Below are 56,048 nucleotides of genomic sequence, written 5' to 3'. Positions count from 1 at the left end.
TAGACGATGGCTTGATCGGCTCAAATGGCCCCGACGTCGAGGCCTGCCGCGACGAGCATCCCTAGTTCACGGCATTCCTCGACGAAGTCCTCGCGCCATTCGCCCCGGCAGATGAGCGGCTCGCGAACCGCGCGCCAGCGCAGGCCGGTCACGATCGTCTCGACGCCGCGCCGCGTTCCTGTTCCGTCGTGTCCGGCGCGAATGTAGAGCGCGTAAGGCAGGCCCTGCGTGCGCTCCAACAAGGGGTAATAGCAACGATCAAAGAAGTCCTTGAGCGCCCCGCTCATGTAGCCGAGATTTTCGGTGGTTCCGAGAATGACCGCCTGAGCGGCGAGAACATGCTCGGGCGTCGCCGCGAAAGGGCTGAGCGTCTCGACCTCGACGCCCTCGATCTCGGGCGCCCGCGCGCCGGCGGCGACCGCGTCCCGCAGCCGCTCGGTATTGCGCGACGGCGCATGCGCGACGATGAGCAGGCGCTTGGGCAATGAGCGCGGCTACCAGGGATGAAATTCTGGCACGTAAATAATTTTCATGAAGATCGCCAGGCCGATGACCGCGAACACAGCCAACAGCGCGCTGTATCCGATCACCGAATAGACCGAGACGTTGTAGACCGAATCCAAAAATCGCAGCGCGAACGCTCTCAGCGCGCCGTCTGTTTCCGTTACCTGTTTCGCCATAATCTCCCCTCCTCCTGGAGGCGGTCAAAACTCATTTCCTGAAAATCAATATAGAGCCCAGAACGTCGCCGTCAGGCCCTACTCGCTGGACGCGATTAGACAATCGCCTTTGTGGCTGGCGCTCCAAGCGCGTTTGCGCTTTTCCGCCAACTCGACGACCTGGGCTTTTTGCGCATCTGCCATCGATATCCAGCCGGCGATCTCGGCGCGCGTGCGGCCGCAGCCGACGCACACGCCGTCGCCATTGAGTTCGCAGATCTTTATGCACGGACTGTCGACCATTGGCTCCACTTTTGACTGCGCTTCGCCCGGATTGCGGCGGATGCGTCCCGCCGCGCTATAGGACGCAGCGCCGCTCGGGTCAAAACGCCCATGGATAACGCCCATGGATTTCGCGACAATCTTTTTATCCTGGTCCAAATCGATTAGATGCGGGCCATGACGACGAGAACGAAGATCTTCATCGACGGCGACGCCGGCACCACCGGGCTCGAAATCCGCGACCGGCTCGCCGGACGCAAGGACATTTCGCTCGTCTCGCTCCCGCCCGAGACGCGCAAGGACGCCGCCGCGAAACGCGACATTCTCGCTTCCGTCGACATCGCGGTTTTGTGTCTGCCCGACGACGCGGCCAGGGAAACCGTCGCGCTCTGCGACGCGCTCGGCGATGAGAGCCCGCGCCTGCTCGACGCCTCCACCGCCCATCGCGTGGCGGAGGGTTGGGTCTACGGCTTCGCCGAGCTTTGCAAAGGACAGGCGGCGGCGATCGCCCGCGCGCGCCGCGTGGCCAATGTCGGCTGCTATGCCACGGGCGCGATCGCGCTCATTCGCCCGCTCGTCGACGCCGGGCTTATCCGGTCGGACCAGCCGCTGACGATCAACGCGATCTCGGGCTATTCGGGCGGCGGACGGCAGATGATCGAAGCCTATGAGCGCGGCGAAGCGCCGGCCTTCGAGCTCTACGCGCTCGGGCTCGAGCACAAACATGTGCCGGAAATCATGGCCTATTCGCAGCTTTCCGAGCGGCCGCTTTTCGTGCCCTCGGTCGGCAATTTCAGGCAAGGCATGCTGGTCTCGATACCGCTCGCGCTCGACGCCTTGCCCGGCAAGCCCAAAGCCGAGGATTTCGAAGCCGCCTATGCGGGTCACTACGCGGAGGCGAAACATGTCCGGCTGGCGGCCGCGCCGACAAGCGGCAAGCTCGACCCGCTGGCGCTGAATGGCGCCGACGACATGGAGGTTTTTGTCATCGGCAATGAGGCGCGCCGCCACGCGCTTCTCATCGCCCGGCTCGATAATCTCGGCAAGGGCGCGGCTGGCGCGGCGGTGCAAAATCTCGACCTGATGATGGGAAAGACCGCCGTCGTCTCAGCCTAGACCGGCGGCGACCTCGGGCGCTCGCCTATTCGGCATAGGCGGTGGCGCCGCCCGGCAGTTTTGCAGCGACGTCCTCATAGCGGCTGGTGCGCTTGTCCATCATCGTCTCGAAGGCCTCGTGCACCTCCTGGACAGAGCGAACTTTGAGCCGGCGGCCTTGCTGCTCATAGAAGATCGGCCTGTTGGCGCGCGCCGGCCTCGGCAGTAGCGACGCCGCCGACGTGTGCGGCGCCTCGTCCATGGTCCGCATGAAGCGCTCGGCGTCGTCCGGACCCAGGAAGTGGATGAGGTAGGTTTCGCCGCGGGTCAGAGGACGGCCGATCTTCTCGGCGATCCTGGTGCTGTCCTTCTTAAGCATTTCGGCGGCGAGAACCGCGGAAAGATAGGGATCGTTGCGCAAGCCCAGGATTTGCGCCCGCTTCTGTCCGCTGACGCGCGCCGAATCGTCGCTGGCGATCACCGCCGCCGTCTCGCCGTGCCCATGGCGCCAACCGAAGGTTTTCATCGCCTTAAGCCAGGTCTTCTCGACGAATTGGAAGAGTCCGCTGGCGGAAGACGTCCGCGCCTTCGCGGTGGAGGAGAAATTCGACTCCTTGTCGGCGATGGCCATGAGCAGCGCCGGGTCCATTTCGGTCGTCTGCGCCGCCTTGACGACGCGCTCGACAATCGACTGCTGCACCTTGACGGACCCGAACCGCATCACGCCAGGCGTATCGAAGGCGTCGTCACTTCCCAGCCGATGCGACCAGGTGAGCGCCGCCTGCTCCAAAGAGAAATCCGAGTCGAGCGCCGTATCGTCATCGGCGGATTGCGTCAGCGTCGCCAGCGTCGTCAGCGGAGATGCGGCGACGCGGGCGCGTGCAGCGCGCGCGGTCCGCTCCGGACGACGAGTCTCGTCGCGCTCGGCGGTCATCGCCAGGACGGCCAGCACCGAAAGCAGGGTCGCGACGCAAAGCGCGCGCAACAAAGGAGAGCAGGATTGATCAAGTAGCAAGCCCGGGAGGGTCGCCTGGGGCGACGCCTTGGACTGCCGGCCTGAGCGAGGCGACGCGGCCTTCTCGTCCTTAGAAGGCGGCGGGGCGTTCGTCACCGTGACGGTCATGCTTCGCGGTTTCTCCACAATTACGCAAAGTTTGCGTAAACAGAAGGTTACCTGCGATGCGGGGCGAAAGATCGGCGGCCGAGGCCATGCTCGCGCCATATTTAAGGTCGCGCCACGAGCGCGCTGCAGCTGAAAAGCTTGTTAGTACAGGGCGTTACGCAGACAGGCTCTTCGCTGTCGCCACAATGACGCCACTAGCCGAGACGCGAACACGCGGCGTCCGCGTCTCGAAACGAGGCGAGTGTCCCTAAAAGAGATTCGACACTTTGGAGAGCATGCCCTGGAGCAGATGATACTCGGGGCCGGCGCTGGGCGTCGTGCGGGTGATGAAGTCGATCGGCTTTCCGTCTTCCATGCCGTAATCCGCCACACGCTGAACCTTCTTCGACTTGTCGAAGTAAACCGCGTAGACGCGCTGATCGGTAATATTCTGAGGCATGAAGGCGAACTGACGCTCGATACGCTGACTGACGTAATACCAAGCGTCGCCGCCGACAGTCGACGTCGTCGAGGGGGTGCCAAGGACCGTCATCACCTGCTGCGCCGCCATGCCAGGCTTGATTTGCCCGGTGCTACGCGAATCGAGGATGGCGCCGCGGTTGACGACGCCCTCATACCCGAGACAACCTGCAAGCGAAACCGCGAGGCCGGCCACAGCCGCCAAACGAGAAAAGACGCGCAAAGCTTGCGCCATGAATATCTCCGAAATCTCCCGCCGCAGCGCGCCTGCGCCCGGTCGATCGTCCTTCGCCAAATCCGTAATCTTCGAACGCAGCGAAAGCAAGACGGCTGTTCTCGGGCTGCGCCGCGCTGGCGTCCGTGCGCCAACGCACATATTTGATTATTGAACGCGCGCGACCTGGAGACGACGCCATGAACAACACTTTCGACTCGCATCCACCGCTTTCGCGCCGTCTCGCTGTCTCTGAAGTGCCGCCCGAAGGTCTCGACGTCGACATCCGGGCGACGCCGGCCGAATGCGCCGCACTGGCGCAGCACAATGCGCTGCCCGCTGTCCATTCGCTCCAAGCAGAACTGCGCGCGCGGCAACGGCGCGGCGATGGATTGGAGATCGAAGGCGAGCTTCGCGCCAGGCTTCGGCAAACCTGCGTCACGACGCTCGAGGAGTTCGACTCGGAGCTTGTCGAACCCATTCAAATGCGCTTTGCGCCGCCACCGGACGAGGCGCCGCGCAGCCGAAGACGACACGAAGAGTCGACTGAAATCACGTTGGATGAGGATCCGCCTGACCCATTGATCGGCGGCGTCGTCGATCTCGGCGCCGTCGTTTCCGAGTTCTTCACGCTGGCGCTTGATCCCTATCCGCGCAAACCGGGGGCGAATTTCGTCGAACCGCAACCTGGGGACGGAACGCAAGTAGTCTCGCCTTTCGCCGCCCTGGGACGGCTCAAACCGCGCCGCGAGGCTTGAGGCGAGACAGAATAGGCACTTGCGCCTATGGCCAGCAAATGGCAAGTCGCCCGCAAGGGCGGGAGCGCGAACGCGCTTCTCGGACGCGTCACAAAGGCCGGCCAAGATTTAAGGCGGCGAATCCAGGCGCGCAGTCGGGAGAAACGGGTTAAATGCCGCAAACTATTCGGATCGCGCTCGACGCGATGGGCGGCGATTTTGGTCCGAAGGTGACCATCGCGGGTGCCGCCAACGCGCTCGAACGGCGTCCCGAGAGCCGCTTTCTGTTGATCGGCGACGAGCCGGCGATTCGCGCGCAGCTTCAGCGTCATCCGCGCCTCGCCGAATGCGCCGACGTGCGCCACTCTTCGGTGTCGATCCGCATGGACGACAAACCGAGTCAGGCGCTGCGCTACGGGCGGCGGGTCTCGTCGATGTGGCTCGCGATCGAAGCGGTCAAGAAAGGCGACGCCGACGTCGCCGTCTCCGCCGGCAACACCGGCGCGCTCATGGCCATGGCGAAAATTTGCCTACATACGATGGCGCGCGTCGATCGTCCCGCGCTCGCCTGCCTTTGGCCGACGCTAAGGGGACAGTCCGTCGTGCTCGACGTCGGCGCCTCGATGGGCGCCAACGCCAGCCACCTCGTCGATCTTGCGATCATGGGCGCGGCGATGGCGCGAGTCATCCTGGGACTTGAGCGGCCGACCGTCGGCCTGCTCAACGTCGGCACCGAAGAAATCAAAGGCATAGAGGAAGTTAAGGCCGCATCGACCCTGCTGCGCGACCTCAACCTGCCGGGCTTCGATTACCTGGGCTTCATGGAGGGCGACGGCATCGGCAAAGGCGTCGTCGATGTTGTGGTCACCGAAGGCTTTACCGGCAACATCGCCCTTAAGACCGCCGAGGGAACCGCTGCGCAGGTCGGCGTCTATCTCAAACAGGCGATGAGCGGCTCTTTGCTCGCCAAGCTCGGCTATGTTCTGGCGCGCGGCGCCTTCCGCGATCTCCGGGCGAAGGTGGACACGCGGGCGACAAATGGCGGGGTGTTCCTCGGGCTCGAAGGAATCGTCATCAAGAGCCACGGCAGCGCCGATTCGATCGGCTTCGCGCGGGCGGTCGAGATCGGCCACGAGATGGCCGGCAGCGATCTTCTCAATCGTATCCGCGACACTGTCGCGCTGGCGCACCGCCTCGAGGGGCAGGACGGCGCCGATTCGACCAGTCCTCCCCGGGAAGCCGCTCAGTGACCACAAGCATGCCTCCATTACGTTCCGTCGTTCTTGGCGTGGGCGCTTATTTGCCGGCGAAGACGCTGAGCAACGCCGAACTGTCCAAGCTCGTCGACACGAGCGACGAGTGGATTGTGCAGCGAACGGGAATCAAGGAGCGCCACATCGCCGCGGAAGGCGAGACGACGTCGATGCTCGGAGAAATGGCCGCGCGCGACGCGCTCGCCAACGCTGGAATTACGGCCGACGACATCGACCTGATCGTCGTGGCGACATCGACCCCCGACTGGACCTTCCCGTCAACAGCGACGCAGATTCAAGCGGCCCTCGGCATTACGCATGGCGTGGCGTTTGATCTGCAGGCCGTCTGCTCGGGATTCGTTTTCGCCGTCGCCACGGCGGAGAAATTTTTGCGCTCGGGCTCGCACAAGCGCGCGCTTGTCATCGGCGCCGAGACATTCTCTCGGATCATCGATTGGACCGACCGAACGACCTGCGTGCTGTTCGGCGACGGCGCCGGCGCAATGGTGCTCGAGGCGCGACCCTCGCAGGGCGGGTCAGAGGAGCGCGGCGTGCTGACGACACACCTGCGCTCCGACGGACGCCATCGCGCGAAACTCCATGTCGACGGCGGCCCTTCCGCGACTCAAACCGTCGGTCATCTGCGTATGGAGGGGAAAGAGGTGTTCCGCTTCGCGGTTGGCCAAGTCACCGACGTCGTCAAGGACGCTTTCGCCGCGACGGGACTGACCCCCGAGGATCTCGACTGGTTCGTGCCGCATCAGGCGAATCGCCGAATCATCGACATGTCGGCGCAAAAGCTTGGAATTGCGCCGGAAAAGATCATCGCTACCGTGCATTTGCACGGCAACACCTCCGCCGCGTCGGTGCCTCTGGCTTTGGCCGTCGCCGCGGCGGACGGACGAATCAAACAGGGCGATCTCGTCATGCTTGAAGCTGTCGGGGGCGGCTTTACCTGGGGATCCGCGCTGATACGCTGGTAAGCTGGCGTAATACAACAACTATTCCAATGTAAACAACTATTGTTAAGAATATTGCACACGCGGATACAAGCTGCGCTTGATTTCCGCATTCAATTCTGAAAAATTCCGACAATAGCCGGTGGCGAATACCCGCTGTGGGCGGGTTTCGGAGCGCTAACGCGCCGCCCCTGATCGCGCCCCGTCGTCCCTCCCGGCGCGCTCCGGACAGCCCACGAAAGTCGTTTTTGATGAATTGTAGGGCAGAAGATGGCCAAGGGGGACGCGACCGCTAAGCCAATCGGCGAAGCGATAGAAGAGCGCATGGCGAGCGGGAACACCGTGACCCGTTCGGACCTTGCAGACGCAATCCATCGGAAAGTCGGAGTGCCGCGGGCGGAGTCCGCGAAATACGTCGAAATGGTGCTGGAAGAGATCTTCGAGCGGATCGTCGCGCGCGAAGACGTCAAGCTCTCGTCCTTTGGCGCCTTTGTTGTGCGCTCGAAGAAGGAGCGGCTGGGACGCAATCCGAAGACTGGCGCAGGCGCCAAGATTTCGGCGCGGCTGGTCGTCTCCTTCAAGCCGTCCAACATCATGCGCGCAAGAATCAACGGCGACGAGTGACGCTTGCGCCGGCGGGCGCGCTTACCCGCTTGACAAGCGTCGGCGCGTCATGCGCCAAGCATGCATGGCCAAAAGCCGTGCGGTCTACGTCTGTCAGAACTGCGGCGCCGTCGCGTCGCGGTGGCAAGGCCGCTGCGACTCCTGCGGCGAGTGGAACAGCCTCGTTGAAGAGTCGGAGGCTGGCGCGCCGGCCGTGTCCCGCCGCGCCGCGCGCGGCCGCGTCATCGAACTCGAGGGGCTGGCTGGCGAAGGCCGGGCGGCGCCAAGAATTGCGACAGGAATCGACGAATTCGACCGCGTCACCGGCGGCGGCTTCGTGCCGGGCTCGGTGCTGCTGCTCGGCGGCGAGCCGGGCATCGGCAAATCCACTCTGCTCATCCAGGCCTGCGCGACTCTGGCGCGCCGAGGCGCGCGCGTCGTCTATATTTCGGGCGAGGAAGCCGTCGCCCAGGTGCGCCTGCGCGCGACCAGGCTCAATCTCGCCGATGCGCCGGTGGAGCTCGCCGCCGCGACTCAGGTCGAGGACATTCTCGCCACCTGCGCGACAGGCGCCCGCCCGGCGTTGATCGTCATCGATTCGATACAGACGATGCACACCAACATGGCGGAGTCGGCGCCTGGAACGGTGACGCAGGTGCGCGCGAGCGCCCAGGCGCTCCTGCGCCACGCCAAAACGACGGGTTCGACGATCGTTCTCGTCGGCCATGTCACCAAGGACGGGCAGGTCGCAGGTCCGCGCGTCGTCGAACACATGGTCGACGCGGTCCTGTCCTTCGAGGGCGACGGCGCGCATCATTTCCGCATGCTGCGCGCCTCCAAGAATCGCTTTGGCGCGACAGGCGAAATCGGCGTCTTCGAGATGACCAGCCTCGGACTCGCCGAAGTCGCCAATCCGTCGGCGCTTTTTCTCGCCGGCCGCGATTCTGGCGCGCCGGGCGCGGCGGTCGTCGCCGGCATGGAGGGGCAGCGTCCGCTGCTGATCGAAATCCAGGCGCTCGTCGCGCCGACCTCGCTGGGCACGCCGCGACGCGCCGTGGTTGGTTTCGACCAAAATCGGCTGTCCATGATCCTGGCCGTGCTCGAAGCGCATGGCGGGCTGAAACTTGGCATGCACGACGTCTATCTCAACGTCGCGGGTGGATTTCGAGCCCATGAGCCGGCCGCCGACCTCGCCGCGGCCGCCGCGCTCGTCTCGTCGCTTACCGGCGCCGTCCTGCCGCCCGACATGTGCTTTTTTGGCGAAATCGGGCTCTCCGGCGCCGTGCGGCCCGTCATTCACGCCGGCATGCGACTGCGCGAGTCGGGCAAACTCGGTTTCCATCACGCCGTCGTCCCGCAATCCCAACAGATTTCGGATGACGGGCGCGGCTCCGGCGTCACCATCCGTCCCTGCGCGGACGTCGGCGGCCTTGTCGCCGCCATCGCCCGCATATCGACGCGCGAAAGAACGATCGCGCGCGGCTAGCTAGGTCGCGCATTAGTGTTTCCGGCTGGCCTCAAGATGCGTTAGAAGGCTGCCAGTGCGAAAGCGAGACGCCTGCCGGACCGACGCTTGCCTACCCGCGGCGGCGCAAAGTTGACACAGGTTCTGGAGAGGGTCGTGCGGATGCCGCCCGGAAGGCGGCCAACAGCCCATTCAGAAGCGTTCAGAGCTCGGGGCGAACAAGCAAGGGGCTAGCGATGCCATCATATCTTGATTTGGCTGTGATTACCGTCGTTCTGATTTCGGGGATGCTCGCTCTTTTGCGCGGCTTCACCCGTGAAGTCCTTGCAATCCTGTCCTGGGTTGCGGCCGCGGCTGCGGCGTATTTCTTCTATCCGGTCGCCCTGCCCTACATCAAACCATACGTCAGCAAGGACGAGATCGCTCTGGCGGCTTCCGTGGCATCCGTGTTTTTCGTCTCTTTGATCGCCGTTTCTCTTGTCACGGTGAAGCTCTCGGACGTCATCCTCGATTCGAAGGTCGGCGCGCTCGATCGCACGCTCGGCTTTCTGTTCGGCGCGGTTCGCGGCGCCCTGCTCGCCGTGGTCGCCTTCGTCTTTTACAGCTGGCTCGTGCCCGAAACGAATCAGCCGGAATGGATCAAGGACGCGCGCGCCAAGCCCTTCCTGACGGCTGGCGGCGAGAAGCTGCGCGAAATGCTGCCCGACGACATCGACAGCCTCGTCGCCAAGATCAAGGCGAAGAAGGGCGCTCCGACGAATGAGGAGCCGCCGGCCGACGTCGAGCCGGACAAGATTCAGCCCGCGCCGTCCGACGCCAGCTCCGAGGCGCCGGCTGAGGCGGCGCCAGCATCGGGCGACAAGCCTGAATGATGGTCTTGCGGATGGGCCCCGCCGCTGGCACATATGACGGGAATACGACGCCCGGTCGTTTGGGAATGCTGAGCGGCGGCGCGTCACGGGGGACGAAGCATGACCGAGGCCGCCGAGGATCTTCAGCGATCCTCATCGCGCGAGATTAACGCGACAGACGATCTCGACGGCGACAGGCTTCGCGAATATTGCGGCGTTTTCGGCGTCTTCGATCTGCCGGACGCCGCGGCGATCGCCGCTTTGGGCTTGCACGCCCTGCAGCATCGCGGCCAAGAGGCGGCCGGCATCGTCAGCTTTGACGGCGGCCGCTTTCATGGCGAGCGCCGACTGGGCCTGGTCGGCGATCACTTTTCTCAAGAAAACACGATCAAGCGCCTGCCCGGCGCCGCCGCGATCGGGCATGTGCGCTACGCCACCACCGGCGAAACCATGCTGCGCAACGTGCAGCCGCTGTTCGCGGAGTTGAACACGGGCGGCTTCGCGGTCGCCCACAACGGCAACCTCACCAATGCCCAGACGCTGCGCCGCGAACTGATCCGCGAAGGCGCGATTTTCCAGTCGACTTCGGACACCGAGGTCATCCTTCATCTCGTGGCGCGCAGCCGCAGGCCGCAGCTCATCGACCGTTTCATCGAAGCGCTTCGCTCGATCGAAGGCGCCTATTCGCTTGTCGCGCTCACCAACAAGAAGCTGATCGGCGCGCGCGATCCGCTCGGCATCCGGCCGCTCGTCATCGGGGAATTCAACGGAAAATATATTCTCGCGTCGGAGACTTGCGCGCTCGACATCATCGGCGCGCGCTTCGTGCGCGACGTGATGAATGGCGAGATCGTCATTATCTCCGAGGACGGAATTCAGAGCTTGCGGCCGTTTCCGCCGCAGCCGATGCGCCCCTGCATCTTCGAATATATCTATTTCGCCCGGCCCGATTCCATCGTCCATGGCCGTCCGGTCTATGAGGTGCGCAAGGCGATGGGCGCCGAGCTCGCGCGCGAGCGCATGATCGAAGCGGACGTCGTCGTGCCCGTGCCGGACTCCGGGGTGCCGGCCGCGCTCGGCTATTCGCAGCAGTCGGGCGTGCCGTTCGAACTCGGCATCATCCGCAATCACTATGTCGGGCGCACCTTCATCGAGCCCACGCAGATCGCCCGCGATTTTGGCGTGCGCATGAAACACAGCGCCAATCGCTGCGTCGTCGCTGGGAAGCGCGTGATCCTCATCGACGATTCCGTGGTGCGCGGCACGACGTCGGTGAAAATCGTGCAGATGATGCGCGACGCCGGCGCGACGGAAGTGCATTTCCTGATTTCATCGCCGCCGATCACCAATCCGGACTACTACGGCATCGATACGCCGCAGAAGGAGAATCTGCTCGCCGCGACGCATACGCTCGAGGAAATGCGCGAATATATCGGCTGCGACTCGCTGGGCTTCCTGTCCGTCGACGGCATCTATCGCGCCATGGGCTACGAGCGCCGCGATCCCATCCGGCCGCAGTTCACCGACCACTGCTTCACCGGGGATTATCCCACCTCGCTGACCGACCTTGTCGGCGAGAACCGCGCGCAACTGTCGCTGTTGGCGGAGGCGAGCTGATAGGCGCCGACGCGAGATCCGCGTGCTATGAGAGGCCATGAGCGCAACGGCCCAGAGACGCATCAACGCAACGGAATTTCTCGCCTGGGCGCAATCTCAGGAGAATGGCCGCTATGAGCTGTTTCGCGGCGAAACCTTCGCTATGGCGCCGGAACGCGCGGAGCATGTCGCGGCTAAGGCCCGCATTTGGCGCGCGCTGGCCGATGCAATCGCGCGCGTCGGGGCGCCGTGCGAAGCATTTGTCGACGGGCTCGGCGTAAAGATCGACGACCACACCGTTTACGAACCCGACGCATTGGTCAATTGCGGCGATCCTGTGCCCGCGGATTCGCTCCTGGCGCCTACGCCCATCGTCATCGTCGAAGTCATCTCGCCCTCTTCTCGGAGCTTCGATAAAAACTCAAAGCTCAGCGATTATTTTCGGCTCGCCAGCGTCATGCATTATCTCGTCGTAGATCTTAGCCGACGGCTGATCTTGCACTATCGCCGGCAAGCCGATCAGATCGTCGTCGCCATCGTCAAGGAAGGTCGCGTGACGCTCGATCCTCCAGGCCTGGATGTCGCTGTTGACGAGATGATTCCCGAGATCTCTGCGTGAAGCCCATGCGCATCGCACTTGTCACCGGCGCCTCGCGCGGCATTGGACGCGCGCTCGCCCTGGAACTCGCGCGCGACGGCGCGCATGTCGTGGCCCTGGCGCGCACGCAGGGCGCGTTGGAAGAACTCGACGATGAAATCCGCGCGCAGGGCGGGCAAGCGACGCTCGTTCCCTGCGATCTGGCCGACTTCGACGCGCTTGACCGTCTCGGCGCCGCGTTGTTCGAACGCTGGGGCAGGCTCGACGCCTTCGTTGGCAACGCGGGGATTCTGGGACCTCTATCGCCGCTCGCGCACGTCGACCCGAAGGACTGGAACCGCGTCATGGCGGTCAACGTCACCGCGAACTGGCGGCTCATCCGTTCCATCGATCCGCTCTTACGCGCGTCAGGCGCCGGACGCGTCCTCTTCATCACTTCAGGGGCGGCGCATCGCGAGACGATGAAGCCATTCTGGGGCCCTTATGCGGTCTCGAAGGCGGCGCTCGAAGCGATGGCCCGCACCTATGCGTCTGAGAGCGCCGGCGATGGCGTGACCGTCATGCTCGCCAACCCGGGTCCCCTGCGCACGCGCATGCGCGCTCAGGCGATGCCGGGCGAAGATCCGAGGACGCTCAAGACGCCTGAAGATTTCGCACAAAAAAGCCTCGCGCTGCTGGCGCTGGAATGGCGCGAGAGCGCGAGGCTTTACGATTTCCCCACCGACCGGCTGCTGAGTTTCTCCGCGCCTGCCTAATGGGGAGGTTTACGCGAAGACTTAGCCGTGATGGTGGTGATAATGGTGATGATGGTGGAAGTGATGGCGGCGCGGCATGGGCGGGGGCGGCGGCGGGACATAAGCGAGGGTCAAGCGCTGGACGCCCGCTGTCCATCCCACGCCGGAGCCGGCTTCAACGCTAAATGGCTGCAGCGAGAACGTGTTGTTGGATCCGCCGACGAGCGCCGCGCCGCCGCCGCCCACCAGAACTTTGGCTGAGAAGCCCGGGCCATAATAGGCGCCTGCGAGGGCGCCCGGTCCGATATGGCTGGTGGCGGAGACGACGCCCCAGGCAAGCTCGCCAGCACCGTTGATGGTCACATTGGCGCCGACCTTGGTGAGCGCGCCGACGTAATGAGCAGGAACAGCGCCTTCAGCGTCGTCGCGATACATGCAGTCGATCTGCTGATTTTCGACCAAGACGCTGATGCCGTTGCCAAGCAGCCGGCACTGCAAGGAGCCGATGCGGTCGCCCGCGAAAGCGCTCGCCGGCGCCAGCAGGGCCAGAGCGAAAACGCCGCTCAGCGCGCGACCCAATCCAAACTTCCGCATTTAGTTCTCCTCTACCTGATCTGCGCCCCGTCTGACGCGGAGCCGCAAACGCACGTCTTGCAGTACAGTACGATCGGGGAAATGCAACAGCGCCGCTCCAGCCACGCAGATATAGCGTCTGGAGGGCGGATCATGTGCGCGGACGCATGAGCGTGCGCGCCTGCTGCTTCGCCACACCTTGCCGCGCTTGCAAAGGACGTGGAAGAGTCCGATTTCTAAAGGTGATCTAAAGAACCGAGGATTCCGTGGCGAACTCCTATCCGCTTCCCGTTCTCGTGGACCAGGGCCTGTCCCAGTCCGACGTCGAAGCCCTCCGCGCCGCCGTGGTGGCGCTGGAACGACAGAGTTTTGCATCGCGGCTTACCGGATTGGCGAGCCGGCAGCTGAGTTTTGGCTCGATGACGCTGCCGCCGCGACTGCAGGCGGCGGTCGCGGTCGCGACCCAAAAGGCGCTCGCCGCGGCGATGAAGATGGCCTTGGCGAGCCTCGACGCGCAGCCGGCGAAGGATTCCATACGCATTCACCGTCGTCTCGCGGCCCTCTCGGGAGGCGTCGGTGGCGCCGTGGGCCTTGCGAGCCTGCCGATCGAATTGCCGGTGTCGACGACGATCATCCTGCGCTCGATCGCGGAAATCGCGCAGGCGGAGGGAGAGGACCTGCGCCACCCGGGCGCCGCGCTCGCCTGTCTCGAAGTTTTTGCGCTGGGCGGCCCTTCCGCCGAAGGCGCTGTTCTAGAGGGCGGCTATCTCGCGCTCCGCGCGCTTCTCGCGAAATCCGTGTCCGACGCTGCACGATTTATGACTGTCCATCAGATCTCCAGCGAAGCGGCGCCCGCCCTGGCGCGTCTGATCGGCGCGATCGGGGCGCGCTTCGGCATGGTCGTGTCGCAAAAAACCGCCGCCCAGGCCATCCCGGTGATCGGCGCGATCAGCGGCGCGGCGATCAACGTGGCCTTCACCGAGCACTTCCAAAGCCTCGCGCGCGGCCATTTCGTCGTGCGCCGACTGGAGCGGCTTTACAGCCCGGCCCTGGTGCATGCCGAATACGCCAAAATCGCCCGCTCAGAGGGCTATTGGGATGATCCGTCGCAGGCGGCGTGAGCAGCGAGCGTCTTGATCACGCTGAGTTTGGGGAATGTCTCAGTTTGAATTTCGCTTTTGGGTGAACCCCGGAAACATTTGGCTGGCAGGCGGGCTGTTCGCTTCGCGCCATAAAAGGCAACGTTCCATAATGGCGCGTTATGCGAATGCTATGCAAGATCGCCGCTATCGTTAAGCCGTGGCCTCAACGTGGTTTTTGAAGTTGTTCAAAATTGTTTGCCACCCATCGCGCTGCTGTTCGATCGAGTGTTCGGTTTCTGCATCGAAGGTGCTGCGCACTGTTACGCCATTCGCACTTTCCAAAAATTCCACGGCGCCGCTACGGTCTCCGAAGGAATATTCGATCAGCTCGTGCCGAACGATCTTGGTGTAAGTTCCGGCAAAGTCGAAACCAAAGCTGCCGTCTTTGGCCTCCATGCGGGAGGAGAAGGCGCCGCCCTCGCGCAGATCGACTGTGGCGCGCGGGCAATGCCAAGTGTCGATCGCGAAGTTCCACTTCGTGATGTCGGCCGGTGTGGTGTAGGCAGACCAGACTCGGGCGATCGGCGCATGGACAAGCGTTTCGACAGTAAGTTTCATTGATTGTGATCCTGCGGCATAGTTTTCTCGAATTAGCGATTTCCCTGGGTGAACTTTCCCTCTCCCCGTGAACGGGGAGAGGGGGCTCGCCTAATCGATTCACTTAATTCCGCATCTTCACTAAGGCAAACGGCGCAGCGCCTCGGCGAGGTGGCCGACCTGCTTCGTCGTGGCGATGCTCGATTCATTTTCTTCGAGCAGGATGAAATCAGCGCCCGCGAGGTTCTCGTCGAGCTCCTCTGTCGTGGCCGACAGCCGTTCGCCGTTCGAGGCGTCCCCTGGCGCGCGCCGGTAATGACCGAGTTCGACGCTGTTGTCCTCGGTCCGCATGTAGAACCAATAATCGATCTGAGGCGGACAGGGCGCGAGGGTCGCCGCCGCCAGAACTTCATGCAGGAAGCTCCCGCCCAGCGCCAGCAGACGCGGCGGGCGCATGCAATCGCCCTTCTCCCCTGCCCGGCCGATCGCCGCCGTGGGGTAATGCGCGTCCGGCGATAGGAGATTGAGGAGATCCAGCAGGTCGCGGTCGGTGCCGAGGGCTTCCGGCGCCGGCGCAGACGCAAAGGCCAGCACGCCGACAGGAGAAGCGGGAAGCGCGCGTGTCGCTTCACGCATGGCGAGCGCGCCGCCGACGCTGTTCCAATGCGTGCCGCCGCGCGGAAAGATCGGTATTGGCTGCTTGGATTTTTCCGCCGCAATGAGCGCCGCGCCGTCCACATAGCGCACATGCGATTCGTCGAGCGCCCCGCGGTAAGGCGCAAGCTTTTCGGGCATCGCCGTCGCGCGCTGGGCGCAAGCCGCGGACTTTGGCAGATCTTCCGGGTAGCGCGCCGCCTTTGACGGCGAAATGAGATAGACGAAGCTCTTGCCGCGCACCTGCGCCCTCTCCTCGATTTCGCGCAGCGTCGAAGACCACGCACTAAGTCGCGCGGAATCGAAGGCGCCGTCGCGGGCGCAAAATTCATCGATGTAGAACTGCTCATAGAGTTGGCCATTGCGGCCGATCACGACTCCGGGCGCCGCCGAGCCGCCAAAAAGCGAAAAGACGAGCTGATTTTTCGCGCGCACCGAGATCGGAAACACCGGCGACATTCGGCCGAGATTGATGGAGACCGCCTTCTGCGTTTCTCCTGAAAGAAAGGCCTCGAGAGTCCAGGACGCGGGCTTTGGCTTCGCGACGCCGTAAAGCGGCCAGGCGCTGCGGATGCGCAGCTTCGGCCAATCGCCTTCAACGGCGAAATTCCACAAATTGGCGAGAAAAAGGAAGGCGATGAAGCCGGCGCAACCGAAAATCGGCAGGCGCGCGAGCGTCAGCGACTTCAAAAAGGCGATGACGCCCTCGGCCCGAACGCGCGACTGCAACGCCGCTCCAAATTCCGCCGCATGTTTCTCGATGCGCTTATCCATTTCGACTAAATTCGCTCATCCAATTCAAAACCGGAAGTAGATGAACGGCTTGAAGGGATCAGCAAGTCCCTTCGCCAAAGCCGCAAGGAAAAGCATGGAAAGCGCGCTGTTCGACGCCAGGGCGAAGCGCTGCGCCGCGACGCCCCAATCGAAGTCCTTGACATAAAGCGACAGGCGCTGCGCGACGCAGATTCCAGCGGCGATCAGCGCGACGACAATATATTCGGGCGGAATGGCGACAGGCGCGCTGGCGTGCGCCCATGGAGTCGCCATCAACGCGAGCAGCGCGCCGGCTTGCGACAGAGAGGTTGCGCGAAAGAATGTCCAGCCGACGATCACGATGATCATCGCAATGATGTTGGCGAGCCAGTCCGGCAACCGCTGCAGCCGATTGACCAGAAAGAGCCGGTCGAGCACGAGGAACACGCCGTTATAGGCGCCCCAGGCGATATAGGTCCAAGCCGCGCCGTGCCAGATTCCCGAAGCGAAGAAGCAGATCCACAGATTGAGATAGGTGCGCGCGTCGCCGCGCCGATTGCCGCCGAGCGGGAAATATAAATATTCGCGAATCCAGCTCGTCAGAGAGATGTGCCAACGCCGCCAGAAATCGGTGATGCTCGTCGCGACATAGGGCATGTTGAAATTTTCAAGCAGCCGAAAGCCGAACATGCGCGCCAGCCCAATCGCCATGTCGGAATAGCCGGAAAAATCGAAATAGATCTGGAAGGTGAAGAACAGCACGCCCGCCCAGGCCTCCGCGAAGCCAAGGGAGCTGACGTCATGCGCGAAGATCAGATCCGCGCCGCTCGCCAATGTGTCGGCGAAAAGCAGCTTCTTCACGACGCCGAGCATGAAGCGGGAAAAGCCCACGATAAAGTCGTCGACGTCGGCGTGCGGCATCGCCTCGAATTGGCGCGCGATGTCGTGATATTTGATGATCGGGCCGGCGAGGAGCTTGGGAAAGAAAAAGACGTAAAGCCCGTAGAGCAGCGAACTACGCGCTGGCGCCGTGACGCCGCGATAGACGTCGACGAGATAAGTGATCTTTTCAAAGACGATGAAGCTGACGCCGATCGGCAACGCGATTTGCGGGATGTTGATTCCCGGCAGCGTCAACGCCTTCAGCAGCGCGTCGAGATTGAGCGCGAGGAAGCCCGTATATTTGTAATAGACGAGGATCGCGAGATTGGCGACGACGCCGAGCGCCAGCCAGCGTTTGGATGTGTCGCTCGCGGCCGATGTCGCAATCTTCTGCCCCACGTAAAGGTCGAGCCCGACCGACGCGAAGACAAGGAGGATGAAGACCGGCTCGCTCCAAGCGTAAAAGACGACGCTTGCCGCAAAGAGGATGACGGCCCGCCGCGCGCGGACTTCTCCAAAGAAGAGATACAGGAGGTAAACCGCCGGGCCGAAAAGGAACAGGAACAGCGGCTCGTAGAAAAGCATGATTGTCCTGCGTTCGTCGGCGCGCTGGCGCGAGCGCGAAGGCCTGCGGTTTTTACCAAAAGCCCGGCAGTGGGGCAAGAAAGCGGCCTCGGAGGTTCTAACGTGCTATCGCGAGGCGTGACGACGGCCCGCTCTCTTTCCCGCGGCGCGAAGCGCCGGATGGAAGAACTCGCCGACAAGCAAGAAACACCGACCCCTCCCAACCCTCCCCCGCTTCGCGGGAGAGGGGACGGATCGCGCCCATCATTAGGGCCGCGGACCGCTCACCGGCCGAGCAACTCGACGCCGGCGAGTCGGGCGAATTTGCGGTCGAACGTCACCGTCATTTGACACTGTCGTGACCTGCCCACCTCGTGAATGATCGCGTCGACAAGATCGACGCTGGAATGATTCAGCGCCGCACGCACGGCGTTTGCCTCGCCGATGACAATCTGCCGCGTATCGAGAAGCGCTTTGATGATCGAAACAACGTCCGTCCTTTTCAGATCATAGCGGCTTTCGAGCACCCAAATGATCTCGCAAAGAACGATCGCCGAAATGAACCCTGGATCGCCGGCCGTCAGCGCCTCTTCGATAAATCGCGTCGCGGCTTTGGCTTGCTCGCGGTCGTCCTGGGCGAGGTAGCGCACGAGCACGTTTGTATCGAGTGCTATCACTTTTCGCCGGCCCGGCTTCGGATCGCCGCTTCCATTGCCTCGAGCGTGACTGGCGTCGCGGGCGCCGGAACAACGCCTTTAAGGCGTCGTATGTCTCCAGAGGCGGCGCGAACGAGAAAGGCGTCGCCGCTTGTCTGTTCGAAAACCAGACTGTCGCCAGTATCTACCCGCAAGGCTCGGCGTACTTCGGCGGGCAGAGTGATTTGACCCTTGCTGGTTAGGGTCGCCTTCGACACGGCCAAGCTCCTTCTCGTTAGAACTCCTTACATATCGTAAGGGGCCATTAATTTCAACCAGAACTCTCAAGCCAGGGTCGCTTGCGCGGGCGCCGCGTTGCGCCTATCACCCCGCCATGACCGTTGATTTTACGCCCACGTCCGATTTCCTGCGCGCGCTGATCGAGCGCGGCTTCGTGCATCAATGCTCGGATTTCGAGGGGCTGGACGAAAAGGCGCGCTCCGGCACGCTCTCCGCCTATATCGGCTTCGACTGCACGGCGCCCTCGCTCCATGTCGGGTCGCTCCTGCCGATCATGATGCTCGCCTGGCTGCAGCGCACCGGCGGCAAGCCATTGCCGCTGATGGGCGGCGGCACGACGCGGGTCGGCGATCCCTCCGGCAAGGACGAGAGCCGCAAGCTTTTGACCGTCGAACAGATCGACGCCAACAAGGCGTCGATCCGGACCGTCTTCGAACGCTTTCTCACCTTTGGTGACGGCGCGAGTGACGCGCTGATGCTCGACAACGCCGATTGGCTGGCGGGCTTAAACTACATCGACTTCCTGCGCGACGTCGGCCGCCACTTCTCCGTCAACCGCATGCTCACCATGGATTCGGTGAAGCTGCGGCTCGAACGCGAGCATGAACTCTCCTTCATCGAGTTCAACTACATGTGCTTGCAGGCGTATGACTTCGTCGAGATCAACAAGCGCTACGGCGCGCTGCTGCAGATGGGCGGCTCGGACCAGTGGGGCAATATCGTCACCGGTCTCGATCTCGGCCGCCGCATGGGCTGCCCGCAACTCTATGCGCTCACCTCGCCGCTGCTGACGACGGCGTCAGGTGCCAAGATGGGCAAGACCGCCGCCGGCGCCATCTGGCTCAACGCCGACATGCTTTCGCCCTATGACTACTGGCAGTATTGGCGCAATACGGAAGACGCCGACGTCGCCCGCTTCCTAAAACTCTTCACCTTCCTGCCGATGGAAGAGATCGCGCGCCTCGCCGCGCTGCAAGGCGCCGAAATCAACGAAGCCAAGAAGACTCTGGCGACGGAGGCGACGGCGCTCATTCACGGCCGCGCGGCGGCGGATGCGGCGGCGGATACGGCGCGCACGACATTTGAAGAGGGCGCGCTCGCTTTGTCGCTCCCCAAGGTCGCCGTTTCGGCTGAGGAAGTCGCCGCCGGCCTCGGCGTGCTGACCGCCTTCGTCAAAGCCGGTCTCGTCGCGTCGACCGGCGAAGCGCGACGCCAGATCAAGGGCGGCGGGCTGCGCGTCAATGATGCGCCGGTGACGGACGAACGCAGCGTCATCGGCGAAGCGGAGTTCGCAAGCGACGGCGTCGTCAAACTCTCGCTCGGCAAGAAGAAGCACGTATTGCTCGAACGCGCGTAAGCTCGAAGACTACCGCTGCTGCGGCATGCGCGTCGTGCCGTCGATGACGCCCATGATCTTGCGCATCAACCCGGGCGCGATCGCCGAGAGCGGATTGACGCTGATCGAGGGCGATGGGAGCGCGCCATAGAGGCGATAGCTCAGCGCAAATACGCCTTCATGCTGTCCGCCGGCGAGCACGACGCCGACCACCGGAATATTCGACAACAGATTGTTCAACGCATAGGCGGGCACATATGAGCCCACAAGGTCCAGCCGCTCGCGCGGGAAGTCGATGTAGCCGTCGAAAGTGAGGCCGATCTCGGGACCCGACAGCACGCCCTCGCGCACGGTAAGCTGTCCGCCCGACCAGCTGAAGTCGCTCTCCAATCTGCCGACGCGAACGAGGTCGGGGTCGAAGCGGTAATTGCCGCGATCGTCCGGGCGCGCCGTTCCGCTTTGCGCCATCAGCTGGCGCACGGTCGGTTCGCCGCGCACGAAGAAGTCGCGAATGCGCAACGCGCCATCGGCGCGGTTTTGACTAAGCTGCACGGTCGCGGTCAGCGCGCCGCTGTCCATCTTCCGATAGATGTCAAAGAAGGAGAGCAGAGAGCCGCCGTCGTTTGTCGCAATTTCGAGTTGCGACTGGTTATCCTGACCGCGCCCCATGCCGACCGTGAGCTGCTCGCGGCCAAAAAAGCCTTTAAGCGCCACTGCGCGGGGCTTGCCGCCGCGACGCTCCAATTTCAGTTCGACGTTTGCGAGAATTTGCTTGCCGTAGCCGGTGACGATCGGCGACTTGAAGTCGAGATCGAGGTCATCAACGCTCCCCTTTCCTCGGTCCGCGCGCAGCAATCCCTGCATGATCGGACGCGCGTCGAAATTCGCGCCGCGCGCGACGATCTTCACGAGCTCGCCGCTGCGCTGCACGTCGACGCGCATGTCGTCTCCGGGCGAGAGCCGCGCCTGCGAGAGACGGGCGGCGCGGAACGCGCCTTCGCGTCCGAACTCGATGACGCCCTGCGCCTGCGTCGGTCCCGCGTCGAAAATGAATTGTTCGAGCGACATCGCTTCGCCGTGCCGCGTCAGCGTGAACGAAGACTTTGCCGGCTTTCCCGCCGGCTTGACGAGGCCCGGGAGCGGATTGTCGAAATTCGTCCGGGTGAGATCGAGATCAATCTGCGTATCGACGTTCTCTACCGGGAGGGGCGTGCGTATCGTCGCCAGAATCGGGCCGCTGACGCCGGCGAGGGCGTAGCCAGCGCGCTGGCGCGCCGCATCGTCAAAAGTGAATGCGACCTGCGCCTGTGCGGGCCCCTTGTCGCCAAAGCCGCGGCGCACGTCGAGGGTGGCCGGCGCGCCAAAGAGTCGGCCGGTTCCGTTCACGCGCAGTCCGGCTGGATCAGCGACGATATGCAGCGCGCCGCTCTCGAGCTTCTCCCTGCCGATCAGCTTCTCGATCACAAGGTTCGACGTCGTCGCGTCGATGGCGAACGTCGTGGCCGCATCGCGCGCGGTCGCCCCTGTCTCGAAATCGACGCGCAGCCGACCTTCGAGGGTGCCTTTCAGCGCGCCTGCTTCGACGGGGATAGACGCGTGGTCGGCGATCGCCGGCAACGAAAGCAGGTCAGAGACGGCTTCAACGTCGCCGCCCACAGCGACCTCGACCATCGCGGGCGTCGGCCGCAGCGCGCTGTCGGCGACCAGGAAGCGGCCGGACGACAGTGCGAGGCGTCGACCGGGCCCGGTCTCCATGGCGCCTGAGGTCGCGTCGAAAGACGCCGTCTGTCCGGTGATCCGCAGTCGCCCGTTAATGCCGGTGAGCGGCGCCATGCCCGGCAAGATGTCGGACACTGTCGCATCGACGATGTCGCCCTCGGCGAACAGCGAGCGATCCGGCGGCGCCTGCTCGTAGCGCATCGCGTTCAGCGCCGCGCCGTCGAAGTCGGCGGCATATTGGGCGCGCTTTAAGACGCCGACCGGCACATGATCGACGAACCAGGTGCGCACGGACGGCGCGACATGGGTCGGCCATAGACGCGCGAGCGCGCGTATCTGCGTGTCCTCGATTCCCATCTTGAGTATGACGCGGATGTCGTCGCGCCAACTCAATGCGCCGTTGAGGTCGACGCGCGCATCGGGACCGGCAAAGGCGAATTTGTCGAAGACCATCTGACGTTCGTCGCGAAACAGGCGCGCGTTGAGCAGCCCGTTGTCAATGCGGACATTTTTCTCTCCCGCGCGCTCAGGCGCGACCACGGTTGGGGCTTTGAGCCGCAACGCGATCGTCCATGGCCCATCCAGGCTCGCCGCATCGGCGATGGTCTTTGCCCCGTCAGGTGGGCGCGCCTCGCCGACGATGGTCATGTCGAAACCGCCGGCCTTGAACACGAGCGGCGCGATTGCGACCTTGCGCGCGGCCCTGTCCCAAACCGCGACGCCGGCGATCTTCTCGATCATCACCGGCTCATGATCCGGCTCATCGAAGCGGAAATAGCCCCGGCCGATTTCCATTTGGCCCGACGCTTCCAGAACCTCGTCGCCCGGGCCGAGCGCGAATCTCAGGTCGAAGGAGAGCGGCGCGTCGGTGTCGAAGCGGGTTGTGCGGAAACCGCCGGCAAGCGAAATCTCATCGATCGAAAAATTGCGAAACTGCGCGTGGAAGTCGCGCCGTCCTCCCGGCGCGCCCTTTGCGACGGCGACCGCCGTCCAGCGCCCCGAGGGACCATTGGCCGCCGCGGAGAAGCGCATGCCGTTGCCGCCCTTGTCGAGGCTGAGCGTCACGTCTTCATAGCGGATGGCGCGATCGATCGTGCGGTCGTCGATAGTGAGCCGGCCGTGCGCCACGCCGAGGCGATCAAGCGCGGCGATTGGACTGTTCGGGCTCGTAGCGAAGTCCATGAGCCCGCGCAGGGCCCCCGCCGCGTCGCGCAGCAAAGTCACGCGCTCCGACCCGGCGCCGTTCGCAGCTGACGCGGCCCCGTCGGGCGCGGGCGCAGGCGCCTTGGCCGGAACCGGATGCGCGCCCGCGGAAATGGCCACCGATCCATCCGGATCGACGGACAGGCGCAAATCCAGATCGAGAACCTCGAGGCGGCGCAGCTTTATGCGGCCGATCAACAGGGAGCGAAGGTCGAGCGACAGTTCCGCGCGCGGCGCCGCCACGATGGGACGACCGTCTTTCTTGACGATGAAATTGTCGACGGACAGCGTCGGACCATGATCGCCGTTGCCGATCGCGGCGGCGCCCAGCGAAAATTCGTAGCGGCCGCCCGCGAGTTCGTCGAGTGACTCGACGATGCGCGGCGCGAGCCAAGCAAAGGTGATGGAGCCCTGCGAAAGCAGCAGGAAGAAGCCGCCGAACGTCAGCGCGCACAGCAGCACAGCGGCAAGCCCGCTGAGCATGATCAGGCGGGGAAGTCCGCGGGGCGGCGCCCAAAAAACTGGCGATCGCCACGCCGCGCGACAGGCCCGCTGAATCGCGCGCCGCGCCCTATCGACGACGATATCGCCGCCGCTAGGCTTGCGCCCCGTCCTGTCGGTCAATTGGCCTCGCTCTCGGCTCGATCGCAGCGCGGACGCGGGCGGTTACGCCGGTCTTGCCGGCTGGCGCGCAGTCTGCATTCTACGCACCGATTTTAGCTGCAGATGCGACGAAAGGAAGGCGCCATGAGCACGACCGTCGGCAAGGCCGAAACTACACTTAAGGAGGGGGCTAAGAAGGGAGGCTTGAAGGAGGGAGATTTGGCGCCGGCCTTCGATCTCCCCGGGGCTGGCGGCGACAAGATCTCCCTCGCCGCGCTGAAGGGCAAAAAAGTCGTGCTCTATTTTTACCCCAAGGACGACACGTCGGGCTGCACGAAGGAAGCAATCGATTTCAATGGCTTACGCGATGATTTCGCGAAGGCGAAGGCCGTAGTTGTCGGCATGTCGCCGGACCCGATCAAGAACCACGACAAATTCCGCGCGAAATATGAATTGTCGCTGCCCCTCGCGTCAGATGAGGAAAAGGACACGCTTGGCGCCTATGGCGTCTGGGTCGAGAAAAGCATGTATGGCCGCAAATATATGGGCGTCGAGCGCACGACGGTGCTCATCGGTCCGGACGGGCGCGTCGCCAAGATTTGGCGCAAGGTGAAGGTTCCGGGCCACGCCGAGGAGGTTCTGGCGGCGGCCAAGGCGCTCTAACGCGCCTTTTCGCCGCCAGGGCTTCAGTTGTGGTCGTGTTCGGCTTCGGCAGGCGCGGAGTCGGCCGGAGTCGCCGCGCCCGAACTCTTCTTGGCGATGAGCCTGGCCATGTCCTCCGATCCCTTCTTCGCCGCGGCGAGGTCAGGCTTGGCCGCCAGCGCCGCGTCGTAATCGGCCTTGGCGCGCGCGAAGTCCTTCTTGGCCCGCCAGGCGTTGGCGCGGTTGACAAGCGCGCCGACGTAGCTGGCGTCGATTTTCAGCGCCGCGTCGAAGTCGGCGATCGCCTTATCGAATTCGCCCTTGGCGTAGTGGCAGGCGCCGCGTCCATTGCGCGCCGCGGCGAGTTTTGGATCGCGCTTCGCCGCCTCGGAAAATGCGGCGATGGCCCGGTCATGATCGCCTTTCCCGTGATAGAGAGCGCCTGCGGCGACGTCCGCCGCCGTTGATTTTGGGTCGGCTTTCGCGGCGTCCCCGAGATCGGCGAGAGCCTTCTCGACATCTCCTTTCGCGCGCCAAACATAGGCGCGCGCCAAAAGCGCGGCGGCGTTCTTTTTGTCGGCGGCGATCGCCCGATCATAGTCCGCGAGCGCGCTGTCGAGGTCGCCCTTGGCATGATGCGCGGCGCCGCGCGCGGCCAGAATCACCGATGATTTGGGTTCAAACTCCAGCGCCTTGCCGAAATCCTCAAGCGCGTGCGCGTAGTCGCCTTTCGCCTGGTAAGCGCCGGCGCGGTTGACATAGACGGCCACCTTGTTGTGCGGGGTCTCCTTGTCGATCTCCTGAATGACGAGCGTGCAGCCTGCGATGCGCGCGTCGGGGTCAGGCGCGCGGCACTGACCCCACGCGGGGCTGACGCCGCCCTTATGCGCAGCCATGGCGGGCGCGCTGACGACGAGAAGTGAAGCGGCGATGACAGCCGCCGGACACCGCGCCCGCGCGGCCGCGCGCGCTGCGAGAGTGAGACGCTCATGCATGAATTGGGTGGCTCCCCGGATAGAGTGGCGCGGCATGCTACCCCATCAGGCATCGGCCGCAACTTGGAAATCTTGGAATTCCAGAGGCCGGGGCTGTCTTTTGCGACAGTTGAGCGGTCTATGCGCCCCCGCTGCTGGACCGCATCGGCGCCACGTTGCAGCTTTTCGCGCTGTCCAGTGCGGACGTGGCGTCCGATGGTCTGCGAATTTTCGGCAAAACCGTGTATTTTGGTCGGGCCGAAGCCGTCCGAGCGCCGCTGAGACGTCCTAAGTCGCTCCTTGGGACTTCAGACCGAGACCAAAAACGTTTAGAACCAAGTCAAATGAGTCTTCTTACCACCAATCCCGAACTGACGGCGGTCTGCGACCGTTTCGCTCAGCATCCCTTCGTCACGGTCGACACCGAGTTTTTACGCGAAACCACGTTCTGGCCGCAGGTCTGCGTGATCCAGCTGGCGTCGCCGGAAGAGGCTGTGGCGATCGACGCCCTTGCCGAGGACCTTGATCTTTCGCCGTTTTTTGGCCTCATGGCCAATCCCGACGTCGTCAAGGTGTTCCACGCGGCGCGCCAGGATCTCGAGATCATCTGGCGCCTCGCCCGACTCATCCCCGCGCCGATCTTTGATACGCAGGTCGCGGCCATGGTCTGCGGATTCGGCGAACAAGCGTCCTATCTCGAGCTGGTGAAGGCGATCACGCGCGCCAGTCTCGACAAATCGTCGCGATTCACCGACTGGTCGCGCCGACCGCTGTCAAACGCCCAGATCGAATACGCCATCGCCGACGTCACCCATCTTCGCGACATATACACCGCCTTGCGGGCGCGGCTCGAACGTTCCAATCGCCTCGACTGGCTCGTGGACGAGATGCAGACGCTCACCTCGCCCGCGACCTATGAGCAGCATCCCGAAAACGCCTGGGAACGGCTGCGCCATCGTGCCCGCAAGCCGCGCGATCTCGCCGTTCTGATGGAGCTGGCCGCCTGGCGCGAGTTCGAAGCGCAAACGCGCGACGTGCCGCGTTCGCGCGTCCTGAAGGATGACGTGCTCCTCGAGATTGCTCAAGCCGCGCCGCGCTCTGTCGAAGCGCTCGGCAATTTGCGATCGTTTCCAAAGGGCATGGAGCGCTCCCGCGCGGGAACCGACATCATCGCCGCTGTGGAGCGCGGCCTTGCGCGCGATCCCGCCACAGTGCCGCGCATCGAACGCGACCGACGCAATTCAAACGGCGCGACGGTCGAGTTGCTCAAGGTCTTGCTGCGTCAGGTGTCGGAGGAGACGGGCGTCGCCGCCAAGATGATCGCGACGGTCGAAGACCTCGAAGCCGTCGCGCATGACGATCACGCCGACGTTCAGGCGCTGAAGGGCTGGCGCCGCGCGATCTTCGGCGAAAAGGCGTTGGAGTTGAAGCGGGGCCGCCTCGCGCTCTCGGTGGAAAACGGCCGGGTCGTCACCTTTGACTGGCAGGCCGCGGACGAACCCGCGAACGCCGAATAAGCCTTACGCTTGCGCCGCAGCGTAGCAATGCTGCTGAGCAATTTTGCTTCAAGCAAGCGGCTGACCAATATTTGTGCTCCATAAAATACCGTTGAATATCATATAGATAATCAGACATTACGATAAGTTATTGCACTGCGATATTGTCGTGCTGCAATGCAGTAACTACCTTCCGGTCCGAGTGGGGCGCAGTTCGCTGCGACGGTTTCGCGTTAAGCCGGCCCTGCTTCGAAACGGAAGGATAAGATATGACTACAGGAAATCGAATTGTCGCGGCGGCGTTCGGCGGAGCGCTGTGCCTTGCAGCAAGCTCGGGCCTGTCCGCAGCTGATGCTTCCTTGACGATGAAGCCGCTTATGGCGGCGAGCTTTGACGCCGGCCCGAAACATGTCGTGAGCTATTTCGTGGGCGGCGAGAACGGCTGCCGTCTGACCATGATGGTCATCGATTCCGCGTTGGAGGAGGATCCGACGCCCGTGACCCCGGCGACGCGTCTCGTCGTCACCGTCGCGGACGGAAAAGCGGCGTTTTTCGACTCTGCCGTCGGCACGTCGTTGCGCTTCAATTGCGCCAATGGCGCAGAGACCATGCGCGTCGACAAGATCAATCGCGTCGCGCGCGCTCCGGGTGAATAGTGCCCGGGTGAATAGTGTCAGAGAGCGGCGCGTCCTATGACGCGCCGCCAAATCCCAAAAAATGCCCTGCGCGTCAGTGCGACAGGAATTTGAACGGTTCAGCGGGAACGAATTTGTCCGAGACTTCGCCCGCAAGAATTGGACTGCCCGTAAGGTCGAGCTTCGCGGGCTTGGCGCCCGGTTCGAGCTTCAGTTTCGTCAGCTCGACCCAGAAAATCGAAGGGTTCAGCGTCGGCTCGAAATAATAGAGCCGATCCTTGATGTCAGTGACCGAACGCCATCGCGTCGAGGCGATGTTCGGCTCTAAGGGATCGGTGATGCCGAGCGGCACCGAGACGTTCCGAATGATGGAAAAGACGGTGGCGATCGCCACGCGCTTGTCGTCGACTTTCGGCGTCGCGTCTAAATTCCAACTGGCGCGGGCGAAGCGATCGGACGCGCGATGCGTGCCGGGAAGGAATTTCGCTCCCCCGATCTCGACCCAGTAGGTGTTGAGCGCAAGCTGCTGATCGAAGGGCGGCGAATTGGTCATCACCGTGTATTTTGGGTTGTGATGAATGACGAGCTTGCCGCCAAGATATTCGAGTATCGCGCTGTCGCCTGATTGATCGGCCAGCGCCATGTGGCTCGCCGCTTTGACGCCGCCGGGAAGATCAGGCGCGACGATCGCGAAGGGCTCCTTTTGCAGCGCCTTCACTGCATCAGCGACGTTCGCGTAGTTGTCGAGAACATATTGCGCCCAGCCGCCGACGGACAGCAGCGGCTTCTTGGAGGCCTTAGGGTCTCCGTAATCCGCCTCCGCGAGATAGAGAAGATTAACCGCGAGCCCTGCGTCATTCATGCCTTCAGCCGTGGCCGCGTTGTAAAAGTCGGCGATGAGCGACCCATGTTTCGAGGTCCATTTGATCGACCCCGGACCAACGCCGCCGTCGCGCGCCATGCCGCGCGGGAACGACCACAAACTTGTTCGCGGATCGACGTCCCAATCCATCGTCCGGCCCACAAGATAGTCCTTGTCGGCGGTCCCATAGAGCACGCGCGTGCAAGCCTCGGCGCTCACGCTCATTGATGCGATCGCGACGGCGACCGCCAGAAGCCCTTTGGCGAATTGCTTGTCCATATCGAATTCCTTTCAAATAAGTTCGTTTGGAGAGTGAGCCGCTTTTGGTTCAGGGCGCGACCTCGATCTGCGCGTCGGCGCCCATGAGCTTGCCGAGCGCCTTCAGACGATTGAGCACGCGCTCGCTCGCAAGATCGGCGTAAGCGGCAGGCAAAGTGAGCGTCGCCGCGCGATCGCAGACCCGCAAGCGCGTGCGCGGCAACACGCCGGGCATCGACGCTGACAATAAATAGGCGACCCGCATGAGCGCTCCCAGAATGCGCGCGCGCGCGAAAAGACGGGTCGTCAACAGGGTGCGCAGATCCGCAAGGCCTTCCGCCCCGTCGAGTCCTTCGTGACGGAAGACGATAGCAAGCGACAGGAAGGCGCGGCCCGGATGATCAATGGCGACGAAGGGCCCCTGCGTCACGATGTTCATGGCGCGCTGCGCGCGATATTCGGGATGAGCGCGCCACGCGATGTCGGAGAGCAGGCAGGCGGCGTGGCGCAGCCGGCGCTCCTCGTCGGTTTCGTCTATGCCGCTCTTTTCCATATAGGCGTCCGTCCAATCGATGAGATCGTCGCCATAGCCCGGCGCGCGGGCGAATGTCGCTTCCAATTCGCGCGTCGCGGCGAGCAAGGGGTCGACGCGCCGCTCGGCCGGCGACAGGCGCTCATACAACAAGCCTTCACGCACGCCTGCGGCTGAAATGACGATTTCGCGAGGCTTGGCGCGGCGGATGATCTCGTCAAGCACGATTGCGCCATAGGCAAGCAGAGGCCGGCGCGCCGCCGAAACGAAGTCGATGTCCTCAAGCGCCTCACTGTCGATATGTTCGACAAGTTCAGCGAAGTCGGCGGCTTCGCTCGTCTGGATGCGGTAATGATGCATGACGCCGAGCGCATAGTTGCGCTGACGCATGTGGAGTTTGGCGAGCGATCGCCAGGTGCCGCCGACCGCGTAAAAGGTGCGGCCCTTGAGATGATCGAGCGGCTTCGCGTCGGCGATCGCCTTGCGGGCGATGCGCGTCGCCTCGCGCATGGAGCGCCGCGAGGCGTCCATCAGCGCGAGTCCGCCGAGCGGCAGGGTGATCCCCTTGCCGAGCGCTTCCTTGTGGACGTCGATCAGTTCGAGCGACCCGCCGCCGAGATCGCCCACGACGCCGTCCGGCTCATGGATCGCCGAAATGACGCCTAGCGCGGAAAGCTCCGCTTCGCGACGGCCGGAAAGCAGCGAAATGTCGCGCTGAATGGCGTCGCGCGCCGCGTCCAGAAAAACGTCGCCGTTCTTGGCGCCGCGCACCGCCGCGGTGGCGATCACCTCGATGTCGTCGACGCCCATCGTCTCGCAAAGCGTCCGATAGCGGCGCAGCGCCTTCATCGCCTTGTCGACGCCCTCGTCGGGCAGTCGACCTGTCGTGACGACGCCCTTGCCGAGACCGCACATCGCTTTTTCGTTGAAGATCGGGGTCAGCGCGCGCGCGAGCGCCTGATAGGCGACGAGACGCACCGAATTCGAGCCGATGTCAACGATCGCGACGGGTTTTGGCGCGGAGTCGGAGCGCTGCGTCGCGCCACGCGCCGCAGCCTCAAGCATTTTGGCCGCGCTTTAAGAGCGAGCGCGGCCGCCAATCCTTGAGCGACTTGCCGCGTCCCGAAAGCGAGGGATTGGTCATGAAATATTTGTGCGCGTTGAATCGCTCCTCGCCCTCGGGCGGAACGATGCGCAGCGACGAGCCGTCCGGCAGGACGCGATAGCTCTGCTCATTGTCGATCAGATTGGCGAGCATGATCTGATCGAGCACCTGCTGATGCACCGTCGGATTGACGATCGGCATCATCACCTCAACCCGGCGATCGAGATTGCGCTGCATCAGGTCGGCGGAAGAGATGTAGACGTGCGCACGTGGATGCGGCAGCACATGGCCGCCGCCGAAGGCGTAGACACGCGCGTGTTCCAGAAAGCGGCCGACGATCGACTTCACGCGTATGTTGTCGGAAAGTCCGGGGACGCCGGGGCGCAGACAGCAGATGCCGCGCACGATGAGTTCGACCGAGACCCCCGCCTGCGACGCCGCATAAAGGGCGTCGATGATTTCGGGATCGACAAGCGCGTTGCATTTGGCCCAGATGACGCCGGGCTTGCCGGCTTTCACAAAGGCGATTTCCTGTTCGATATGTTCGAGAAGCTTCTTCTTGAGCGAAATCGGCGACACCGACATGCGCTCGAGCCCGGCGGGCTCCGCATAGCCGGTGATGTAATTGAAGATACGCGAGATGTCCCGTCCGATCACCGGATCGGCGGTGAAAACCGAAATGTCCGTGTAGATGCGCGCCGTCACCGGATGATAATTGCCCGTGCCTACATGGCAGTAGGTGACGAGGCCGCTGCCTTCCCGGCGCACGACGAGCGACAATTTGGCGTGCGTCTTGAGCTCGATGAAGCCGAAGACGACTTGCGCGCCGGCGCGTTCGAGATCGCGCGCCCAGCGAATATTCGCTTCCTCGTCAAAGCGCGCCTTCAATTCGACGAGCGCGGTGACGGATTTGCCAGCCTCGGCCGCCTCTACAAGCGCGCGCACGATTGGGCTATTGTTGGAGGTGCGATAAAGCGTCTGCTTGATGGCGATGACATTGGGATCGCGCGCCGCCTGTTGCAGGAACTGCACGACGACGTCGAAAGATTCGTAAGGGTGATGGACCGCGAGATCCTTCTGCTTGATCGCGAGGAAACAGTCGCCGCCATTGTCGCGCACCCGTTCCGGAAAGCGCGGGTTATAGGGCTTGAATTTCAGTTCCGGCCGGTCGAGCGCGACGAGTTCGGAAAGATCGTTGAGCGCCAACATGCCGTCGATCTCGAAGGTCTCCGGCTCGTTGACGTCGAGCTCCTCGGCGACGAGCGCGCGCAAGGTCGCGGGCATATCCGCCGCCACTTCGAGCCGGATCACCGAACCGCGCCGGCGCCGCTTCAACGCAGTCTCAAAAAGCAGCACGAGATCTTCGGCTTCTTCCTCAACTTCGAGATCGCTGTCGCGGATGACCCGGAACAGCCCCTGCGCCCGCAGCAAATAGCCAGGAAACAGCCGCTGCGCGTTCATCGCGATCAGCGTTTCGAGCAGCATGAAGCGCTCGCGGCCGGCGACTCCCGCCGTTGCCGGCAAACGCACGAAGCGATCGATCTTCGGCGGCAGGCGGACCAGCGCCTGCAGCGTCTTGCGATCGCCGGGGCGCACGAGTTCGAGCGCCAATGTGAAGCCGAGATTGGGGATGAAAGGAAACGGATGCGCCGGATCGACCGCGAGCGGCGTCAGCACCGGAAACACGCGGCTGAGGAAATATTCCTCAAGCCACTCGCGGTCGGCCTTGGACACGTCCGCGGGTTCGACGATAATAATGCCGACGTCTTCAATCTCGGCGCGAAGCTCGCGCCAGCGCCGCAATTGCTCACTGGTCAAGAGCGTGACGCGTTCGGTGATCTTCGTCAGCTGCTCGGCGGGCGTCAGGCCGTCCTCGGAGCGCGCCGTCACGCCGGAGCGCACCTGCCCGCGAAGGCCGGCGACGCGCACCATGAAGAATTCGTCGAGATTATTGGCCGAGATCGACAGGAAACGCAGTTGCTCAAGCAACGGGTGACTGCGGTTGGAGGCCTCCTCCAGCACCCGCCGATTGAATTCCAGCCAGGACAGCTCCCGGTTGATGAAACGCTGTGGAGAGACCGCAAGCTTGGCGGGATCCTCCACGAGAATCCCGTCGGCGCAATCCATGACGGCAATATCGGCGCCCGTGCGCTGGGCTGCGAGTTTATCCTGAATATGCGGCTTCATTTCCACTTCCCGGTCCCATCCATCATGCCACAGGCCTGTGCGGCGGCGAAACCGTTTGGCCAACCATCAAGTAAACTTCTCAATAACCTTGGCCGCGAGCGCCCGTGTGACAGGCCGCCCCTGCGCCAACGCCTCGCGGTCGAGAGCGGCGACAAAGGCGCGTGCGGCGGCAAGAGAGCGCTCCAGCCTCAGCGCGGCGAAAGCCAGCGCCGGCGGTTCCACGAGGAGCTGTCGATCCGCGAAGAGCTTCACCAGAACCGCGCGCATCAACGCCTCGTCCGGCGCGCCGATTTCGACGATCGGGGCGCGGCGGAGCCGCGACAGCAGGTCGGGAAGCCGCGTGTCTTCCGCCCGCGGCGAGCGGGCCGCGCTCATCAGCAGGAAGGCGCCGCTTTCGTTCACGAAATTCAGGAGGTGGAACAGCGTGGTTTCGTCAGCCGCCCGGTCGACATCGTCGATGACGATGGCGCGCGGCGCCTGCGCAACCAGAACTTCCAGGGTCGGCAGGGCGTCGGGCGCAACGACAAGCGCGCCCGCGCGCGCCGCCCAAATGGCGCAGAGGTGGGATTTGCCCGCGCCGGCGGGCCCGATCAGCGCGAGAATGCGATCCGGCCAATCCGGCCAGCGTTCGATCATTTCGAGCGCCGCGAGGTTCGACTCGGCGGGCAGAAATTCTTCGCGTCCGAAGCGCGGCGTCGTCGGCAGGTCGAGCGGCAACTGACGTCCCGGCTCGCATGTCTCCGGCGCGCCGGCCTTGCTCATGCGCGGTCGGGGATCGGGTGCTGATAGAGCGCGCTCCCGCGGTAGCGTTTAGCAAGGAAGCGCATGAAGGCGCCGAGCGCCGCCGCGACAGGCACAGCGACGATGAGGCCTGTAAAGCCGAACAGCGCGCCGAAGGCCAGCAAGGCGAACATGAGCCAGACCGGATGCAGCCCGACGGAAGCGCCGACGAGCCGCGGCGACAGCACATAGCCGTCCATGATCAGGCCGGTCGTCACGATCGCCACCGCCTCGATCGGCAGATTGATATGCGGCCAGCCCTGAACGATCGCGACGATGATCGATAAAACGAAGGCGGTGACGGAGCCGACGTAGGGGATGAAGCTCAGAAAACCCGCGAGAACCCCGATAAGGAAGCCGAAATTCAGCCCAATAGCCGAAAGCCCTCCCGCATACCAGACGCCAAGAAACAGGCAGACAAGCGACTGCCCGCGCACGAAGCCGGCAAGCGCGCGATCGATGTCGCGGGCGAGCGAGCGCACGTCCTCGCGATGGCGCGGCGGGATCAGATCGTCGATGATGGCGACCATGTGATCCCAATCGACCAGCATGTAGAAGGCGACGACCGGCGTGATCACAATGAGCGAGATCACATTGATGAGGGCATAGCCCCGCCACAACAGCGATTTCACGAAATCGCCGAGCAACGTCGCTCCCTGGCTGGTGAGATCGTTTATGTATTTTTGCGCATCGAAGGAGGCGGCGGCGCCGCCCAGCCCGAATTCCTGCAACCAGCCATTGATGGAATCGCTGGTGAAGCGCTCGCTCCATTGCGTCAGGAGCCCATGCAGCGTCTGCAAATAGCCCGGCAGCGAGGTGATGAAGCCCGCAAGCTGATGCGAAAGAATCGGCACCAGAATAACGGCCGCGGTCCCGACGACCAGAAGAAAGACGACGAGCAGGAGACCGGCAGCGCCCAATCGCGACAGGCCCAGCCGCTGCAGCCGGTCAGCCACGGGATCGAGCAGATAGCCGAGCGCGGTTCCGGCGACAAAGGGCGCAAGCACCGGGCTCAGGAAATAGAGCGAGAGTCCTAGCGCCAGAAGCGTCAAGCCCCAGAGCGCAAGCTGCCTTTCGAGGCTCAGCCCCGCCCATTGCAGCTGCCGCATCTCGGCGCCGTCGTCCGCGTCGAGCGGCGGCGGAATGACCGCCGGCTGCGCAGTATCCGAGCTGAGCGACGGTTTTCTCTGTGACATGTCACAGCCTCATATGCTGGACCCAAAGCCACAGATAGACGCAGGCGGAAGCAACGGTCAATCCGGCGACGAGGGCGATGAGCGTTACGTTTAACAGCGGAATATGAAGTCCGTATGCCTGAACGGCCAAAACGACGCCGGCGAAAAGCAGTTGCGCGGCGGTGGTCGCCTTGGAAGAAAAGTGGGGATGCACCTTCATCGGCCGGCCCATGAGCCAGGACAGCGACACCGCGCCAGTGATCATGACATCGCGAAAGACCACCATGATCGTGAGCCACGCCGGCAGCGCGTCGACAATGGCGAGCGTGACGTACATTGAAACGATCAGCGCCTTGTCTGCGATGGGATCGAGAATCGCGCCGAGTTCAGATTGGAGGTGGTACGTCCGGGCCAGCCAACCGTCGAGGGCGTCGGACAGGCCGGCGACGGCGAAGAGCAGGAAGGCGGCGGTCCATTGCCGCTCGACGATCAAGATGATCGCCGCCGGCGTCAGCACGAGACGGCCGATGGTGATGAAATTCGGAAGAGAAGCGAACCAATTTTTTGTCATGATGCATTATCTGGCGCGCGCGCCAAGCTTGTCATCACTTGGCCATCGCGCCGCGCGCGCCTGGAAGAAACAAGCGCCGCGAGTCCGAGCGCTACGGCGACGATCGCCAGCAGCAGCGTCGAAATGGCGTTGATCTGCGGCGAAACGCCGAGACGCACCTGTGAGTAGATGCGCATCGGCAGCGTCGTCGCGCCAGGGCCCGTCGCAAAACTGGCGATGACAAGATCGTCGAGAGAAAGCGTGAACGCCAGGAGATAAGCCGTGACGATCGCCGGCGCGATCTGCGGCAACGCCACGCGGACGAAGGCCCCGAAAGGCGTCGCTCCCAGATCCATCGCCGCTTCTTCGAGCGCCGGATCGCCATCGCGCAACGCCGCGAGAATCGCGACCGTCGTGAAACACATTGTCAGCGTCACATGACCGATGACCAGCGTGATGAAGCCTCGTCCGACCCCGAACGCGACGAAACACGTGAGCAGCGCGAGGCCGAGCACGACCTCCGGCAGAACGAGCGGCGCGTGCACGGCGCCAAAAAACAGGAAACGCGTGCGAAAGCGCCCGAAACGCGTGAGCGATATGGCCGCCAGAAGGCCCAGCAGAGTCGAGAGCGTGGCCGAGGTCAGCGCGGCGGCGAAGCTGATCTTCGCCGAATGTAGAAGCTGCTCATTCTCCAAGAGCGCCGCATACCATTTCGTTGAAAATCCGCCCCACACCGAAACGAGACGCGACGCGTTGAAGCTCATGACCGCGAGAATGACGATCGGCGCGTAAAGGAAGACGAAGCCGACAAAGAGAGTCGCGCGCTGCGCCCAGGAAACGACCGCGCTCATCGGGCGTCGTCCTCATCGGCAAGCCGCGCCCGCTCCCACAGCAGCAGCGGAATCATCAACACAGCGACGAGCACGATCGCCGCGGCCGAAGCCGCCGGCCAGTCGTGATTGGAGAAGAAGTCGTTCCACAAGGTTCGCCCGATCATCAGCGTCTCGGAGCCGCCGAGGAGATCCGGAATGACGAATTCGCCGACCGCGGGAATGAAGACGAGAAGCGCGCCGGCAACGACGCCTTCACGCGAAAGCGGCAGCGTCACGCGCAAGAACACTTGCGCCGGGGACGCCCCGAGATCCGCCGCCGCTTCGCGAAGGCTGGGATCCTGGCGCTCCAGCGCCGCATAAAGCGGCAGCAACATGAAGGGCAGATAGGAGTAGACGATGCCGACGACGACAGCGCCGGGCGTCGCGAACATCTGCAGCGGCGCGGTAATGAGCCCCAGCGCCATCAACGCATTGTTGATCAGCCCCTCATCCTTCAACAGCGCGATCCAGGCATAGACGCGGATGAGAAAGCTCGTCCAAAATGGGGCGGCGGCAAGGCCGATGAGGAGTGGACGCAGCCGCTCGGGCGCGCGCGCCATGGCGAGCGCGAAAGGATAGGCGATGATCAGCGTGATCAGCGTCGAGACCGCGGCGATGGTGAGCGAGGACAGATAGGATTCGAGATAAAGCGTGTCGCTGACGAGGGCGCGATAGGCGTCAAACGTAAAGCTCTGCGCCTTGGCCCAGATGTCGGCGAGACTGTCGGAAAATTCGAAAATCGGCCGATAGGGCGGACGCGCCAGCACCGACTGTGAAACGGAAATCTTGGCGATGAGCAACATCGGCGCAAGAAAAAAGGCGCCGATCCACAGATAGGGCGCCGCGATCACGAGCCGCTCGCCCAGCGAGAGTCTGCGGCGCGCGCTCATCCCACAGGCCCGGTGAAAGCGCCCTCATCCTGAGGAGCGCCTGAAAGGCGCGTCTCGAAGGACGAGGGCGCGGCTTCTCGCGCAACTGGATTTCCTCGTCCTTCGAGACGGCCTCTCCGAGGCCTCCTCAGGATGAGGAAATCCGCGTTGCGCCGCGCATTCATTGTTAACCTCACCCTATTTCCCCTCCGCGAGAAGCGCGCCCGCGCCAGGCGGGAAGCTGAGCCTCACCGAGTCGCCGATCGCGTGGCGCTCGCCATGGCTTGCCGTCGCCCGCAGAACGATGTTGCTGGCGACGCGCACCCGTAGCAGCGTCGTTTCGCCGCGAAACACGAAATCTTCGACCACGCCTGCGATCCCCTCGCCGTCGCGCGCAACGCCGATCCGCTCGGGGCGCACGCTGAGCGTCGCCTGCGCGCCGTCCGGAAGATTTCCGGGCTCGCAGGGGATTCGTCCATACTCGGTGATCAGCGCCGCAGCGCCATTGCGATCCAGGCGTCCCTCGATGAAATTCGTTTCGCCGACGAAGCCGGCGACGAAACGCGTCGCGGGCCGGTCGTAAATTTCCATCGGTCCGGCGATTTGCTCCACCCTGCCCGCCCGCATCACTGCGATGCGATCGGCGAGCGCCAGCGCTTCGTCCTGATCATGCGTGACGATCAGAAAGCTCGTCTGCGTCCGCCGTTGGATTTCCTTGAGCTGAAACTGCGTCTCTTCACGCAGCTTGCGATCGAGCGCGCCGAGCGGCTCGTCGAGCAGCAGCATTTTCGGACGCGGCGCCAGCGCCCGCGCCAGCGCGACGCGCTGTTTCTGTCCGCCTGACAGCTCGGCGATTCTCCGATGGCCAAAAGCCGAAAGCTGCGTCATCGCGAGCAATTCGTTGACGCGCGCGTCGATGGCGTCTCTGGTCTCGCCCTGCCGGCGCAGTCCGAAGGCGATGTTCTCAAAGACATTGAGATGCGGAAACAGCGCATAGGATTGAAACATCATATTCACGGGTCGCCGATAGGGCGGCACGCCAGAAAGATCGACGCCGCTCAGCGCGATCGTTCCGGCGTCCGGCGACTCGAAACCCGCAATGCAACGCATCAGCGTGGTTTTGCCGCAGCCCGACGGGCCGAGCAGCGCGAAGAATTCGCCGGCCCCCACGTCGAGCGACACGTCCTCGAGCGCAACGACCGCGCCGAATTTTTTGCTGACGCTTTTAATCGACAGCAGCGGCACGCTCACCCGCCAGCCTCGTCGCGACGAAACTCCGCGCGCCAATGGCGAGCGAGATGACCGCTCGGTGGAATATCTTCCAGCGAAACAAGCCGCAGGCCGTCGACAGCGAACGCCTCGATGTCCTGCCTCGCGAGCGGCCAGGGCGGCCCGCCAATCTCCTCATTGTCATCGCGCGCCCGCGAGATGACGAGCAGCGTTCCGCCCGGCGCGACAAAGGCGGCGAGCGCCCGCGCGGCGTCAGGCAGAAGCGTCTCGGGAAGCGCCTGCAACGTATAGAGTTCGTGCACGAGATCGAAGGCGCCGCGCCATTCCGATGGCGCATCGAAGAGATCGGCGACGTGATAGTCGACGCTGCTCTGAGGAAACCGCTCTTGCGCCCATTGCACGGCGCGCTCCACGAGATCGAAGGCGACGACATGCGCGCCGGCGCGCGCCAGCGCTTCGGCGTTGTCGCCCAATCCGCAGCCGACGTCGAGCGCGCGAAGGCCGACGATCGAGCCCGCGGCCAGCCAGTCTTCTAACAGCGGGCGCGGCTCAAGATGCGCCCAAGGCACGCCCGCTGGATCGTCCTCGGCGAGAGCGTAGACCGCCTCGAACCATTCCCGGCGCTTGGGATCGGCCTCGATCCCGCCGGGACGCTTATGCGGATCAACGGCGTCGAGCTTTTCGCGCGCCCGAGCGCGGCGCTCGGCGAAATCTTCGCTAAGAGCGCGCTGCGAAAAAGTGGAATCCGGTTTTTCGCCAGGAGCGCGCTCTAAGCCTCTGGAATCGATCACGTCATCCGCATCTTGGCGATCTCGCCCAGATGCGGCGTGATCTATGCTTTCGGTTCGCGCGCCTTCTCTTCCCATCCGCCGCTCTCGCTCTGCTGGTGATAGACGAGGCTATAGCCCAGATCGCGCAGTTCTTTCCATTGCGCGCGCGCGTCGGCAAGTTCGGCGTCGTCGCGTCCGTCAAAGACCAGCGCGGCGCGTTCGCGCGGCGCGCCAGAGCCGGCGAGCGCTGGAACGATGCGCGCGCCCTCCACGAAGAATCGCACATCGGCGTCGTTGGGATTATCGTTCTCGCAGGTGAGATAGATCGGCTGCGCCTCCGGCGCGCCATCCGCTTTCGTCCCATGCGGGAGAAAGCTTTCCGGACGGTACGACCAGAGATCGGCATCGAGCCGCTGGAGGCGCGTTTCGCTCATCGCCTGCACGATGGCGCGCCAGCCGCGCGCCCGTGAACGCTCTAGGAGCGTCGGCAGCGTTTGCTCCACCGTGGCGCGGGTGAGATGATAGAAGGCGATCTCGGGCATGGCGGGGCGCCTTTCGACCCCGCTATGTCGGAACTCTCCGCCTCACGCAAGTTTTAAGGCGGCCGCCCTTCCTACAGGCGCCCTCAGCCCGGCGTCCAGGAGGGCGGATCGCTTGCGGGGAAGGATTCCACCCCGGCCTGGTAGACGTCGTCTTTCGGCGCCTCCCAAACCCCGCTGATGGTCAGGGCGTTTTTGACTTTGAGGGGGGAAGCGGCCGTTGAAGCGGCGTATTCCGCCTCCATCCATTCAGCCGATGAGGCGACGGACCCCTTCAACACGATTTCTTCGTCGACGATCTCGACCGAGATCGACTTGGCGTCCGCCAGCGGGCTTTTATCGAGGGCTTCGCGGATGGCGTCGCGAAGCTCCATTGTGTCCATACCGGTCATCGCAGCCTCGGCGTAAAGCGCCGCAGCCCGAAGGCTGCGGCGCGGCGCTTTGCAGCCTACATATGGGCCGTGGTGACCGAATGTTCCATGGGCTTCGTAAAGCCGATGGCGAGCAGGACGACAGCGAGAACCGCATGCAGCCAGTGATCGGCGTGGTTCATTGCGATCAATCCGCCGAGTTCAGCGACGTTCGGCGCAATGAAGCCCAGGATGGCGATCGCCGTATAGACGATGGCCACTGTGCGAATCATGAGGACCGGGACGCCGAAATAGGGGCTGAGCAGCAAGAGCGCTCCGGTGATGAGGTGCACGAAGTTGTGGGCTGTATTCACGTGGAAGTAGCCGCCGTCCGAGACGATCGGATTGGGGACGAACCCCAGCAGGCCGACCGCGACAAATACGACGCCGAGAATGGTCGCGATGAAGTCCGCGTTCCATCGAGATTCGATCATGATGCGTTCCTTTCAGTCCAGGACAAACTGAACTGACCATCAGATTGGGCGCCGCAAAATCATTTCCATTAAATTTGCGCAATATACTAAGCTGCAAAGCTATAGTGAGAGCGCAAAGCTATAGCGATCTGGAAATAATCCCCTCGTTTCTTGCACTTCGGCTTGACGACGCAAGCGAAGCGGTTAAGCATCGAGTTTGATTGCTATTGTGGGATGCGGAGAGACCGGACGTCGTGTTGGCGGACCAGATGCGACCGAGCGAGCGGGACGACGACATCGCCGACATCGAACCGCTTTGGGCGGTTCGCGCGAACGCAAGGCTCTATGCCTTTCGATGGCCTAATATCGTGCTGCTCACAATGATTGTACCGTGGTTATTTCTGGCGGCTTCTGGGGGAGCCGTGACAGATCTAGCAGTTACAGCAGCGATTGTAGCCGTGTCGTACCCTATCTTGTTGCTGCTACACTACTATATGGTGGGCAAACGCCTCATCTACGTTGGAAGTCGTCGTGGCATATCATCGTGTTATTGCGTTCAGGAAAATGCTAATGTTTTTTTTGTTAAATATTCTTTGGAGAGCTATGACTATGACATTGCTACGTCTGTTAAACTATTTGAATTCAATAGTGGTTTCGCGATATCGCTTGGGCGGTCTTTCGCTGCATCATCTTCCGGAGGTGGGGCGAGTTTTTTTAAGCCTGTTCCGGCCGGTCCTCTCGCAATCGACAAGAATCCATATTACAGTTTTGTCTTTGAGCTCGATAAAACGGGTGTATGGATAAATAAGGCCCGTTCGGCGATTCAAGACATAAGCATCGACAAGAACATTGTTAGCAGTTTTATTTCGATGAAAGTGAAGAGCGCACCCAATGTGCCTATACTATTTATGCTCGACACGATTTTTTGTGACAAAGAACATGCGGAGATGATCGCTGGAAGCATTTTGAGTTCCGACCGATTCGTTGAACTGCAAAAAGGCCGGAACAGCGCTATAAATAATAATTTGGAGCGGGGCGCCTGAGGCGGCGACATCGCCGTCTCTAGACGCGTTCGCAGGCCCCGAGCCGCTACCCCTCATAATAATCCCGCACCAGCCGGTCGAGCAGCCGCACGCCCCAGCCGGCGCCCCAGCTCTGGTTGGTGTCGCTCATCGGCGAGCCCATGCCGGTCCCCGCGATGTCGAGATGCGCCCAGGGCGTCTTGCCGACGAAACGCTGTATGAAATGCGCGGCGGTGATCGAGCCGGCATGCCGCCCGCCGGTGTTCTTCATATCGGCGAACTTCGAGTCGATCAGCTTGTCGTAGGCGGGCCCCATCGGCATGCGCCACAGCTTCTCGCCGATATGGTTCCCTGACTTGGTCAGGCGTTCGGCGAGTTCGTCGCTATTGGTGAAAAGTCCGCAATATTCCTGGCCCAGGGCGACGAGAATGGCGCCGGTGAGCGTCGCCAGATCGATGACGGCGGCGGGCTGATGCTTCTCTATAACGTATGTCAGCGCATCGGCGAGGACGAGCCGACCTTCGGCGTCGGTGTTCACGATCTCGATCGTCTGCCCCGACATGGATTTGACGATGTCGCCCGGCCGCTGCGCCTTGCCGTCCGGCATGTTCTCGACGAGGCCGAGCACGCCGACGACATTGGCCTTCGCCTTGCGGGCGGCGATCGCGTACATGGCCCCGGTCACGGCGGCGGCGCCGGCCATGTCGCCCTTCATGTCCTCCATCGAGGCGGCGGGCTTGATCGAAATGCCGCCAGAGTCGAAAACAACGCCCTTCCCGACGAAGGCGATAGGCGCCGCGCCCTCGGCCCCGCCGCTCCAGCGCAGCACGACAAGACGGCTGCCCGCCTCCGACCCCTGCCCGACGCCGAGCAGCGCCCGCATCCCGAGTTCGGACATCGCCTTCTCGTCGAGGACTTCGACCTCGACGCCAAGCTTCATCAGCTCCGACGCGCGGCGGGCGAATTCCGGCGGAGTCAGGACGTTCGCCGGCTCATTGACGAGCGTCCTTGCGAGCATGACGGCTTCCGCCAAATGGCCGCCATCCGACATCGCGGCGCTATGGCCGTCCGGATCGGCCAGGGCGACGACGACCTCCATCGGCCCGTCGCGATCCGCCTCGTCCTTCTTCTTTGTCTTGTAATGGTCGAACTTATAGGCGCGCAGCCAGCCGCCGAGCGCGAATTGGCCGACCGAGTCGTGAGCGGCGGAAATCCCTTCCGGCAGGTCGAACAGCACGACCGCCCGCGCCCCGGCGCCCATTTTCGCCGCGGCTTGTCCGCCAAGCGCCACGAAGTCCTCGAAGGGCTTGGCGGCTTCGCCGCCCTCGGTCTCCTCCGCGGCGCCGAGGCCGATCAGAATCACTCGGCTCGCCGGCGCGCCGGGCGCCGCCAGAACCTCAAGCGACGTTCCCGATTTGCCCTTGAATTTCGCCGCCGCGGCGGCGCGCGAAAGATGTGCGGCCGCATCCTTGAGCACGCTGGCGGCGCGCTCGCCCATGGCGAGATCACGGCCCACGAATACGACGAGGGTGCGCGGATGCGCGGCGTCCTCGGGCTGGCGCAGCAGCGCTTCAGCGGCGTCGAAGGGCTGGAGTTCATATTTGGCGTTGACGAGCATCAGGGCCTCTTGCCTCCTCCGCCGAAGCGGAAGTCGTTCCGGCGCGAAAGCGTCGGTTTTTGAGAAAGTTAGCGCCGGCGGCGCGCCAGGCGCGCAATTTAACGGGAGCGGCCCGCAATATCTTCCCGCGGGCGACCGCGGTCAATCGCGGCTCTGGTCATTTTTTGAACTATTCCAGATTCGCATCCCGCCGCGGAATCGCCGCGATCTTTACGCAGAAATCCGGCGTGGCGCAAAAGCAACGCTCGCGAATTGAATATGTCGGGGCGGCTCACAGGAGCCGCGCAACGCTTGCGCGCAAAGATGCGAGCGTCTAGCGATCGTTAACAGGGCTTTAACTGCTCCCGCCTGGGGCGGCGCGCCAGAACACTAAGGAGGACAGCCGCAGCCATGATCGGGGCGACGATCACGCGCTATTTTGCGCTGCGGTTTATGCGTACGATTCTGGCGATCTTTTTTACGATTTTCTGCCTGATGTTCGTCGTGGTGTTCGTCGAGATGCTGCGGCGCGCCAGCGACAATCCGCAGGCCGGCGCGGCGACCGTCGCGCTGATGACGGCGATGCGGGTGCCGGCGGCCGCCGAGATGATCCTGCCTTTCGCCGTTCTCTTCGGATCGATGGCGACCTTCGTCGACCTCACCAGGAAGCTTGAATTGATCGTCGCTCGCGCCGCCGGCATGTCGGTTTGGCAGTTCATTGCGCCGCCGGCGCTCACCGCCCTGCTCATCGGGGTTGTGTCTGTGGCGATTTACAACCCGCTCTCGGCGTCGATGAAACAGCGCTCCGAGCAAATGGAGTGGGATCTTTTCGGCGTGCCCGGCAGTTTGCGCATCGACCACGGCGTCTGGCTGCGCCAGCACGGCGTCGACGGCCTCGCGATCATGCACGCCATGAACTCCTCGAATGGCGGCTCGGAGCTCGCGGAGGTCAGCGTCAACATTTATGCGGCGCGCGGCGGCTTCCTCGAGCGGGTCGAAGCGCGTCACGCGCGACTCGAGCCCGGGGTCTGGGTGCTCGAAAACGCGCAGGTCAGCCTGCCCGGAGAGCCGGCGCGCAGCGTCGGTTCTTACATGCTCGCCACCGACCTGACGCCCGAGCAGGTTGCGGCGGCGACGACGCCGCCGCAAGGCACGCCGTTCTGGTCGCTGCCGGAAATGACGGCGCGCACCGCCGAAGCGGGTCTCGACGCGACCGGCTATCGGCTGCAGTTTCAGACGCTTCTTGCGCGACCGCTGCTGCTCGTCGCCATGGTTCTCGTCGCCGCTTCCTTTTCATTAAGATTCTTTCGATTTGGCGGGGTCGCAAAAACCCTTTCGGGTGGCGTGGCCGCGGGCTTCGTGCTTTACATCGTTACTAAAGTCCTCTCGGATCTCGGCGGCGCAGGCATGGTCAGCCCTGTAGTGGCCGCATGGTCGCCTGCGCTTGTCGGGAGCATGTTGGGCACGGTCATTTTGCTCTATTCGGAGGACGGCTGATGGCGCTCACCAGCTCCTCCCGGCGCCTATCCATTCTTGCGGGCGCGCTCGCTCTCGTCGAGGCGGCCTTCGCCACGCACTCCGCCGCTGCCGCGCCGCCGGCCGCGGGCGCCGAGGCGCGCATGGTCGTCGAGGCCAAGGAGCTCGTCTATGACGAGAAAAAGAACACCGTCACGGCGCGCGGGGCCGTTCAGATCTATTACAAGGGCCGGCTGCTCGAAGCCGACCGCGTCACCTATGACCGCAACACGTCGCGCGTCTTCGCCGAGGGCCACGCCACGCTGACCGAGACCGACGGCTCCATCGCCAGGGCCGAGCGTTTCGACTTCACGGACGATTTCAAGAACGGGTTCATCGAGAGCCTGCAGGTCGACACCGTCAACAACACGCATTTCACCTCGCCGCGCGCCGAGCGGACCGGCGAGACGACGACCTTCGAAATGGGCACCTACACCGCCTGCGAGGCCTGTCGAAACGATCCCGCAAAGCCGCGCACGTGGTCGGTTCGCGCCAAACGGATCATTCACGACAACGTCGAGAAGATGGTCTATTACGAGGATGCGTCTTTCGAACTTCTTGGCGTGCCCGTCGCCTATGTGCCGTTCTGGTCGTCGCCGGACCCGTCGGTGAAGCGCAAGTCCGGTTTTCTGTCGCCGGTTTTCATCTATCGCCAGCAGCTCGGCGCCGGCGTCGGCGTGCCTTACTTCTGGGCGATTGCGCCGGATTACGACCTCACCGTAACGCCGATTTATTTTTCCCGGCAGGGCCCGTTCGTCACGGCCGAATTCCGTCAGCGCTTTGATAATGGCGGCTACACGATCCGCGGTCAGGGCACGCATGTGGGAGACACAGGCGCCTTCGCGCAAGCCCCGCTCGGCGCTGGCAACAAGCAGTGGCGCGGCGCCCTCCAGTCTTTCGGCGAATTCTGGCTCAACGACCGTTGGCGCGCTGGCTGGGACATCACGGCGCTGTCCGATCGCTACTTCCTGCAGGACTATCAGCAGTACAACTATCTCCTGCAGAACTATTTCTTCCGCGAAGCGTCATCGACGATCTATCTGACCGGCCAAGGACCGCGCAGCTATTTCGACATGCGCGGCTATTATTTCCAGCTGCTGTCGCCCAATGACGTGCAGGCGCAGCAGCCCGTCGTCCATCCGGTGATCGACTATAACCGCGTCTTCGACATCGATCCTGCGGCGACGGTAGGGGTCGGCGGACAGGTTGAACTCGACGCCAATGTGACGAGCACTTCCGCCAACGTCGCGAACTTCGAGTCCATTCAGCCGCGAACGCTCGACCGCATCTATAGCCTGTACAATGTTTGCCAGATTTACGGGCGGGCGCCCGACCCGGCGCAGAGCGGCTGTCTGTTGCGCGGCGTCGGCGGCGATTACCAGCACGCGACGATCAGCGGCGCCTGGAAGCGTAAAATCATCGATCCGGTCGGCGGCGTGTGGACCCCGTTCGCGTTCGCGCGTTTCGTCGGAAGTTATCTCGATTACGACCGGCAAGGCTTGTTCCCGATCTATAACCAAAGTCTGTCGGCGATCCCCAATGCCGCGCAGGGCCAGTTCTTCAACGGCGCCGACAACCGCTTCCGCGGCCAGGCGCTCCCGGGCTTCGGCGCCGAATGGCGCTACCCGATCCTCGCCAGAAGCTTTATCGGCGACATCGTCTTCGAACCGATCGCGCAGGTTATCGCCCGTCCCAACGAGACTTCAATTCCATCGCTGGTGAACATCGACGCGCAAAGCCTCGTTTTCGACGATTCAACGCTGTTCGAGTGGAGCAAGTTCTCTGGCTACGACCGGTTCGAGACAGGCACGCGCCTCAACTATGGCGGCCAGGCCACCCTGTCGTTGTCCAATGGCGGCTTCATCAACGCGATGATCGGCCAGTCGCGGCAGATCGCTGGCGCCAACTCCTATGCGCAGGCTGACGCGGCGAATGTCGGCCTCGATTCCGGCCTCGACTCGCGCGCGTCGGACATCGTCGGGCGGTTCGCCTTTGCGCCTTCATCCGTTATCAGCCTCGTCGCCAAGGGCCGCTTCGATAAGGGCAGCTTGCGCGCGCGCCGGCTCGACGTGTTCGCGACAATGAATCTGGATCCGATCTCGCTCCAGCTCCAATACGCGAATTACGCGTCACAGCCGGCGATTGGCTTTGACGTGCGTCGTCAGGGACTTTCCGCGACCGGAAAATACGACATCACCAAAAACTATTTCCTGATGGGCACCGTCACCTTCGATATGAGCCGCTACCTCTATAACTCGCTCACCAATCCAACGACCACCTACTACGGAACGACGCTTACGGGCTCAAATCTCACCGGCACGGCGCCCCTATTCTCGGTCGCAACGCTCGGCGGCGGCATCGGTTATCAAGACGAATGCACGACGCTGTCGATCAATTATTCGCAGATCTATCAGCCGCAGTCCTACACGGGCCTGCCGGCGCGCAACCAGACCGTGATGGTCACGCTCCAGCTACGCACCCTGGGCGAAGCGAAGTTCAACTATGGCGTCGGTTCGATGCTGGTGAACGATGGCGTGGGGACCGCCGCCGCCCTGCCCCGCTGAGCTGTTCTAGATAATTGTTCTATCCTCGGTCGGGAGGACGCCCGCCGCCCCCTGTGCTAAAAGCGCGGCGACGAAGGGACCCGACACGAATGCGCTGTCGCGCAAAGGAGAATGCAATGAGCTTTTTTATCTCGCTCGCCGCCGGCGCATGTCTCGCTCTAGGTGCGGCGACGCCGCTCTTCGCCGAGGAGCTTTCAGGCAAGCAGAAGGTTGAGATCGAGAAGGTCGTGCACGACTATCTCATTGCGAACCCGGAAGTGGTCCGGGAAGCAATTGACGAACTTGGAAAGCGCGAGAAAGTCGCCGAGGCCGCCACGCGCGAAAAGGCCGTCGGCCAGCACGGTGATAAAATCGTCAACTCGCCCAACCAGGCCGTCGTGGGCAATCCGAGCGGCGACGTCACGCTCGTCGAGTTCTTCGACTACAACTGCGGCTACTGCAAGCAGTCGATGGCTTCGGTCGCCAAGTTGATCGAGGCGGACCCCAAGTTGCGGGTGGTGCTCAAAGACTTCCCGATTCTCGGCCCCGATTCCGTCGAGGCGGCGCAGGTCGCGACCGCTGCGCGCATGCAGCTCGACAGCCAGAAGTTCTGGGAGTTCCATCGCAAGCTGCTCTCGACTCGCGGCCACATCGGCAAGCAGCAGGCGCTGACGGCGGCGAAGGACGTCGGCGCCGACATGCCCCGTCTCGAGAAGGACATGTCGAGCGCGGAGACAAAGGCCGCACTGAAGGAAGTCGCGACGCTGGCCGATGAGCTGCGGTTCGATGGAACGCCCGCCTGGGTGATCGGCAAAGAGGCGATCGTCGGCGGCGTGCCCTACGCGCAACTGAAAGCCAAGATCGAAAACATGCGCAAATGCGGCAAGTCCGTCTGCTAGCGCGGCGACGGGCTTTCTTTGCGGCGACAACGAGGCTAAGACAGGCGGCCTGCCGCCTTTGAGGTTTTTCGGGGAACGTTTTCGGAAGCGCTATGTCAGCCGTCCATGTGCTTAACGGTCCCAATCTCAATCTTCTCGGCAGGCGTGAGCCCGCGATCTACGGCACGGCGTCGCTCGACGATATCCGCGCGACGCTGGAGAAGCGTTGCGCCGAGCGCGGCGTGTCGCTGGTTTTCCGGCAATCCAACCACGAAGGCGATCTCGTCGACTGGATCCATGAAGCCGGCAGCGCGGGGGCGCCTGTCATTTTGAACGCTGGCGCGCTGACGCACACATCGATCGCGCTCTATGATGCGATCAAGGGCGCGGAAGCCGTGGTCATCGAAGTGCATCTATCCAATGTGCACGCGCGCGAAAGCTTTCGGAGCCATTCCTACATATCGCCCGCGGCGCGCGGCGTGATCTCGGGCTTCGGCCCGCTCTCATATATTCTTGCCCTCGACGCTGTGTTTGAAAACGAACTGAGAAAGAGCTGAGACACTAATGGCGCGCAAAGCTCAACCGCCTCACACCGCTTCCTCCCGCAAACCGGCGTCGGCCTCCGCGCCAGCGCCCGTCATCGACGCGGATCTGCTGCGCACGATTGCGGAGCTCGTCGCAAACTGCAATTTGACCGAATTTGAGGTTGAGAAGGGCGATTTGCGTATCCGCGCGGCGCGCACGCCTGCCGCAGCGATCGCGAGCGTCGTCGCGCCGTCGGTCCAGCCCCTGCCGCCGCCAACGGCAAAGCCGGTCACATCCCCGGCTCCCGTCGCGGAGCCCCCCGAATACCTGGATGCGGTGAAGTCGCCCATGGTCGGCACCGCCTATCTTCGGCCGAACCCCGACGCAAAGCCCTTCGTCGAGATCGGCGCGCGCGTTTCGCTCGGCGACAAGCTCTTGCTGATCGAAGCGATGAAGACCTTCAACGACATCGTCGCCACCAAATCCGGCATTGTGACGGCCATTCTGGTCGAGGACGGCCAGCCAGTGGAATACGGCGAACCTCTCCTCGTGATCGAGTAGGCGGCGGTAAGAGATGTTCGACAAGATCCTTATCGCCAACCGCGGCGAAATCGCGCTGCGCATCCTGCGCGCAGCCAAGGAATTAGGCGTCGCAACGGTCGCTGTGCATTCGACCGCCGACGCCGACGCCATGCATGTCAAGCTCGCCGACGAGTCCGTCTGCATAGGGCCTGCCCCCGCCCGCGACTCCTATCTCAATATTCCCGCCCTGCTCTCCGCCTGCGAAATCACCGGCGCGGACGCCGTGCATCCGGGATACGGCTTCCTTTCGGAGAACGCGCGCTTCGCCGAGATCCTCGAAGAGCACAACATCACCTTCATCGGCCCGAAATCCGAGCACATCCGCCTGATGGGCGACAAGATCGAAGCCAAGGCGACCGCAAGGAAGCTTGGCATTCCTTGCGTGCCAGGGTCCGACGGGCCGATCCTGAGCGAAAAAGAAGGGCTGAAGATCGCGGAAAGGATCGGCTTTCCCGTTCTGGTGAAGGCGGCGTCCGGCGGCGGCGGCCGCGGCATGAAGGTCGCGCGCGACGCACATGACCTTCCCATCGCGATCGCCACCGCGCGCACCGAAGCAAAGGCCGCGTTCGGCGACGATACGGTCTACATCGAGAAATTTCTCGAAAAGCCGCGTCATATCGAGTTTCAGATTTTCGGCGACGGCAAGGGCCAGGCGGTTCACCTCGGCGAGCGCGATTGTTCGCTCCAGCGCCGACACCAGAAGATCTGGGAAGAGAGCCCCTCGCCCGCGCTCAACGACGCCCAGCGTTCGGAGATCGGCGAGATCTGCTCGCGCGCCATGCGAGACATGCAATACGCCGGCGCCGGCACAATCGAGTTTCTCTACGAAAACGGCGAATTCTATTTTATCGAGATGAATACGCGCATTCAGGTCGAGCATCCGGTGACGGAGGCGATCACCGGCGTGGATCTCGTCTGCGAACAGATCCGGGTCGCGGCAGGCTCCCCGCTCTCCCTGCGACAGCAAGACATGTGGTTCTACGGCCACGCCATCGAATGCCGCGTAAACGCCGAGCACCCCGCGAGCTTCAGGCCCTCGCCGGGGCGCATCGCTTATTACCATCCGCCCGGCGGCGTCGGCGTGCGCGTCGATTCAGCGGTCTATCAGGGCTATACGATCCCCTCCAACTACGACTCGCTCATCGGAAAACTGATCGTTCACGGGCGCAACCGAACGGAAGCGCTGATGCGACTGCGTCGCGCGCTCGACGAATTTATCGTCGACGGCATCGATACGACGCTCCCGCTGTTCCGCACGCTCGTGCGCAACGCCGACGTTCAAAACGGCATTTACGACATTCATTGGTTGGAGCATTTTCTGGCGACGGGCGGCATCGAGCCCGGTTTTTAGAGCGAAGGGTGGAAGAAGATGAACCGATCCTTGGTCATCGTCGCAGCGGTTCTGGCGGCAGCTGCGCCGCTCTCATCCGCCCACGCGAAAACCACCATGCGCGGTCCCTTCGTCTTCACTTGTTCGGGCGATCCCAACGCCGCTCTGAGCGTCACTTTCCTTGGCGCGAACGCCAATCGGGCCAAACTTGTCTTTAAAGGCGAGACTGTGATGGCCAAACAGGCCATGGCCGCGAGCGGCGCGCGCTACGTCGCAAAGAATATCGAGTTCTGGAACAAGGGCGACGACGCGATGGTCGAGTGGCGGGGCGAGAAGCTCAACTGCACGACGCATAATTAATTCGATTTCTTTAAAGAAACTCGCCGCCGAGGGTGGCGCGGCGTCCTCGCGCCGCTATCCTTGAGTATATGTCCCGCCTCAACGCCCCCTATGCGATCACCCCGCATCTTCTGCTCCGCGCCTATTCCATCGGGCTTTTCCCGATGGCTGAGAGCGCTGACGACGATCAGCTTTACTGGGTCGATCCGGAGCGGCGCGCGATCTTTCCGCTCGATGACTTCATCGTGTCGCGCTCCCTGGCCAAGACCGTAAGGTCCGATCGCTTCGAGGTCGTCGTCGATCGCGATTTCGACGCGGTGATCGAAGCTTGCGCCGCTCCGGCGTTTCGACGTGAGCGGACCTGGATCAACGCCGAAATTCACAGGCTTTATCGCGAGCTGTTCGATATCGGCTTCGCACATACGGTCGAATGCCGCCTCGATGGGCGTCTCGTCGGAGGGCTCTACGGCGTCGCTCTCGGGAGCGCGTTTTTCGGGGAGAGCATGTTCCATCTGGCGCGCGACGCCTCAAAGGTCGCGCTTGTCCACCTGATGGGGCGATTACGGGCGGGCGGCTTCCAGCTGCTCGACACGCAATTCATTACGCCGCATCTCGCCTCGCTCGGCGCGATCGAGGTTTCGCGCGAGGAATATCATCGCGCGCTTGAACAGGCGCTCCCAGAGAAGGCCAACTTCAATGTCTGGCCGAAGAACGCGCCCGTGAGCGGCGCTCAGGCGCTGGCCGCGCTCGCGGATTAGAAGGGAAACAGCGGGCTGCTGGCTGGAGGCGGCGCCGCTGCGGGGCTGGGCTGTTCGGCGCGCCGCTTCTTCTTCTTGCGTCCGCCCGGCGAGGCGGCTGGATCTTCCGCTGGCGCAGGAGCCGCCTCAGGCTCGACGGGCGCCGGAGCGGCTTGATCTACGGGCCCGATCGGCTGATTTTCCATTGGCGGCGGCGCCGTCGGCTCGACTCTGCGCGAGCGGCGCTTCTTGCCGCTGGCGCCTTCGGGAGCCGCGGTCGCCTCGGCCTCGGCAGGCGGCGCCGCCGGCGCGGCCGCCTCAGCGGGCGGCGCGACCGTCTCCTTGCCGCCTTTGCAGTCGACCAGCCAGACGTCATAAACCGGATGTTCGACCCCGTGGAGACCGGGACTTGCGGCGAACATCCATCCCGAGAAGACGCGCTTCGCTTCTTGTTTAGCGTCGGTCTTGACCGATTCGGGCTTGGGGTCGCCCCGGCGTTCCGGCTTGAGGATGAGTTCGTCCACCTCGACGAAGCTCGTCGTCTGCGGCGTTTCGGTCTGCGGTCGCGTGTTGCACACGCGCGGCGTCACCTGAAGGGCGCCGAACTGCACGGTTTCGTCGATCGCGACGTCAAAATTGATGATGCGGCCAGTGGTTTTGTCGAGGCCGGCGAAGATCGCGGTCGGATGCCGGATCGGCTCGGCTGACGCGGCGACCGCAAACAAAGCCCACGCGCCGACAGCCGCTGGCGTCAGGGATAAGGGCAACTTCATCCGATCACCGCGTGATTCTCCGCCCGCCTCAAAAACAAGCCGGGGACGAAAGCAGGCAAGAAAGGCCTTTCCAAGGAGAGCGCCGCTCAGCCTTCGGGCCGCCAGGGGGCGTAGTCGCCGCCGGCGGGTGGCCGCTCGCCCAGCGCAAGCTGAGAGCCCGGCGGCCGATAGGCCTGCGGCGTACCGGTCAAATTGGCCTGATGCGGAAGCTCCCAGCCGCGCGGCCGATAGGTCTCGTCGGTCGGCGGCGTATCCACCGTGTGGTGCAGCCAGCCATACCATCCGGGCGGCGTGGCCGAACCCTCGCAATAGCCGTTATAGATCACCCAGCGCCGTTCAAACCCCAGCGCCGGATCGATCTTGCCGCCGCGCCGACGGTAATAAACATTACCGAATTCATCTTCGCCGACGCGCTCGCCGTACAGCAGCGTCCACAGGCCGGTGCTGAGCGTGGCGCGGTTCCACCAGGTGAAGAAGCGAACGATATAGGACATGTATTTGGCGTCCTCGATTTTGTGGCCCCTTATTGCGTCTGATGGCGCCAATGTCCAGCCTTGCCGCAACCCCGCAATCGAAGCCGCTCGCGCTTCCGCTTGCGACGCCCCCAGCCGGAGGACTGCATGTCCGCGACCCTTTCGACCCAATGCTGCGTCGTCGGCGGCGGCCCTGCCGGGCTCATGGCCGGATTTCTGCTCGCGCGCGCCGGCGTCGACGTCATCGTCCTCGAAAAACATGCCGATTTTCTGCGCGATTTTCGCGGCGACACGATTCACCCATCGACGCTGCGCATCATGGACGAACTCGGCCTGCTCGATGAATTCCTGCGGCTTCCGCACCACAAGACCTATGAGCTTTCGGCCTGGATCGGCGAGCGTCAATACAAGGTCGCCGACTTTTCGAGCCTCCCCGGCGCGTGCAATTTCATCGCCTTCATGCCGCAATGGGATTTTCTCGATTTCATTGCTGAGCATGCGCGCGCGCTGCCGAATTTCCGCCTTCTCATGCAGACCGCTGGCGACGACCTCCTGTTCGACGGCGATCGCGTCTGCGGCGTTTGCGCGAATGGGCCAGAAGGAGAATTGAAGATCGAGGCCAAGCTCGTCATCGCCGCCGATGGGCGCAGCTCGCGGATGCGAGCGGACGCGAAGCTCCCCGTCGAAGACTTTGGCGCGCCGATGGACGTGCTCTGGTTCAAGCTGCCGCGCAAGGAGAGCGATCCCGACGAAAGCTTCGGCCGCGTCGCACCGGGGCGCATGCTGGCGATGATCGATCGCGGCTCCTACTGGCAGTGCGGCTGCGTCATCCCCAAGGGCGACGCCGAAAATTTGCGCGAGAAAGGCATCGAGGGGTTTCGCGACTCAATCGCCGGCTTAACGCCGTTCCTTGCCAATCGCGTCGATACGCTCAAGGATTGGACCGACGTGAGCCTGCTGACCGTTCAGGTCAACCGCCTCAAGATGTGGAGCCGCTCCGGATTGCTGTGCATCGGCGACGCCGCGCACGCCATGTCTCCGGTTGGCGGCGTCGGCGTGAATCTCGCGATCCAGGACGCCGTCGCGACCGCCAATCTCCTTGGCGCAAAGCTGCGCGACAACGCGCTGAGCGATGAGGACGTGCGCGCCGTGCAGCGCCGGCGGGAGTTTCCAACCCGCGTGACGCAAGCCCTTCAGCTCGCCATCCAAAATCGCGTGGTGCGCAGCGTGCTCTCTGCGCAAAAACCCTTGGACGCGCCGCTGGCGCTGCGACTCCTTAACGCCATACCTTTGCTGCGCCGGCTGCCGGCGCGTCTCATCGGACTTGGCGTGCGGCCCGAGCATATCGAACGCCGTGATGAATTCCCTCTTGTCATTCCCGGCAGGCCGAAGGCCTGACCGGGAATCCAGTGCCGATCCAAGAACGCTGGCTTTACTCTGGATTCCCGATCACGCTTCGCGCGTCGGGAATGACATCCTAACCGTTCAAACGAATGCTGTATGGCTGCGATCACTCGGCGTCGCGAATAAAGGCGCCGAAAGCGCGCGGGCCGTCGCCGGTCTCGGCTTTCCCGAGAACTTTCAGCGTCTGCGCGTCGAGCGCCCAGAGTTCGTTCGAGAACCAATTGGCGACATAGACGCGCGCGCCGTCGCCGCTGACCGCAAGCCCTTCCGGATATTCGCCGACCTTCAGAGTTTGAAGCGGCGCCAGGGTCTCGGCGTCGAAGACGCTGACGCTGTCGGCATGCTGATTGGCGACGAAGATTCGGCCCTTGGCGAGCGCCACCGTGTAAGGCCGACTGCCGCATTTGAGCGTCGCGACGACTTTGCGAGAAGCGAGGTCGACGACGCTGAGGTCATCCGACTCCACGTTCGCCGAATAGGCGCGCGCGCCCGCGGCGTCGATCGTCACGCCAAAGGGATGCTTGCCGACAGATATAATCGCGACGCGTGAAAACGTCGCCGCGTCGATCATGGAAAGCGCATTGTCGTCGCGGTCGGCGACGATGATCGTCTTGCCGTCCGGCGTGATGGCGACTCCCGACGCCATTGCGCCGACGCCGACGCTGCGCTGCGCGCCATTCGCCAGATCAATCTCGACGAGGCGCCGGCCATAGAGATCGGCGACATAGACGCGTTTGCCGTCCGGACCGGCGGCGACGCCGAGCGGCCCGCCTTCGACCGGAATGCGCTTTTCGATGGTGCGGGTCGCCGCGTCGATGACGGTGAGAAACTTGCCTTCGGGGCTGGTGATGAAGGCGCGCGCGCCGTCGCGCGACACCGCGACTCCCGCCGGCTTGCCGCCGATGGGCAGAGTCGCGACGGTCTGCATTTTGACGAGATCGACGATCGAGAGGGCGTCGGCGCCTTGCGCGGTGACGAAGGCCTCGTCGGCCATAGCGGGTGAAGACAGGAGAGCAAAGAGACCGGCGAGTAAGGCGCGCGCCCATCCCCTCTCCCCGTTTACGGGGAGAGGGTTAGGGTGAGGGGCCGGGGCATTTGTCCTATACATCCGTCATGCGCCATAGGTTCGGAAAATCACCAAGCCCCTCACCCTAGCCCTCTCCCCGCTATTGGCGGGGAGAGGGAACGCTCGCTTCCACCTTCGCCTTCAACGCCGCAAGATAGGCGCGCTGCATCGTCCTCACCGCGGCGATGGCGACGTCGTCGTTCAATTCCGGCGGCGGGTCGTTGTTGGGATAGCCGCGGTAGAAGCGCGCCTTCCATTCGAGTTGCGTCTTGCCGTCTTCGGCCGGCCGCAGCGTAATCAGCGCGGTGTAATTCGTCGCCGGCAAGCGCTTCACATCATCGCCTTCGCGATGCACGCCAAGCAGCATCCGTTCGGCGTCGCGCTTCGTCAGCAATTCCTCGATGACGCCGCCGTCGGCCATGATCAGCCTGCGCCGCGCCTGATCAGGAACATCGTCGCCCGACGCTTCGACGCGGACGACGCCCGGCAGCCAGTCGGCGTGAGCAAAATCGCTCACGACCGCCCAGACTTTGTCCGGCGGCGCATCCACGATCGTCGTCTCGACGACTTTCAGCGGCGATGCGCCATGCGCCGCGAATGCGATGACCGGGGAAAAGACGGAAAGCGCCGCCACCGCGCCGAGCAGTTGGCGGCGCGTGACGGCGATCGTGACCAACGCTTGGCGCATGGCGCGGCGCTTACTTGCTCTCCGCCTTGGCCTTCAATGCGGCGAGGCCGGATTTGTATATGTCGCTCACCGCCTTCAGCCCCGCCTCGTCGGAAAGTTCCGGCGGCGGATCATTGTTCATGAAGCCGCGATAGAACGCGCCCTTCCATTCGACGACGCTCTTGCCGCCGTCTTCCTTCACGCTGATCGTCGCAGCGTAGTTATTGACCGGCAGGACTTTCACGTCGACGGCGTCGATCTTGTAGCTCAACGACTTGCCGTCGGCGTCATATTTGGTCAGCGTCTCGTCGATTGTGCCGCCGTTCTTAAGGGTCAGCTTGCGCTTGGCGTCGACGGCGTTGCCGCCGGTCCCTTCCGTCTTCGCAATGGCGGGATGCCAGTTCCAATCCTGGAAATTGCCGACGATCTCCCAGACCTTCGCGGCCGGGGCGTCGATTTCGATCTTTTCGACGACCTTCTGGCGCGACGGGCCGTGCGCGAAGGCGGGACCGGCGAGCAGCCCGGCGGAAAACAGCGACAGGGCCGCAACGACACATGCGCGGCGCGCAAGCACAAACGTCATTAGGATCTCCCAGAAAGCCTGATCTTGGCCGCCAGTGTGAGCGGGCAGGCGCACATAAGGGCGCCTGAAGCGGCGGCGTCAAGAGTAGCGAAGAACTCGACCGGGCGGTCGCAGTCGTCAGGTCGACGATGGCGTAAACGTCGTGTGCGCCACTTGCGCCCCAACCTGCGACCATCCATATACCAT

General features: G+C 63.3%; 57 protein-coding genes. 25 read left to right on the top strand and 32 right to left on the bottom strand.

Annotation, left to right across the window (positions count from 1 at the left end; translation table 11 throughout):
• Positions 1–20: 20 nt before the first annotated feature.
• The 3 genes from EHO51_RS04510 to EHO51_RS04500 all read right to left on the bottom strand — a co-directional run bounded on the left by EHO51_RS04510 (position 21) and on the right by EHO51_RS04500 (position 1,067).
• On the bottom strand, positions 21–485 hold the full coding sequence (locus EHO51_RS04510; RefSeq protein ID WP_124737892.1) for a flavodoxin family protein: 465 nt from the start codon (positions 483–485) through the stop codon (positions 21–23).
• 9 nt (positions 486–494) lie between these two features.
• On the bottom strand, positions 495–680 hold the full coding sequence (locus EHO51_RS04505; protein WP_124737891.1) for a hypothetical protein: 186 nt from the start codon (positions 678–680) through the stop codon (positions 495–497).
• Positions 681–758: 78 nt separating this feature from the next.
• Positions 759–1,067, bottom strand: a complete 309-nt coding sequence (locus EHO51_RS04500) for a DUF1289 domain-containing protein (protein ID WP_245434740.1) — start codon at positions 1,065–1,067, stop codon at positions 759–761.
• 51 nt (positions 1,068–1,118) lie between these two features.
• Here EHO51_RS04500 and argC point away from each other — a divergent pair, with 51 nt between their 5' ends.
• Positions 1,119–2,057 (top strand): N-acetyl-gamma-glutamyl-phosphate reductase, encoded by a 939-nt coding sequence (gene argC, locus EHO51_RS04495; protein WP_164479343.1) that lies wholly within the window; start codon positions 1,119–1,121, stop codon positions 2,055–2,057.
• Between the two features lie 25 nt (positions 2,058–2,082).
• On the opposite strand, the gene EHO51_RS04490 is transcribed toward argC, so the two are convergent.
• Complete coding sequence (locus EHO51_RS04490) at positions 2,083–3,159, bottom strand: transglycosylase SLT domain-containing protein (RefSeq protein WP_124737889.1); 1,077 nt, start codon at positions 3,157–3,159, stop codon at positions 2,083–2,085.
• 247 nt (positions 3,160–3,406) lie between these two features.
• Positions 3,407–3,853, bottom strand: coding sequence for an outer membrane protein assembly factor BamE (locus EHO51_RS04485; protein ID WP_245434739.1), 447 nt, complete (start codon positions 3,851–3,853; stop codon positions 3,407–3,409).
• A 179-nt stretch (positions 3,854–4,032) separates the two neighbouring features.
• Here EHO51_RS04485 and EHO51_RS04480 point away from each other — a divergent pair, with 179 nt between their 5' ends.
• The 9 genes from EHO51_RS04480 to EHO51_RS04440 all read left to right on the top strand — a co-directional run bounded on the left by EHO51_RS04480 (position 4,033) and on the right by EHO51_RS04440 (position 12,649).
• Positions 4,033–4,590, top strand: coding sequence for a YceD family protein (locus tag EHO51_RS04480; protein ID WP_124737887.1), 558 nt, complete (start codon positions 4,033–4,035; stop codon positions 4,588–4,590).
• A 152-nt stretch (positions 4,591–4,742) separates the two neighbouring features.
• Positions 4,743–5,819, top strand: coding sequence for a phosphate acyltransferase PlsX (plsX, locus tag EHO51_RS04475; protein WP_124737886.1), 1,077 nt, complete (start codon positions 4,743–4,745; stop codon positions 5,817–5,819).
• Between the two features lie 8 nt (positions 5,820–5,827).
• Entirely contained in the window at positions 5,828–6,805 is a 978-nt protein-coding gene (locus EHO51_RS04470) for a beta-ketoacyl-ACP synthase III (RefSeq protein ID WP_124740041.1), read from the top strand.
• 246 nt (positions 6,806–7,051) lie between these two features.
• On the top strand, positions 7,052–7,405 hold the full coding sequence (locus EHO51_RS04465; protein WP_124737885.1) for an integration host factor subunit alpha: 354 nt from the start codon (positions 7,052–7,054) through the stop codon (positions 7,403–7,405).
• A 64-nt stretch (positions 7,406–7,469) separates the two neighbouring features.
• Entirely contained in the window at positions 7,470–8,870 is a 1,401-nt protein-coding gene (gene radA / locus EHO51_RS04460) for a DNA repair protein RadA (RefSeq protein WP_124737884.1), read from the top strand.
• A gap of 215 nt (positions 8,871–9,085) precedes the next feature.
• A complete protein-coding gene (locus EHO51_RS04455) occupies positions 9,086–9,721 on the top strand; it encodes a CvpA family protein (protein ID WP_124737883.1) in 636 nt (211 codons plus the stop codon).
• A 99-nt stretch (positions 9,722–9,820) separates the two neighbouring features.
• Positions 9,821–11,317, top strand: coding sequence for an amidophosphoribosyltransferase (purF, locus tag EHO51_RS04450; RefSeq protein WP_124737882.1), 1,497 nt, complete (start codon positions 9,821–9,823; stop codon positions 11,315–11,317).
• A 37-nt stretch (positions 11,318–11,354) separates the two neighbouring features.
• Complete coding sequence (locus EHO51_RS04445) at positions 11,355–11,915, top strand: Uma2 family endonuclease (RefSeq protein ID WP_124737881.1); 561 nt, start codon at positions 11,355–11,357, stop codon at positions 11,913–11,915.
• Between the two features lie 5 nt (positions 11,916–11,920).
• Entirely contained in the window at positions 11,921–12,649 is a 729-nt protein-coding gene (locus EHO51_RS04440) for an SDR family NAD(P)-dependent oxidoreductase (RefSeq protein WP_124737880.1), read from the top strand.
• A gap of 21 nt (positions 12,650–12,670) precedes the next feature.
• Here the strand turns inward: EHO51_RS04440 and EHO51_RS04435 are convergent, their stop codons facing one another.
• Positions 12,671–13,222 (bottom strand): DUF992 domain-containing protein, encoded by a 552-nt coding sequence (locus EHO51_RS04435; RefSeq protein ID WP_124737879.1) that lies wholly within the window; start codon positions 13,220–13,222, stop codon positions 12,671–12,673.
• Positions 13,223–13,467: 245 nt separating this feature from the next.
• On the opposite strand from EHO51_RS04435, the gene EHO51_RS04430 reads away from it, so the two are divergent.
• Positions 13,468–14,322, top strand: coding sequence for an EcsC family protein (locus EHO51_RS04430; RefSeq protein WP_124737878.1), 855 nt, complete (start codon positions 13,468–13,470; stop codon positions 14,320–14,322).
• Between the two features lie 171 nt (positions 14,323–14,493).
• Here EHO51_RS04430 and EHO51_RS04425 read toward each other — a convergent pair whose 3' ends face one another.
• The 5 genes from EHO51_RS04425 to EHO51_RS04405 form a co-directional block, all read right to left on the bottom strand.
• Positions 14,494–14,901 carry an SRPBCC family protein gene (locus EHO51_RS04425; protein WP_124737877.1) on the bottom strand — a complete coding sequence of 136 codons (408 nt, stop codon included), beginning with the start codon at positions 14,899–14,901 and terminating at the stop codon, positions 14,494–14,496.
• Positions 14,902–15,021: 120 nt separating this feature from the next.
• Positions 15,022–16,308 carry an alginate O-acetyltransferase AlgX-related protein gene (locus tag EHO51_RS04420; protein WP_124737876.1) on the bottom strand — a complete coding sequence of 429 codons (1,287 nt, stop codon included), beginning with the start codon at positions 16,306–16,308 and terminating at the stop codon, positions 15,022–15,024.
• 24 nt (positions 16,309–16,332) lie between these two features.
• Complete coding sequence (locus EHO51_RS04415; protein ID WP_124737875.1) at positions 16,333–17,754, bottom strand: MBOAT family O-acyltransferase; 1,422 nt, start codon at positions 17,752–17,754, stop codon at positions 16,333–16,335.
• Positions 17,755–18,017: 263 nt separating this feature from the next.
• Positions 18,018–18,410 carry a PIN domain-containing protein gene (locus EHO51_RS04410; RefSeq protein WP_109027316.1) on the bottom strand — a complete coding sequence of 131 codons (393 nt, stop codon included), beginning with the start codon at positions 18,408–18,410 and terminating at the stop codon, positions 18,018–18,020.
• On the bottom strand, positions 18,407–18,646 hold the full coding sequence (locus tag EHO51_RS04405; protein ID WP_124737874.1) for an AbrB/MazE/SpoVT family DNA-binding domain-containing protein: 240 nt from the start codon (positions 18,644–18,646) through the stop codon (positions 18,407–18,409). Before EHO51_RS04405 ends, EHO51_RS04410 begins: the two co-directional genes overlap by 4 nt.
• Positions 18,647–18,762: 116 nt before the next feature.
• Between EHO51_RS04405 and tyrS the strand changes: the two genes are divergently transcribed.
• Complete coding sequence (gene tyrS, locus EHO51_RS04400; RefSeq protein WP_124737873.1) at positions 18,763–20,025, top strand: tyrosine--tRNA ligase; 1,263 nt, start codon at positions 18,763–18,765, stop codon at positions 20,023–20,025.
• A gap of 9 nt (positions 20,026–20,034) precedes the next feature.
• Here tyrS and EHO51_RS04395 read toward each other — a convergent pair whose 3' ends face one another.
• Positions 20,035–23,550: an AsmA-like C-terminal region-containing protein gene (locus EHO51_RS04395; RefSeq protein WP_124737872.1), complete on the bottom strand. Its 3,516-nt coding sequence runs from the start codon at positions 23,548–23,550 to the stop codon at positions 20,035–20,037.
• A gap of 123 nt (positions 23,551–23,673) precedes the next feature.
• On the opposite strand from EHO51_RS04395, the gene EHO51_RS04390 reads away from it, so the two are divergent.
• Positions 23,674–24,192: a peroxiredoxin gene (locus EHO51_RS04390; RefSeq protein WP_124737871.1), complete on the top strand. Its 519-nt coding sequence runs from the start codon at positions 23,674–23,676 to the stop codon at positions 24,190–24,192.
• A 23-nt stretch (positions 24,193–24,215) separates the two neighbouring features.
• Here EHO51_RS04390 and EHO51_RS04385 read toward each other — a convergent pair whose 3' ends face one another.
• Positions 24,216–25,166: a tetratricopeptide repeat protein gene (locus tag EHO51_RS04385; protein WP_124737870.1), complete on the bottom strand. Its 951-nt coding sequence runs from the start codon at positions 25,164–25,166 to the stop codon at positions 24,216–24,218.
• A gap of 323 nt (positions 25,167–25,489) precedes the next feature.
• Here EHO51_RS04385 and rnd point away from each other — a divergent pair, with 323 nt between their 5' ends.
• Together rnd and EHO51_RS04375 are read left to right on the top strand one after the other, a co-directional pair.
• Entirely contained in the window at positions 25,490–26,662 is a 1,173-nt protein-coding gene (gene rnd / locus EHO51_RS04380) for a ribonuclease D (protein ID WP_124737869.1), read from the top strand.
• Positions 26,663–26,910: 248 nt separating this feature from the next.
• The gene (locus tag EHO51_RS04375) at positions 26,911–27,297 is read left to right on the top strand and encodes a hypothetical protein (RefSeq protein ID WP_029651942.1); all 387 of its coding nucleotides are present in this window, start codon (positions 26,911–26,913) and stop codon (positions 27,295–27,297) included.
• A gap of 73 nt (positions 27,298–27,370) precedes the next feature.
• Here EHO51_RS04375 and EHO51_RS04370 read toward each other — a convergent pair whose 3' ends face one another.
• From EHO51_RS04370 to EHO51_RS04310, 13 genes are all read right to left on the bottom strand, one after another.
• A complete protein-coding gene (locus EHO51_RS04370) occupies positions 27,371–28,417 on the bottom strand; it encodes a linear amide C-N hydrolase (protein ID WP_124737868.1) in 1,047 nt (348 codons plus the stop codon).
• Positions 28,418–28,466: 49 nt separating this feature from the next.
• Positions 28,467–29,993: an exopolyphosphatase gene (ppx, locus tag EHO51_RS04365; RefSeq protein WP_124737867.1), complete on the bottom strand. Its 1,527-nt coding sequence runs from the start codon at positions 29,991–29,993 to the stop codon at positions 28,467–28,469.
• Positions 29,986–32,220, bottom strand: coding sequence for an RNA degradosome polyphosphate kinase (locus EHO51_RS04360; RefSeq protein WP_124737866.1), 2,235 nt, complete (start codon positions 32,218–32,220; stop codon positions 29,986–29,988). Before EHO51_RS04360 ends, ppx begins: the two co-directional genes overlap by 8 nt.
• A gap of 66 nt (positions 32,221–32,286) precedes the next feature.
• Positions 32,287–32,982 carry a DnaA ATPase domain-containing protein gene (locus tag EHO51_RS04355; protein WP_124737865.1) on the bottom strand — a complete coding sequence of 232 codons (696 nt, stop codon included), beginning with the start codon at positions 32,980–32,982 and terminating at the stop codon, positions 32,287–32,289.
• On the bottom strand, positions 32,979–34,196 hold the full coding sequence (locus EHO51_RS04350; protein ID WP_124737864.1) for an AI-2E family transporter: 1,218 nt from the start codon (positions 34,194–34,196) through the stop codon (positions 32,979–32,981). Before EHO51_RS04350 ends, EHO51_RS04355 begins: the two co-directional genes overlap by 4 nt.
• Before the next feature lies 1 nt (position 34,197).
• Positions 34,198–34,746, bottom strand: a complete 549-nt coding sequence (locus EHO51_RS04345) for a CDP-alcohol phosphatidyltransferase family protein (protein WP_124737863.1) — start codon at positions 34,744–34,746, stop codon at positions 34,198–34,200.
• On the bottom strand, positions 34,743–35,576 hold the full coding sequence (locus EHO51_RS04340; RefSeq protein ID WP_124737862.1) for an ABC transporter permease: 834 nt from the start codon (positions 35,574–35,576) through the stop codon (positions 34,743–34,745). The genes EHO51_RS04345 and EHO51_RS04340 overlap by 4 nt, the downstream gene beginning before the upstream one ends.
• On the bottom strand, positions 35,573–36,487 hold the full coding sequence (locus tag EHO51_RS04335; protein ID WP_124737861.1) for an ABC transporter permease: 915 nt from the start codon (positions 36,485–36,487) through the stop codon (positions 35,573–35,575). Before EHO51_RS04335 ends, EHO51_RS04340 begins: the two co-directional genes overlap by 4 nt.
• Positions 36,488–36,664: 177 nt before the next feature.
• A complete protein-coding gene (locus EHO51_RS04330; protein ID WP_124737860.1) occupies positions 36,665–37,717 on the bottom strand; it encodes an ABC transporter ATP-binding protein in 1,053 nt (350 codons plus the stop codon).
• Positions 37,714–38,487 (bottom strand): class I SAM-dependent methyltransferase, encoded by a 774-nt coding sequence (locus tag EHO51_RS04325; RefSeq protein WP_124737859.1) that lies wholly within the window; start codon positions 38,485–38,487, stop codon positions 37,714–37,716. The genes EHO51_RS04330 and EHO51_RS04325 overlap by 4 nt, the downstream gene beginning before the upstream one ends.
• A gap of 41 nt (positions 38,488–38,528) precedes the next feature.
• Positions 38,529–39,008 (bottom strand): DNA polymerase III subunit chi, encoded by a 480-nt coding sequence (locus EHO51_RS04320; RefSeq protein ID WP_124737858.1) that lies wholly within the window; start codon positions 39,006–39,008, stop codon positions 38,529–38,531.
• A gap of 83 nt (positions 39,009–39,091) precedes the next feature.
• Positions 39,092–39,397 (bottom strand): BON domain-containing protein, encoded by a 306-nt coding sequence (locus EHO51_RS04315; RefSeq protein ID WP_124737857.1) that lies wholly within the window; start codon positions 39,395–39,397, stop codon positions 39,092–39,094.
• Between the two features lie 56 nt (positions 39,398–39,453).
• Positions 39,454–39,849: a DUF4383 domain-containing protein gene (locus tag EHO51_RS04310; RefSeq protein ID WP_124737856.1), complete on the bottom strand. Its 396-nt coding sequence runs from the start codon at positions 39,847–39,849 to the stop codon at positions 39,454–39,456.
• Positions 39,850–40,082: 233 nt separating this feature from the next.
• Between EHO51_RS04310 and EHO51_RS04305 the strand changes: the two genes are divergently transcribed.
• A complete protein-coding gene (locus EHO51_RS04305; RefSeq protein ID WP_124737855.1) occupies positions 40,083–40,871 on the top strand; it encodes a hypothetical protein in 789 nt (262 codons plus the stop codon).
• A gap of 46 nt (positions 40,872–40,917) precedes the next feature.
• Here EHO51_RS04305 and EHO51_RS04300 read toward each other — a convergent pair whose 3' ends face one another.
• Positions 40,918–42,468, bottom strand: coding sequence for a leucyl aminopeptidase (locus tag EHO51_RS04300; RefSeq protein WP_124737854.1), 1,551 nt, complete (start codon positions 42,466–42,468; stop codon positions 40,918–40,920).
• A gap of 390 nt (positions 42,469–42,858) precedes the next feature.
• Here EHO51_RS04300 and lptG point away from each other — a divergent pair, with 390 nt between their 5' ends.
• The 8 genes from lptG to aat all read left to right on the top strand — a co-directional run bounded on the left by lptG (position 42,859) and on the right by aat (position 50,917).
• On the top strand, positions 42,859–43,944 hold the full coding sequence (gene lptG / locus EHO51_RS04295; protein WP_018407749.1) for an LPS export ABC transporter permease LptG: 1,086 nt from the start codon (positions 42,859–42,861) through the stop codon (positions 43,942–43,944).
• Positions 43,944–46,526: an LPS-assembly protein LptD gene (locus tag EHO51_RS04290; protein WP_124737853.1), complete on the top strand. Its 2,583-nt coding sequence runs from the start codon at positions 43,944–43,946 to the stop codon at positions 46,524–46,526. The genes lptG and EHO51_RS04290 overlap by 1 nt, the downstream gene beginning before the upstream one ends.
• Positions 46,527–46,615: 89 nt before the next feature.
• Positions 46,616–47,404, top strand: a complete 789-nt coding sequence (locus EHO51_RS04285; protein WP_124737852.1) for a DsbA family protein — start codon at positions 46,616–46,618, stop codon at positions 47,402–47,404.
• Between the two features lie 92 nt (positions 47,405–47,496).
• A complete protein-coding gene (gene aroQ, locus EHO51_RS04280; protein WP_124737851.1) occupies positions 47,497–47,940 on the top strand; it encodes a type II 3-dehydroquinate dehydratase in 444 nt (147 codons plus the stop codon).
• 7 nt (positions 47,941–47,947) lie between these two features.
• Positions 47,948–48,469, top strand: coding sequence for an acetyl-CoA carboxylase biotin carboxyl carrier protein (gene accB / locus EHO51_RS04275; RefSeq protein ID WP_205788997.1), 522 nt, complete (start codon positions 47,948–47,950; stop codon positions 48,467–48,469).
• 13 nt (positions 48,470–48,482) lie between these two features.
• A complete protein-coding gene (gene accC / locus EHO51_RS04270) occupies positions 48,483–49,841 on the top strand; it encodes an acetyl-CoA carboxylase biotin carboxylase subunit (RefSeq protein ID WP_124737850.1) in 1,359 nt (452 codons plus the stop codon).
• An 18-nt stretch (positions 49,842–49,859) separates the two neighbouring features.
• The gene (locus tag EHO51_RS04265; RefSeq protein ID WP_124737849.1) at positions 49,860–50,180 is read left to right on the top strand and encodes an MliC family protein; all 321 of its coding nucleotides are present in this window, start codon (positions 49,860–49,862) and stop codon (positions 50,178–50,180) included.
• Between the two features lie 68 nt (positions 50,181–50,248).
• On the top strand, positions 50,249–50,917 hold the full coding sequence (gene aat / locus EHO51_RS04260) for a leucyl/phenylalanyl-tRNA--protein transferase (RefSeq protein WP_124737848.1): 669 nt from the start codon (positions 50,249–50,251) through the stop codon (positions 50,915–50,917).
• Here aat and EHO51_RS04255 read toward each other — a convergent pair.
• Together EHO51_RS04255 and EHO51_RS04250 are read right to left on the bottom strand one after the other, a co-directional pair.
• A complete protein-coding gene (locus tag EHO51_RS04255; protein WP_124737847.1) occupies positions 50,914–51,669 on the bottom strand; it encodes a DUF2155 domain-containing protein in 756 nt (251 codons plus the stop codon). The two genes, aat and EHO51_RS04255, sit on opposite strands and share 4 nt — an antisense overlap.
• Positions 51,670–51,755: 86 nt before the next feature.
• The gene (locus tag EHO51_RS04250; RefSeq protein WP_124737846.1) at positions 51,756–52,163 is read right to left on the bottom strand and encodes an NADH:ubiquinone oxidoreductase subunit NDUFA12; all 408 of its coding nucleotides are present in this window, start codon (positions 52,161–52,163) and stop codon (positions 51,756–51,758) included.
• Between the two features lie 126 nt (positions 52,164–52,289).
• Between EHO51_RS04250 and EHO51_RS04245 the strand changes: the two genes are divergently transcribed.
• Positions 52,290–53,540: an FAD-dependent oxidoreductase gene (locus tag EHO51_RS04245; RefSeq protein WP_124737845.1), complete on the top strand. Its 1,251-nt coding sequence runs from the start codon at positions 52,290–52,292 to the stop codon at positions 53,538–53,540.
• 112 nt (positions 53,541–53,652) lie between these two features.
• Here EHO51_RS04245 and EHO51_RS04240 read toward each other — a convergent pair whose 3' ends face one another.
• The 3 genes from EHO51_RS04240 to EHO51_RS04230 all read right to left on the bottom strand — a co-directional run bounded on the left by EHO51_RS04240 (position 53,653) and on the right by EHO51_RS04230 (position 55,862).
• Positions 53,653–54,540: a YncE family protein gene (locus EHO51_RS04240; protein WP_124737844.1), complete on the bottom strand. Its 888-nt coding sequence runs from the start codon at positions 54,538–54,540 to the stop codon at positions 53,653–53,655.
• 172 nt (positions 54,541–54,712) lie between these two features.
• Entirely contained in the window at positions 54,713–55,300 is a 588-nt protein-coding gene (locus tag EHO51_RS04235; protein ID WP_124737843.1) for an SRPBCC family protein, read from the bottom strand.
• Between the two features lie 10 nt (positions 55,301–55,310).
• Positions 55,311–55,862: an SRPBCC family protein gene (locus EHO51_RS04230; protein WP_018407735.1), complete on the bottom strand. Its 552-nt coding sequence runs from the start codon at positions 55,860–55,862 to the stop codon at positions 55,311–55,313.
• Positions 55,863–56,048 lie beyond the last annotated feature (186 nt).

The organism is Methylocystis rosea (assembly GCF_003855495.1).
Taxonomy (GTDB): domain Bacteria; phylum Pseudomonadota; class Alphaproteobacteria; order Rhizobiales; family Beijerinckiaceae; genus Methylocystis; species Methylocystis rosea_A.
This window is presented reverse-complemented; position numbering and strand designations above follow the sequence as displayed.

Bases quoted from the DNA above. Each gene is read 5' to 3' on its own strand.
- EHO51_RS04345 (WP_124737863.1), bottom strand. From the start codon at position 34,746: ATGACAAAAAATTGGTTCGCTTCTCTTCCGAATTTCATCACCATCGGC.
- EHO51_RS04390 (WP_124737871.1), top strand. From the start codon at position 23,674: ATGAGCACGACCGTCGGCAAGGCCGAAACTACACTTAAGGAGGGGGCT.
- EHO51_RS04290 (WP_124737853.1), top strand. From the start codon at position 43,944: ATGGCGCTCACCAGCTCCTCCCGGCGCCTATCCATTCTTGCGGGCGCG.
- argC (WP_164479343.1), top strand. From the start codon at position 1,119: ATGACGACGAGAACGAAGATCTTCATCGACGGCGACGCCGGCACCACC.
- EHO51_RS04360 (WP_124737866.1), bottom strand. From the start codon at position 32,220: ATGAAGCCGCATATTCAGGATAAACTCGCAGCCCAGCGCACGGGCGCC.
- EHO51_RS04470 (WP_124740041.1), top strand. From the start codon at position 5,828: ATGCCTCCATTACGTTCCGTCGTTCTTGGCGTGGGCGCTTATTTGCCG.
- lptG (WP_018407749.1), top strand. From the start codon at position 42,859: ATGATCGGGGCGACGATCACGCGCTATTTTGCGCTGCGGTTTATGCGT.
- EHO51_RS04465 (WP_124737885.1), top strand. From the start codon at position 7,052: ATGGCCAAGGGGGACGCGACCGCTAAGCCAATCGGCGAAGCGATAGAA.
- EHO51_RS04445 (WP_124737881.1), top strand. From the start codon at position 11,355: ATGAGCGCAACGGCCCAGAGACGCATCAACGCAACGGAATTTCTCGCC.
- EHO51_RS04250 (WP_124737846.1), bottom strand. From the start codon at position 52,163: ATGTCCTATATCGTTCGCTTCTTCACCTGGTGGAACCGCGCCACGCTC.
- EHO51_RS04310 (WP_124737856.1), bottom strand. From the start codon at position 39,849: ATGATCGAATCTCGATGGAACGCGGACTTCATCGCGACCATTCTCGGC.
- aat (WP_124737848.1), top strand. From the start codon at position 50,249: ATGTCCCGCCTCAACGCCCCCTATGCGATCACCCCGCATCTTCTGCTC.
- EHO51_RS04415 (WP_124737875.1), bottom strand. From the start codon at position 17,754: ATGCTTTTCTACGAGCCGCTGTTCCTGTTCCTTTTCGGCCCGGCGGTT.
- EHO51_RS04375 (WP_029651942.1), top strand. From the start codon at position 26,911: ATGACTACAGGAAATCGAATTGTCGCGGCGGCGTTCGGCGGAGCGCTG.
- tyrS (WP_124737873.1), top strand. From the start codon at position 18,763: ATGACCGTTGATTTTACGCCCACGTCCGATTTCCTGCGCGCGCTGATC.
- plsX (WP_124737886.1), top strand. From the start codon at position 4,743: ATGCCGCAAACTATTCGGATCGCGCTCGACGCGATGGGCGGCGATTTT.
- EHO51_RS04235 (WP_124737843.1), bottom strand. From the start codon at position 55,300: ATGCGCCAAGCGTTGGTCACGATCGCCGTCACGCGCCGCCAACTGCTC.
- EHO51_RS04355 (WP_124737865.1), bottom strand. From the start codon at position 32,982: ATGAGCAAGGCCGGCGCGCCGGAGACATGCGAGCCGGGACGTCAGTTG.
- EHO51_RS04245 (WP_124737845.1), top strand. From the start codon at position 52,290: ATGTCCGCGACCCTTTCGACCCAATGCTGCGTCGTCGGCGGCGGCCCT.
- accC (WP_124737850.1), top strand. From the start codon at position 48,483: ATGTTCGACAAGATCCTTATCGCCAACCGCGGCGAAATCGCGCTGCGC.
- EHO51_RS04505 (WP_124737891.1), bottom strand. From the start codon at position 680: ATGGCGAAACAGGTAACGGAAACAGACGGCGCGCTGAGAGCGTTCGCG.
- EHO51_RS04455 (WP_124737883.1), top strand. From the start codon at position 9,086: ATGCCATCATATCTTGATTTGGCTGTGATTACCGTCGTTCTGATTTCG.
- EHO51_RS04320 (WP_124737858.1), bottom strand. From the start codon at position 39,008: ATGCCCGAGATCGCCTTCTATCATCTCACCCGCGCCACGGTGGAGCAA.
- EHO51_RS04350 (WP_124737864.1), bottom strand. From the start codon at position 34,196: ATGTCACAGAGAAAACCGTCGCTCAGCTCGGATACTGCGCAGCCGGCG.
- EHO51_RS04500 (WP_245434740.1), bottom strand. From the start codon at position 1,067: ATGGGCGTTATCCATGGGCGTTTTGACCCGAGCGGCGCTGCGTCCTAT.
- EHO51_RS04265 (WP_124737849.1), top strand. From the start codon at position 49,860: ATGAACCGATCCTTGGTCATCGTCGCAGCGGTTCTGGCGGCAGCTGCG.
- accB (WP_205788997.1), top strand. From the start codon at position 47,948: ATGGCGCGCAAAGCTCAACCGCCTCACACCGCTTCCTCCCGCAAACCG.
- purF (WP_124737882.1), top strand. From the start codon at position 9,821: ATGACCGAGGCCGCCGAGGATCTTCAGCGATCCTCATCGCGCGAGATT.
- rnd (WP_124737869.1), top strand. From the start codon at position 25,490: ATGAGTCTTCTTACCACCAATCCCGAACTGACGGCGGTCTGCGACCGT.
- EHO51_RS04315 (WP_124737857.1), bottom strand. From the start codon at position 39,397: ATGACCGGTATGGACACAATGGAGCTTCGCGACGCCATCCGCGAAGCC.
- EHO51_RS04420 (WP_124737876.1), bottom strand. From the start codon at position 16,308: ATGGATAAGCGCATCGAGAAACATGCGGCGGAATTTGGAGCGGCGTTG.
- EHO51_RS04335 (WP_124737861.1), bottom strand. From the start codon at position 36,487: ATGAGCGCGCGCCGCAGACTCTCGCTGGGCGAGCGGCTCGTGATCGCG.
- EHO51_RS04240 (WP_124737844.1), bottom strand. From the start codon at position 54,540: ATGGCCGACGAGGCCTTCGTCACCGCGCAAGGCGCCGACGCCCTCTCG.
- EHO51_RS04440 (WP_124737880.1), top strand. From the start codon at position 11,921: ATGCGCATCGCACTTGTCACCGGCGCCTCGCGCGGCATTGGACGCGCG.
- EHO51_RS04370 (WP_124737868.1), bottom strand. From the start codon at position 28,417: ATGGACAAGCAATTCGCCAAAGGGCTTCTGGCGGTCGCCGTCGCGATC.
- EHO51_RS04385 (WP_124737870.1), bottom strand. From the start codon at position 25,166: ATGCATGAGCGTCTCACTCTCGCAGCGCGCGCGGCCGCGCGGGCGCGG.
- ppx (WP_124737867.1), bottom strand. From the start codon at position 29,993: ATGCTTGAGGCTGCGGCGCGTGGCGCGACGCAGCGCTCCGACTCCGCG.
- EHO51_RS04425 (WP_124737877.1), bottom strand. From the start codon at position 14,901: ATGAAACTTACTGTCGAAACGCTTGTCCATGCGCCGATCGCCCGAGTC.
- EHO51_RS04485 (WP_245434739.1), bottom strand. From the start codon at position 3,853: ATGGCGCAAGCTTTGCGCGTCTTTTCTCGTTTGGCGGCTGTGGCCGGC.
- EHO51_RS04340 (WP_124737862.1), bottom strand. From the start codon at position 35,576: ATGAGCGCGGTCGTTTCCTGGGCGCAGCGCGCGACTCTCTTTGTCGGC.
- EHO51_RS04255 (WP_124737847.1), bottom strand. From the start codon at position 51,669: ATGAAGTTGCCCTTATCCCTGACGCCAGCGGCTGTCGGCGCGTGGGCT.
- EHO51_RS04435 (WP_124737879.1), bottom strand. From the start codon at position 13,222: ATGCGGAAGTTTGGATTGGGTCGCGCGCTGAGCGGCGTTTTCGCTCTG.
- radA (WP_124737884.1), top strand. From the start codon at position 7,470: ATGGCCAAAAGCCGTGCGGTCTACGTCTGTCAGAACTGCGGCGCCGTC.
- EHO51_RS04300 (WP_124737854.1), bottom strand. From the start codon at position 42,468: ATGCTCGTCAACGCCAAATATGAACTCCAGCCCTTCGACGCCGCTGAA.
- EHO51_RS04285 (WP_124737852.1), top strand. From the start codon at position 46,616: ATGCGCTGTCGCGCAAAGGAGAATGCAATGAGCTTTTTTATCTCGCTC.
- aroQ (WP_124737851.1), top strand. From the start codon at position 47,497: ATGTCAGCCGTCCATGTGCTTAACGGTCCCAATCTCAATCTTCTCGGC.
- EHO51_RS04480 (WP_124737887.1), top strand. From the start codon at position 4,033: ATGAACAACACTTTCGACTCGCATCCACCGCTTTCGCGCCGTCTCGCT.
- EHO51_RS04230 (WP_018407735.1), bottom strand. From the start codon at position 55,862: ATGACGTTTGTGCTTGCGCGCCGCGCATGTGTCGTTGCGGCCCTGTCG.
- EHO51_RS04490 (WP_124737889.1), bottom strand. From the start codon at position 3,159: ATGACCGTCACGGTGACGAACGCCCCGCCGCCTTCTAAGGACGAGAAG.